Source organism: Streptomyces sp. NBC_01166, assembly GCF_045039765.1.
Lineage (GTDB): Bacteria > Actinomycetota > Actinomycetes > Streptomycetales > Streptomycetaceae > Streptomyces.
Map to the genome: position 1 here is coordinate 3,415,693 of NZ_CP108613.1, position 57,671 is coordinate 3,473,363.

The following is a 57,671-nucleotide window of genomic DNA, read 5'->3' on the forward strand; positions in this document are numbered from 1 at the left end:
TGCAGACCTGGCCCAACTCCCCGCTCGGCCGGTTCGGCCTCGACCTCACCGGCACCCTGTACGCCGACCACCAGCACCTCGCCACGCTGGAGCGCCGCTCCGCCCAGTGGTCGGTCCTGGTCTCCCCCAGCGCCTTCGCCACCCCGCATCTCCGCCGCGCCCTGGCCTACCGCGGCGAGGTGCTGGAGGCGGGCTCCCCGGCCGACGACCTGCTCTTCGCACCCGGCAGGGACAGGACTGCCGCGCTGGTGCGCCGGCGGCTGGGCATCCCGGAGGGCCACCGCGTGGTGCTGTACGCCCCGACGTACCGCGACCACCTCGCCCACGCTCCGGCCGGTGTTCCAGCCGGGTCCTCCCCCCTGTACCGCTGGGATCCGGCGCTCGACCTGCCCGCACTGGCGCGGTCGCTGGACGGCTGCACCACCGTGCTGGTCCGCAGGCATCCCCGGGTGACGGGCAGTGTCCCGGCGCACCCCGCCCTGCGTGATGTGTCCACGCACCCCGACTCCACCGAGCTCCTGCTGATCGCCGATGTGCTGGTCACCGACTACTCGGGCCTGGTGTTCGGCTTCGCGCACACCGGCCGTCCGATGCTCTTCCACACATACGACCTGGAGCATTACCGCGACACCGTGCGCGGCTTCTGCCTGGACTTCGAGACCCGGGCCCCCGGACCGCTGCTCGTCACCACCCAGGAGGTGGCTCAGTCGCTGCGGGCCGCGCCGGCTCATGCGAACGTCCACGCGGAGGCGTACGAGAGCTTCAGGCGCGACTACTGCGGGCCCGCAGACGGCGATGCCGCCCACCGGGTCGCGGACCGGCTGCTCGACGAGGGCTCCGGCTCGCCGCGCCTCGTCAGGCCTCGTGACGCCAGGCCACGCCCCGTCAGGCCCTGAGCGCTCGGACCCTTGGGTCAGGCCCTGAGTGGTCAGGCCCTGAGTGGTCAGGCCCTGAGTGGTCAGGCCTTGAGCGGTCAGGCCTTGAGCGCCCGGACCGCCGAGGCCGCGAGGTCGTCGAGGTATCCCTTGGGCAGATCGCCCCGGACCACGACGAGGCGCCAGTACAGCGGGCCGACGATGAGGTCCAGCGCCCGGTCGGGATCGCTGCCCTCGGGCAGTTCGCCGCGTCCCACCGCCGCCCGCACGACCACGGCGGCCACGCCCTGCTGCTGGTCCAGCAGGGCTGCCTTGATGGCGTCGGAGATCTCCGGGTTGCGGGCCGCCTCGACCAGCAGGTCGGGGATCACCTGCGAGGCGACGGGGTGGCGCAGGGCGTACGCGGCCAGTTCCAGCACGGCGCGCACATCCCCGTACAGCGACCCCGTCGCGGGCGCCGGCATGCCCTGCGCGGCGACGGCCGCGACCAGGTCCAGGACGAGATGCAGCTTGGACTTCCAGCGGCGGTAGACGGCGGTCTTGCCCACTCCCGCGCGCCGGGCGATGCCCTCGATCGACATCCGTGCGAATCCCACGGCGGCCAGCTCCTCGAAGACGGCGCCGCGGATCGCGTCGGTCACGTCCTCCCGCAGCACCGCGGCACCTGCCGGGGTGCGGCGCCCGGTTCGCCGTTGGGTGGTCATGGCCCGAATGATAGACCGTAACGACGAAACGGTTGCGTTGCGACGTACAAACGTCCTACTCTCAGCGTTGCGACGATACGGTCCCGTCCCATCGAGCCGGATCCGTCCGCCCTGATCCCCCGCCCCCCGTCGAAAGCGACCGTGGTGAGCCAGACAGCAGCCCCGCCGGCCCCGGTGGACAGCGCATCTCCAGCCCCCCTCCTCCCCGTGTACGAACCCGGCGAGCTGGCCGCCCTCGCGGCCCGGCACGGGCTGAACGTCAGCGGGGCGCGGCCCACGCTCGGCGCGTACGTCCGGCAGCTCTGGGGGCGGAGGCACTTCATCACCGCCTTCGCCACGGCCAAGCTGACCGCGCAGTACAGCCAGGCGAAGCTCGGCCAGATCTGGCAGATCATGACCCCGCTGCTCAACGCGACGGTCTACTACTTCATCTTCGGCGTCCTGATGAACACCAAGCACGGAGTCCCCGACTACGTGCCCTTCCTCGTCACCGGCGTCTTCATCTGGACCTTCACCGCCAGCTCGATCACGGCCGGCACGCGGGCCATCAGCGGCAACACCGGACTCGTCCGGGCCCTGCACTTCCCGCGCGCCTCCCTGCCGATCGCCCTGGCCATCCAGCAACTCCAGCAGCTGCTGTTCTCGCTGGGCGCGCTCTTCCTGATCCTCCTCGTGTTCGGCCAGTACCCGCGGCCGTCCTGGCTGCTCGCGGTCCCCGCGCTCGCCCTGCAGGCGCTGTTCAACACCGGCATCTCGATGGTCATGGCCCGGCTGGCCGCCAAGACCCCCGACATCGCCCAGCTGACGCCCTTCATCCTGCGCACCTGGATGTACGCGTCGGGCGTCATGTGGAGCCTCGACACCCTGCTCACCGCCGACCGGGTGCCGCGGCTCGTCCTGCTGGCACTGGAGTGCAACCCGGCGGCCATCTACATCGACCTGATGCGCTACGCCCTGATCGACAGCTTCACCGGCGCGCAGCTGCCCCCGCACGTGTGGGCCCTCGCGACGGCCTGGGCTCTCGTCTGCGGCATCGGCGGTTTCGTGTACTTCTGGAAGGCCGAGGAGAGGTACGGACGTGGCTGACACCCTCGACACCCGTGTGCCCACCGTCGTCGTCGACGACGTCCACATCACCTACACGGTGAACGGCGCCCGCACCGGAAAGGGCAGCGCCACCTCCGCCCTCAACAGGATCGTGTCGCGCCGGCAGCCTCGGGGGGCTCGCCAGGTGCACGCGGTGAAGGGCGTCAGTTTCGCCGCGTACAAGGGCGAGGCCATCGGTCTGATCGGCTCCAACGGATCCGGGAAGTCGACGCTTCTCAAGGCGATCGCGGGGCTGCTGCCCGCGTCGAAGGGGCGGGTCCACACCCAGGGCCAGCCCTCGCTGCTCGGCGTGAACGCCGCCCTGATGAGCGACCTGACCGGGGAGCGCAACGTCGTTCTCGGCGGCCTGGCCATGGGCATGACGCGCGAACAGATCCGTCAGCGCTACCAGGACATCGTCGACTTCTCCGGCATCAACGAGAAGGGCGACTTCATCACCCTGCCCATGCGGACGTACTCCTCCGGCATGGGCGCCAGGCTCCGCTTCTCCATCGCGGCCGCCAAGAGCCACGACGTGCTGCTGATCGACGAGGCACTGTCCACCGGAGACGCGAAGTTCCAGCGGCGCAGCAAGGACCGGATCAAGGAGCTCCGCGAGGAGGCCGGCACGGTCTTCCTCGTCAGCCACAGCAACAGGTCGATCACCGACACCTGCGACCGGGCGATCTGGCTGGAGGCGGGCACCCTGCGGATGGACGGGCCGGCCAAGGAGGTCGTGGCCGCGTACGAGGAGTTCACCGGGCCCGCGAAGCCCAAGCAGCCCAAGAAATGACGCCGTGACGCCGTCCGCCGGACGGGCCGATGAGGCCCGTCCGGCGGACGGATGTGCAGCGGCCCGCAGGCCGCTCCGGGTCAGGCGTGCGTGCGCAGCAGCGTACGCATCGTCCGCATCGCCACGGACAGGTTCGCCAGGTCGAAGGACTCCGACCCCCGGATCTCCTCCAGGGTGGCGCGCGAACGCGCCAGGATCGCCGCGTTCTTCTCCTCCCATGCCTTGAACCGCTGCTCGGGCGACGACGTGCCGTTGCCGACGGACAGCACGTCCGACGTGAGCGCGGCGTGCGCGGCGTACAGGTCCTCGCGGATGGAGGCGCGGGCCATGGACTGCCAGCGGTCACCCCGCGGCAGCTCGATGATCCGGTCCATCAGCTGGGAGATCCCCAGCCGGTCGGCGAGGTCGTAGTACACCTCGGCGACGGCCAGCGGGTCCTTGCCCGTGCGATCGGCGATCGCCACGATGTCCAGCGCCGGGAAGGCCGACGAGAATCCCGCCACCCGGCCCGCCAGCTCGGCCGGGACGCCCTCGGCTGTGAGCTCGTCGAGGATCGACTGGTACCACTCGATGTCGGCGCCCTTGAGGAGCTTGGGCAGCTCGCTCCAGACGCGTTCGACGCCGTCCCGGAAGAACTCGATGGTCTCCGCGATCCCGACCGGCTGCGGCCGGTTGCCGAGCAGCCAGCGGGAGCCGCGCTCGACGAGCCGGCGCGAGTGCAGCCGGATCCGGGTCTGCACATCGGCGGCGACCGTGTTGTCGAGCGCCTCCACGGCGTCCCAAACCCCGGAGAGGCCGAAGATCTCGCGGGCGGCGAACTGCGCCCGCACGATCTCCTCGAGCGACGCCCCGGTCTCCTCACGCAGCCGGTGCAGGAACGTCGACCCACCGCTGTTCACCGTGTCGTTGACCAGCACCGTCGTGATGATCTCGCGGCGCAGCGCATGCCCGTCGACCGCCTCGGGGAACCGCTCGCTCAGCTGCTTCGGGAAGTAGGCGTGCACCAGCTTCTGCAGGTGCGCGTCGTCAGGCAGGCTGGTGGAGATCAGCTCCTCGGCCGCCGTGATCTTCGTGTAGGCGATCAGCACGGCCAGTTCCGGCTGGCTGAGCCCCTTGCCGTGGTTCAGCAGCTCACGGATCTGACGGTCGTTCGGCAGGAACTCCAGGGCCCGGTCCAGGTGTCCCTCGCGGCCGAGCCTGCGCATGAAGCGCTGGTGGGCGTGGAGGAGCGACGGCGCCTGGGCGCAGGCGTTGGCGAGCGCGACGTTCTGCGCGTAGTTGTTGCGCAGCACGAGCTGTCCGACCTCGTCGGTCATCTCCGCGAGCACCTTGTTGCGCTGCTTCACGGTCATGTCGCCCTCACGGACCAGACCGTTGAGCAGGATCTTGATGTTCACCTCGTGGTCGGAGGTGTCCACACCGGCGCTGTTGTCGATCGCGTCGGTGTTGATCCGGCCGCCGGCCCGGGCGAACTCGATCCGGCCGAGCTGGGTGGCCCCGAGGTTGCCGCCCTCACCGACGACACGGGCCCGCAGCTCCGCGCCGTTGACCCGGATCGCGTCGTTGGCCTTGTCGCCGACGTCGGCGTTCGACTCGGCCGTCGACTTGATGTACGTACCGATGCCGCCGTTCCACACGAGGTCGACCGACGCCTTGAGGATGTTCTGCATCAGCTCGGCGGGCGTCATCTTCGTGACCTTCGAGTCGATGCCGAGCGCCGCGCGGATGTGCGCGTTGACCGGGATCGACTTGGCGGAACGCGGGTGGATGCCGCCGCCCGCGGACAGCAGGTCCTTGTTGTAGTCCGCCCAGGAGCTGCGCGGCAGGTCGAACAGGCGGCGCCGCTCGGCGTACGACGTCGCGGCATCCGGATTCGGGTCGATGAAGATGTGCCGGTGGTCGAAGGCCGCCACCAGCCGGATGTGCTCGGAGAGCAGCATCCCGTTGCCGAAGACGTCACCGGACATGTCGCCGACGCCGACGACGGTGAAGTCCTCGGTCTGGGTGTCGTGGCCCAGCTCGCGGAAGTGCCGCTTCACGGACTCCCAGGCACCGCGGGCGGTGATGCCCATGCCCTTGTGGTCGTAGCCGGCCGACCCGCCGGACGCGAACGCGTCCCCGAGCCAGAAGCCGTACGCGACGGCGACGTCGTTGGCGATGTCGGAGAAGCTCGCGGTCCCCTTGTCGGCGGCGACGACGAGATAGGTGTCGTCCTCGTCGTGACGGACGACCTCCGCCGGGTGCACGACCTCGCCCGTCACCATGTTGTCGGTGATGTCGAGCAGCGCCGAGATGAAGATCTTGTAGCAGGCGATGCCCTCGGCGAGCCAGGCGTCACGGTCCACGGCCGGATCCGGCAGCTGCTTTGCGACGAACCCGCCCTTGGCGCCCACCGGCACGATCACGGTGTTCTTGACCATCTGCGCCTTGACCAGGCCGAGGATCTCCGTACGGAAGTCCTCCCGCCGGTCCGACCAGCGCAGACCGCCGCGGGCGACCTTGCCGAAGCGCAGGTGGACGCCCTCGACGCGCGGCGAGTAGACCCAGATCTCGTACGCCGGGCGCGGCGCCGGAAGATCCGGGATGGCCTGCGGATCGAACTTCATCGAGACGTAGTTGTGCGGCTCGTGGTCGTCGGCCAGCTGGAAGTAGTTGGTCCGCAGCGTGGCCTTGATGACCGTGAGGAAGGACCGCAGGATCCGGTCCTCGTCCAGCGAGGCGACCTGGTCGAGGGCCCCGTCCAGCTCCTCCAGCAGACCGTCCGTCAGCTCCGTGCCGGCCTTCTGGCGGGCCGGGGACATCCGGGCCTCGAAGAGGGAGACCAGGAGCCGGGTGGTGTGGACGTTGTTGCGGAGGGTGTCCTCCATGTAGTCCTGGCTGAAGGTCGAACCCGCCTGACGCAGGTACTTCGCGTAGGCGCGCAGCACCATGGCCTGACGCCAGTCGAGGCCGGCGCCCAGCACCAGGGAGTTGAAACCGTCGTTCTCCGCCTCGCCGGTCCAGATGGCGGCGAACGCCTCCTGGAAGCGGTCCCTGGCGTCGTCGGCGAGGTAGTCGTTGCCCGTGGCCTTCTTCGGCAGGCGCAGCCCGAAGTCGTAGATCCAGGCGTGCGTGCCGTCGGCGCATCGCAGCTCGTAGGGGCGTTCGTCGACGACCTCCACACCGAGCCGCTGGAGCGCGGGGAGGACGGCGGAGAGCGAGACCTGCTCACCCGTCCGGTAGATCTTGAACCTGCGCTCGGCCGGGGAGGCTCCGACCGGTTCGTACAGGCTGAGCGCGAAGTCCTCGCGTTCGCTCTTGAGCTCTTCGAGGTGGACCAGGTCCGCCACGGCGGCACGCGGCGAGTGGTCGGCCTTGTAGCCCTCGGGGAACGAGTGCGCATAACGGCGCAGCAGCTCGGCGGCGCGCTCCTCGCCGCACTCGGCGCCCAGCGCCTCCTGGAATCCGTCGGCCCAGGAGCGGGCGGCCTCGACGAGGCGCGTCTCGATCCGGTCCGCGTCCGCGTCGGTGAGGTGCGGGAGCTCGGTGCCCGGCGGGACCCGGATGACGAAGTGCAGCCGGGAGAGGATCGACTCCGTGTTCCAGGCGGTGAAGTCGACGCTGGTGCCGCCCAGTTCCTCCTTGAGGATGTCGATCAGGCGGAGCCTCACGCCGGTGGTGTAGCGGTCACGCGGCAGGTAGACCAGTGCGGAGTAGTAGCGCCCGTACTCGTCCTGGCGCAGGTAGAGCCGCAGCCGACGGCGCTCCTGGAGGTACAGCACGGAGGTGACGATGGAACGCAGCTGGTCGACGGGCGTCTGGAAGAGCTCGTCGCGCGGGTAGGTCTCCAGGATCTGGAGCAGGTCGCGGCCGTCGTGGCTGTTGGGCGTGAAGCCGGCACCCTCCAGCACCTCGGCGACCTTGCGGCGCACCACGGGCACCCGGCGCACCGACTCGGTGTACGCGGCGGAGGAGAACAGACCGAGGAAGCGACGCTCACCGACGACATTGCCGTCGGCGTCGAACTTCTTCACCCCGACGTAGTCCAGGTAGCTGGGGCGGTGCACCGTCGCCCTGCTGTTCGCCTTCGTCAGCACGAGGAGCTTGTGCTCCCTGGCCTTGGCGCGGGCGTCCGCGGGCAGCCGGTCGAAGGACGGGCTCACCGGGTGCGCCTCGTCCTCCGCGTGCTTCGGGTCGGAGCGCAGGATTCCCAGGCCTGTGCCGGGGACGGCCGTCAGGGCGTCGGAATCACGGAGCTCGTACTCCCGGTACCCGAGGAAGGTGAAGTGGTCGGCGGCGAGCCAGCGCAGCAGCTCCCGGGCCTCCTCGACCTCCTCGTCGTCCAGCTCGTCGAGCGGCTCCGAGGGGAGGTCCTCGGCGATCCGCAGAGCGGCGTCGCGCATCTTCTCCCAGTCCTCGACGGTCTCCCGTACGTCGGACAGGACCCGCAGCAGATCGGCGGTGATCTGCTTCAGGTCCGCACGGTCCGTCTCCCGGTCGATCTCGACGTGGATCCAGGACTCGACGAGCGCGTCGTGGGGCAGCTCGGCCCCGGGCTCCTTGCGGCCGCCGGAGCGCTTCGCCCCGTTGTTCCTGGCCGGGTCGGCGAACACCTCGATCAGCTTGCCGGCGACATCGCGCCGGACGACGACCTGGGGGTGGATCACGAGGTGGATGCCGCGACCCTGCCGGGACAGTTCGTTGGTGACCGAGTCGACCAGGAAGGGCATGTCGTCGGTGACGACCTCGACGACGGAGTGGCTGTTGGTCCAGCCGTTCTCCTCGACGGTCGGGGTGTGCACCCGGACGTTCGCGGTGCCCTGCGGGCGGTTCTCGGCGAGACGGTAGTGGGAGGAAGCGGCCCCGAAGATGTCGACCGGGTCGCGGTCGCTGACGTCCTCCGGAGCGGTGTGCAGGTAGTAGCGCTGGAGATAGGCGAGCAGCGTCCTGTTGCCCGACCGCCCGTCCGGGCCGGTCTCGGCGGCTTCCTCTGCTTCGCCGCCGGTCCCGTCGGCAAGGTGCACCCGGAGGCCACCTCCCGGGCCACCGACACCACCGCCCGGACTGTTGTCAGCTACCCGGGCCGCCCTTGCGAGCAGCTCGGCCTTGGCTTCGTCCAGCTTGGTCTGCATGTCCTCTGGCTCCTGTCGCGCGCCGTTGCGTGACGTAGGTGAAGAAGGCGACGTACCGCCACGACGCGGGGTTTCCGGTCTGACTCGACGCTATGCCGCCTGGGGAGATGTCCGGGACCATATCGGCCATTTTCGGCGGAGGGCCCGGGACGCGGAGATCACGCATCGCCCGGGTGCTGTGGCACTCCGGGCGCAGGCCGGGGGCTTCGCTGCCCCCGAGGCGTATCGCGCTGATCACCGCACCAGGCTATCCCTCCTGCACCCACAACCGTCATGAGCCGCATATGTACAAAAGAAGACCCCGAACTTTGACACTCTGGACATCGCACCGAATCGTTGCTGCACGTACGGACACACAAAGGACACACAGGCGAGCAGATACGCTCAGTCCGCCATCAGCTCGGCCAGCGCGACCGCCTCGGCCAGGGTGTCCACCACGGGCACGCCCACCGCCTCCAGGCTGCTGCGGCTGTGCGAACCCCCGGTGTAGAGCACGGCACGCGCGCCGACATGGGCCGCTGCCACGGCGTCGTCCACCGCGTCACCGATGACCACGGCGGATTCGGGGGCTATGTCCCCGAGCACCTCGAAGTGGCGCTCCATGTGCTGGGCCTTGCTGCCGCCGGAGGGGCCCGTACGGCCGTCGACGCGTACGAAATGACGCTCTATGCCGTATCCCCGGACCACCGGGACCAGGTGCTCATGGCCGTACATGCTGAGCAGCGACTGGCTGCGGCCGCCGCGCTGCCACCGGACCAGCAGCTCCTCGACGCCCTCGGTCAGGCCGCAGGCCGTCCGCTGCTCGGTGTAGTGGCGGTGGAAGAGGCCGTCCATCCGCTCCCACTCGGCGGGGGTGGGGAGCCTGCCCATGAGCCGCTCGTAGAACTTGGGTATCGGCACGCAGTACATCTCGCGGTACTGGTCCAGCGTGAGCGGCTCCAGGTCGACCTCCGCGAAAGCGGCGTTCGACGCCCCGAGGACCGCCTGGATGTCGTCGAGCAGTGTGCCGTTCCAGTCCCAGACCAGATGTGTGCGGTGCTTCCCCGATGTCGCCATGAGTAGAAAATACTCGCCCGGTACGACAGTCACCCGGGCTCAGGCGGCTGTGCGCCCGGCAGGTCAGGCGATCAGGCCGGGGATCTCCTGGATCCCGAACCACAGCAGCTCGTGGTCCTCCGCGCCGTCCACGGTGAACTGGGCGTCGTCGTCGCCGAGGTCCGCCGCACCCAGTGCCGCTGCCGCCGCGGCGACGTCCTTCTCGGCGTCGTCGGCGTCCACGTGCACGGCCGCGGCCTTCGACAGCGCCACCGCGTGCGCGATCCGCACCTCGCCGAGCGAGGAGGCGTCCAGGACATGGTCCGGATCGGCGACCGCCGACCCGTCCGGCACATCGAGGGCGACGACGACCCGGCGCCTGGTCTCCTCCGGGCGGCCCGCGATCAGCCGCAGCGAGGCGGACGCGGCCCGGTTGAGCGCCGCGTACTCCAGCTCCTCGATGTCGTCGGAGACGTACCACTCGCGCAGACCGGGCGTCACGGCATAAGCGGTGAGCGGCCCCGGACCGACCTCGCCCGCCCTGTGCACCGAGGCAAGACCGGAGAGGGTCAGGGGGACGTACACACGCATGGCTGACCGCTTTCGTAGTCGATGACGCCCTCAGGATACGTGCGGCGTCCCCCTTCGGGGCGACCGATCCGTCCGTCGCTGTCCACCGCGCGACGACCGTCACCCCCGCCGTTCCCTTGCGGCCAGGGGCCCATCACCCGGATAGGTGATCCCGCTGCGTGCCCGGCCGGCCCCAGCCGCCGGTTGCGGGGCCGACGACCGGCCCCGTAGAAGATCCCCAGCACAAGTTACCGCCCGGTACTCAACCGGGCACCGGACAGCAGCCACGGGGGCTACGAGCATGAGCAAGGACAGGACGAGGCCGGCCGGACGACGCGACAGCAGCAGGCCGGGCACGGTACCGCCGCAACGGCCCCGGCGGCCGCTGCGCCCGCACCAGTGGTTCGCGGAACGCCTGCTCGCCGTCCTCAGCGGCCAGCGCCCGGTGCACTGGATGCTCGGCCACACCATCGGCGAGGCCTACGACCAGCTCGCCGAACTCGCCCCTGACGCCCCGCTCGGCGCCGGCTGCCGGCGCCCGGTCGTACGCACCTGCCACGGCAGCCGGCCGGCCGACGGCGTGGTCGAGGCCTTCGCCAGCATCGCCACGGGCGAGCAGGTCCGCGCCATGGCCTTCCGCCTGGAACAGGGCCCCGACCTCCGCTGGCGCTGCGCCGCGATCGACCTGGGCGGCGAACGGCTCCCCGCCGTCAGATGACCCCGGGACGGGCTTGCCGGTCCAAGCCCGTCCGCGATCGAGGACACACGACCGCGCTCGGCCTCACCCGCACTCGACAGCCGAACGCACCGGATCAAGCCCGTCCGGCTGTTGAGGACACCCTACGCCGGAGCCGCACGACGGCCCCGGAGGGCCACAGAGCGCCCCTCCGCCCCCGGAAGGCCCGAGTGGGACCCAGCCACACCCCCGGCCCCGGACAGCGCCGCAGAGGGCCACGAAACGCACCTGGCCCGGACACCACGAAGGTGTCCGGGCCAGGTGCGGCGAGCCGCGCTACTTCTTGCGGCGCCGCCCACTCGCGCTCTTCTGCGCCTTACGGCGCTCCGCACGCGTCATCCCGTCTCCCTCGGACCGCGCACCGTCGCCGTCACCGTTGGAGAAGTCACCCTCGACGACGCCGCCCTCCCCGTCCACCGTGGGGGCGGAGAAGTGCAGCCGGTCAGGACGCTGCGGAGCGTCCAGGCCCTTGGCCCGGATCTCCGGGCGCCCGGCCGCGGCCGCCACCGGCGCGTCCTGCTTCTCCAGCGAGGTCGCGCCCTCTTGCACCGGAACCTCCTCGACCTGCTGCTCGACCTGGACCTCCAGGTTGAACAGGTAGCCGACGGACTCCTCCTTGATGCCCTCCATCATGGCGTTGAACATGTCGAAGCCCTCGCGCTGGTACTCGACCAGCGGGTCCTTCTGCGCCATGGCACGGAGGCCGATGCCCTCCTGGAGGTAGTCCATCTCGTAGAGGTGCTCACGCCACTTGCGGTCCAGGACGGAGAGGACCACGCGCCGCTCGAGCTCACGCATGATGTCCGAGCCGAGCGTCTTCTCCCGCTCCGCGTACTGCTCGTGGATGTCGTCCTTGACCGATTCGGCGATGAAGTCGGCGGTCACACCGGCCAGGTCGCCCGCGGCCTCCTCGAGCTCCTCGACCGTGACCTTCACCGGGTAGAGCTGCTTGAAGGCGCCCCACAGCCGGTCGAGGTCCCACTCCTCCGCGAACCCCTCGGCGGTCTCCTGCCGGATGTAGTCGTCGATCGTGTCGTCCATGAAGTGGCGGATCTGGTCCTGCAGATCCTCACCCTCCAGGACACGGCGGCGCTCGCCGTAGATGACCTCACGCTGCCGGTTGAGCACCTCGTCGTACTTCAGGACGTTCTTACGCGTCTCGAAGTTCTGCTGCTCGACCTGCGACTGCGCGGAGGCGATCGCCCGCGTCACCATCTTGTTCTCGATGGGGACGTCGTCGGGCACGTTCGCCATCGACATGACGCGCTCGACCATCTGCGCCTTGAACAGCCGCATCAGGTCGTCGCCCAGCGACAGGTAGAACCGGGACTCACCCGGGTCGCCCTGACGGCCGGAACGACCGCGCAGCTGGTTGTCGATACGCCGCGACTCGTGCCGCTCCGTGCCCAGGACGTAGAGCCCGCCGAGCTCCTTGACCTCGTCGTGCTCGGCCTTGACGGCCTGCTCGGCCTTCTCCAGTGCCGCGGGCAGCGCGGCCGCCCACTGCTCGACGTGCTCGACCGGGTCGAGTCCGCGCTGACGCAGGTCCGCCTCGGCCAGGTCGTCGGGGTTGCCGCCCAGCTTGATGTCCGTACCGCGGCCGGCCATGTTCGTCGCGACCGTGACGGCACCCTTGCGGCCGGCCTGGGCGATGATCGGCGCTTCCCGGTCGTGCTGCTTGGCGTTGAGGACCTCGTGCTGCACACCGCGCTTCGACAGCTGCTGCGAGAGGTACTCGGACTTCTCGACGGAGGTCGTGCCGACCAGGATCGGCTGCCCCTTCTCGTGCTTCTCCGCGATGTCGTCGACGACCGCGGCGAACTTCGCGACCTCGGTCCGGTAGATCAGGTCCGACTGGTCGGCGCGGACCATGGGCCGGTTCGTCGGGATCGGCACGACGCCGAGCTTGTAGATCTGGTGGAACTCGGCCGCCTCGGTCATCGCCGTACCGGTCATGCCGGAGAGCTTGTCGTACAGGCGGAAGAAGTTCTGCAGGGTGATCGTGGCGAGCGTCTGGTTCTCGTCCTTGATGTCCACCCCTTCCTTCGCCTCGATGGCCTGGTGCATGCCCTCGTTGTAGCGGCGGCCGGCGAGGATACGGCCGGTGTGCTCATCGACGATCATGACTTCGCCGTCGATGACGACGTAGTCCTTGTCGTTCTTGAAGAGCTCCTTGGCCTTGATCGCGTTGTTCAGGTAACCGACGAGCGGGGTGTTCACCGACTCGTAGAGGTTGTCGATCCCGAGCCAGTCCTCGACCTTGGAGACGCCGGGCTCGTGGATGGCCACGGTCCGCTTCTTCTCGTCGACCTCGTAGTCGCCGGTCTCCTCGATGCCCTTCAGCGGGTTGCCCGCCTCACCCCTGGTGAGACGCGTGACCAGCTTGGCGAAGTCGCCGTACCACTTGGTGGCCTGGTCGGCCGGGCCGGAGATGATCAGCGGGGTACGGGCCTCGTCGACCAGGATCGAGTCGACCTCGTCGACGATGGCGAAGTTGTGGCCGCGCTGGACGAGCTCGTCCTGGGACCACGCCATGTTGTCGCGGAGGTAGTCGAAGCCGAACTCGTTGTTCGTGCCGTACGTGATGTCGCAGGCGTACTGTTCGCGGCGCTGCGCCGGAGTCATGTTGGCGATGATGCAGCCGACCTCGAGGCCGAGGAACTTGTGCACCCGGCCCATCATCTCGGAGTCGCGCTCGGCCAGGTAGTCGTTGACCGTGATCAGGTGCACGCCCTTGCCGGAGAGCGCGTTGAGATACGCGGGCAGGGTACCGACGAGGGTCTTGCCCTCGCCGGTCTTCATCTCGGCGACATAGCCGAGGTGCAGGGCGGCACCGCCCATCATCTGGACGTCGTAGTGGCGCTGTCCGAGAACGCGCTTGGCGGCCTCACGGACGGTCGCGAATGCTTCGGGAAGCAGGTCGTCCAGGCTCTCGCCGTCCGCGTACCTTTGTTTGTACTCGTCGGTGAGCGCCCGCAGCTCGGCGTCGGAGAGGTTGACGAAGTCCTCTTCGATGGAGCTGACCTGGTCCGCGATGCGGTGCAGTTTGCGCAGGATCTTGCCTTCGCCTGCACGCATGAGCTTGTTGAAGACGGACACTGAGGCTGGTCTCCTTGCCGGTCGGGCCTGGCACTGGGTCGTGTGATGGACTCTGGCGCGGGCACGGCAGGTGGACCCCACCGCAACGGCCATCGTAAGCGAGGACCCCGCCACGCCGGGAGGGCTGCCGCGGCGTTCTCCCCACCGCGCCCTTCCTGGACAACGGCCGGAGTGGACGGAAGGTGCCGGGAAGCACCGAAAAGTGCTCGCGTCCGGTGCTCCCCGTCGCCAGAATCCATGCATGGAACCCGCCACGGTCACCACTGAACGCCTGTTCATGCGCCCCTTCGCGCCCGAGGACGCGGACGCGGTCCACGCCGCGTGCCAGGACCCGGACATCCAGCGGTGGACAGTTGTCCCTTCGCCGTACACCCGTGCCGACGCGGAGCTCTTCACAGGGACGCTCTCGCCCGCGGGCTGGCAGGACGACACGACGTACAACTTCGCGGTACTGCGACGGGACGGCGGTCAGCTCGTCGGCGCGCTCGGCGTCATGCGCCGCGTCCTGCCGGGCACGTACGAGGTGGGCTTCTGGACGGCCAAGGAACACCGCGGCACCGGTTACGCGACGGAAGCGCTGATCGAGGTGGCCCGCTGGGCGTTCACCGCCCTCGCCGCGGACCGCGTCGAATGGCGGACGGAGGTCGGCAACACCCGGTCACGGTCGGTCGCTCTCCGTGCGGGCTTCCGCATGGAGGGTGAGCAGCGGTCCGCCCTGTTCAACAAGGGGATACGGCGTGACACGTGGAACGCCGCGCTGCTCCCGGGCGATCTGAGGCTCCCCGGCACCCATCCCTACCGGCCGGCCCCCGATGTCAGTGGCGCGCTCTAGGGTTCGACGCATGACGTCTGTGCCGCCGCCCGTCCTGGAAATCTCCGCCGACCAGGCGCGCCGCATCGCCCTGCGCGCCCAGGGCCTCCTGGGCGCCCCGGACCGCCGGGGCGGGGTCCCGGGGGTGCTGCGCCGTCTCGGAGCGGTGCAGCTCGACACCATCTCGGTCCTGGCCAGGTCGCACGAGCTCGTGCCCTACGCCCGCCTCGGCGCGCTCGGCCGCCGCGCGGTCGACGAGGCCTACTGGTCGGGCGGCCGCTCGTTCGAGTACTGGTCGCATGCCGCCTGTGTCCTGCCCGTCGAGGAGTGGCCGCACTTCGCGTTCCGCCGCCGCGCCTACCGGGCCCGCCCGCACTGGAGCCACGACTTGCCCGACGGGGCGTACGAGACGGTGATCAAGCAGCTGCGCGCCGAGGGACCACTGACGGCGACCGAGCTCGGCGGCGCGAAGAACGGCGGGGAGTGGTGGGACTGGTCCGCGTCCAAGGTCGCCGTGGAGCGGGCCCTGATGTACGGCGAGGTGGTGTGCACCGAGCGGCGCGGCTGGAAGCGGGTCTACGACCTGGCCGAGCGCGCGATCCCGGACGCCGTGCTCCACGACGACCTGGACGACACGGAGTGCCTGCGCCGGCTGGTCGCCCTGGCGGGACGGTCGCTGGGGGTGGGCACCCGGGCGGACATCGCCGACTACCACCGGCTCAAGGCCGAGCAGTTCGACGCCGCGGTGGCGGACTCCGGGCTGGTGCCGGTCTCGGTGCGGGGCTGGGCGAAGCCTGCCTGGGCCCACCCGGAGGCCCTCGCCTCGGAGCCGCGCGGACGGCACCGTACGACGCTGCTGTCCCCCTTCGACTCACTGATCTGGGAACGCGCGCGTACGGAGCGGATCTTCGGCTTCACCCATCGCCTGGAGGCGTACGTCCCCCGGCCCAAGCGGATCCACGGCTACTTCGCGATGCCGCTGCTGGCGGGCGGCAGGCTGCAGGGCCGGGTCGATCCGGCCAGGGACGGGGCCACGCTGGTCGCCCGCCAGGTCTCCCTGGACGGCGCGAAGTCCGTGGCGCCCATGGCCGAGGCCCTCGTGGAGGCGGCGTCCTGGGTCGGCTGCACGGATGTGCGGCTTGAGCGCGTCGACGCACCTGAGCTGCGCGAGCCGCTCATGGGGGAAATCGCCCGCGCCCTCGCATAGGCCGGACGGACCGCGTCCCCCCGCTACCTGATCTCGAGGATCTTCTCCCGCATGGCATAGACCACGGCTTCCATCCGGGAGTGCAGCTGGAGCTTCTCCAGGATATTGCGGACGTGGTTCTTCACCGTGTTCTCGGAAATGAACAATTCCTTGGCGATATCACGGTTGTTCATGCCGGTGGCCACGAGTTTGAGCACTTCCAGCTCCCGCTCGGTGAGCCGCGGCGCGGGGACGAGCCTGCGCTCGTCGGTGCGCTGAATCATCGACTTGAACTCGGTGAGCAGCTTGGACGCCATCGACGGGCTGATCTGGGACTGGCCGTCCGCCACCGCGCGAATGGCCGTGGCCACCTCGTCGGTCGAGATCTCCTTGAGCAGATAGCCGGTGGCGCCGGCCTTGATCGCCTCGTAGAGGTCGGCCTCCTCATCGCTGATCGTCAACATGATGATCTTCGCGCTGGGTGCCACCTCCTTGATGGAGGTGCACGCCTCGATGCCGCCGCGCTTGGGCATCCTCACGTCCATCAGCACGATGTCGGGCAGCAGGTCCGCCGCCTTGTCGACCGCTTCCGCCCCGTCCCCCGCCTCTCCGACGACCTGGATGTCCTCCTCCTGTGCGAGGACGATCTCCAGACCTCTGCGGAACAGCGCATGGTCGTCCACCACAAGGACCCTGATGGGTTCCTTGCGGGAACTGCCGTCGTCCGCAACGGAGTCCGTACCGGCAGTGCTGTCGGCATCGTTCGTCCCGCGCACGGGCCCGAAGGTGTCCGCCATCGTTCCTCCCCCTGAAGGCCACTGCCTGAGGTCACAGGCTGCCCGCCAACGTCAGTGCACAGAGCACTGATTGGCCTGGGGCGCCATGATTCCATGCCCGGCCGTCGAAGCGGCGCCCCCGCGGTCACGCGCGGTGCCCCTGGAGGCGCGCTGACGCTTCCAGGGGCACCGCGATCGGCTGTGAGCGGTGGGTGTCAGCCGCCGAGCGCACCGCCCGCGCCGCCTGCCTCGTCGGAAGCCAGCGGGTCGGTCCTCAGGTGAATGACACCGTAGTCATAGGCGTGCCGCCGGTAGACGACACTGGGCTCCTTGGTCTCGGAGTCGACGAACAGATAGAAGTCGTGCCCGACCAGCTCCATCTCGTAGAGCGCCTGGTCGAGCGTCATCGGCGCTGCCACGTGCGTCTTCTCACGCACCACGAGCGGCCCTTCGCCCTGGACCTCGAGCGAGCCGATCCTGGTCGTGGGCACGGACGACTCGGGCTCCGTCGGGATGAGTTCGCCGTCCCCGTTGAACGAGGCGGCGTCCGGCACGACCTCTCCGACCTCGGCTGCGGACCGACGGCCGTTGCCGCGCCTGCTGTAGCGCTTGTCGTGCTCCTTGCGCAGCTGGGTGTCCAGCTTGTCGGTGGCCAGGTCCAACGCTGCGTACGGGTCGCCTGCTGCCGCTTCCGCCCGGATGACCGGGCCGCGCGAGTGGAGCGTGATCTCCACCCTTGCCGCACGGTCGGCCTGACGGGGATTCGGCTCCTTGGACACCTCGACGTCGAGGCTGATCACCTTGCCGTCGAACTTCTGGATCTTGTCCAGCTTCAGTTTCTCGGCCACGTGCTTGCGGAACCGCTCGGGCACCTCGGTCTTGCGGCCCTTGACGACGATGTCCACGCAGAACTCCGTTCCCGGATCGCTCCGCTTCGGCGGCGGAGCATCTCCCTTTTGCACCAGGCTCCGGTGATCGCCGGAGCCGCGGACTCGGTGGCTGTCACCTCCTCCTCCCCCATCGACAGGGTGTCCACCCCACCGATTTCCATGCTTCTGGCGTACCGGTGAGTTACCTGCCCGAAACCTGGTGGCGCATTCGCGGAGGCACGGAATTCACCGTCCCTCACAACCGAACATAGCCTGACCATCACCGTGTCGGCACCCGCTACTCACGCGTACCTCCGATCGGGCCCCTTTACCCACTCACTACCTGCAACGACGCAAGTAATCTGTCAGTTCCGGTTTATTTCGAAGGCGGACGGAGAGGCTGCGACAACCGCGGCACGGAGCCCTTCCGCCGGACCGTCGCCGGGGTGCGTTCCACGGACCGCGCGGGCCGCCTCCGCCAGTGACGATCCCGTCGTCAGCAGGTCGTCCACCAGCACGACGTGGCCCCCGTCGAGCAGCCTCCGGCCGCCGTCCGCGACGACGAGGGCACCCGCCAGGTTCGCGTGCCGCTCCCGGGCCCCCAGCCCCGCCTGGTCGGCCACCGCACGCCGCTGCCTCAGCACGGCGGACACCCGCGCCCGCGTGCCTCCACGCCGCAGTTCGGCCGCTGCCGCGGCCGCGATCCTGCGCACCGGGTCATGGCCGCGCCCCGCCGTGGCCCGCCGCGCCGAAGGCACGGGAACCAGCAGCAGCGGGCCCACGTCGCCCGCATGCCCCGCTCCGGCCCTCACAGCGGCCGCCACGGCCCCGCCGAGCACCCCGGCGAGGCCGAGTGCCCCTCGCTCCTTGTGGGCCAGCAGCATCGCGCGTACGGCGTTCTCGTACGGCGCCGCCGCGTGGACCGCCGGCAGGCCCTCCGGCTCGGGCGTCGGCCTCACACGGCGCGGCCCGGCCTCCAGACCGGCGGCGCACTCCTCGCACAGCTCTGTCCGCGGTCTGCCGCAGCCCCCGCAGGCCACGGGCAGCACCAGTCCCACGATCTCCTGCCACCAACCCCGCACGGTCCCACTGTGACCGGCCGACGGGCACTCGGCCATCCCTGTGGAAAACCCCTGTGGACAGGCTGCCGCGCGCCGAAGGTGCGGGCAGCCCCGACGCGCCGCGCCGCTCAGCCCGGGTAGACCAGCGAGGAGCCCTCCTTGAGGACCGTCTGCCAGTTGTCCCCCGGCGACAGCTTCACGATCCCGTCGCTCTCGGTGTCCGCCATCAGCGGGAGCTGGTCGTCGTCGGCGGCCGCGACAGCCGTCACCTGGTTCACACCTGGCAGGACGCCGGAGGACGACGTGGATCCGTCGGCCTGGACGTAACGCACCTGCTGCACACCGCCCTCCTCCTTGCCGACCACCACGAGACGGCTGCGGCCGGACCAGGAAACAGCCGTCACGTCGGCCAGCTGGGGCGCGGCCTGGCGCAGGTCCTCCACCGAGACCTGCTCGGTCTCGCCCGAGCCATGACGCTCGACCCGGCCGATGAGCAGCGTCGTGTGCCCGTCCCTCGAAACCCGCAGGGCGATCCGCACCCCGTCCGAGGACATCCGCAGGGCCTCGATCCGCCCGCCGCTCAGACCGGGCACCGACACCTCCTGCGGCTCTCCGGCACCGTCGACCAGACGCAGCAGCCTGGAATCCTCCGGGTCACGGTCGGCGACCCACAGATCGCCCTTGCCGTCCCAGCTCGGTGCCGACAGCCTGTCCATGGGGTTCTTGGCGCCACTGGTCACCACGGGGGCAGCCGGCTCGCTCTCCTCGGCGAGGGAGGACACGTAGAGATGCTGCTGGTTCTCCGAGACCGCGGCGGCCTGCTCCTCGTCCCTGGCCACGCCCACGGCGCTCATGGGCACTGTCCCGCTGCCCAGCGGACCGGTCACCGGCTCCGGATCCCCACTGCCCTTGCTGCTTCCGGGGATGCGCTGCACGCGCCCCTTGTCGTCCACGAAGTACTGGCTGTCGGGCTCGTCCGAACCCTTGCCCGAGGCGAAATCCTCGGCCTCGTCGGCCCCGAGGGAGCACAGCGGGCCCTGCTGACCCTGCAGTTCCACCTGCCCCACCCGGGCGGACGTCAGGTCGCGCAGCGTGAAGAGAACCTGGGCCGCCATCATCCGGCAGGCGTCCGGCCCGACCTTGTCGGCCTTCTTGTTGAGCGGCACCTTCAGGACGTTCTGGTCGTCGGTCGTCAGCGAGGTGACCCCTCTCTCCAGCGCCGTACCCACGGGAAAGCGTGAATCGACCACCGGCCGCAGCCAGTTCGACGGGCCCTCCAGCAGCGTTCGCACCGTCTGCGTGGCCGTGTCCATCCGCGTGACGGGGTCCGTGCGGTTGCGTACGTAGACGGGATCGGCGACCAGCGCCGCCTCGTCGTCCGTCCGGCCGGCGGCGAAGTAGTACTTGTTCACAGACCGGTAGAGACGCTTGAAGTCGGACTGCCCGAGCACCAGGCCGTCCGGCACGATGTCGATCCGCCACTCCTGCTTGCCGTCCGTTCCCTTCTCCCGGACCAGATGAAGCATCTGGGAGTACTCCGACGGGGCCAGCGGCCGGTACGAACTCTGCGCGTCGACCGCCGCCACCTGCTCGCCGGTCAGCGTGTAGGTGGTCTCGGCGGCCCCGCGTGCCTTGTCGTGGATCGTGGGACCGTTGCGGTTGGGCGCCTTCGCGAGCACCGTGGTGCCCTCGCCCGGCTGCCAGCTCCGGCCCGCCTCCGCCGTCAGATACTTGCGGGTCGTCTCGAAATCCGGGTCGTCGCTGGTCATCGACTCCAGGAAGCCGTCGACGACCTCGATGGGCGTGGAGCCCTCCCTCGGCGGCACGGCATACACCTGCACCTGGGAATCGCCGGGTTGCGAGGCGTCGACCGCCTTCACGTCGCCGGTGACCGGCATCGCTCCGCACCCGGCGATCACCATGACGCCGCAGCCGAGCAGCACGGACAACCGCACCGCCCGCCCGCCCCGACGGCGGTCAGTGTCCACGAGTCGTGTCCTCCTGCTCCGGATCCTGCGTCTCTGGGTCGCCGCCCCCGCCCGGCCGGCCTCCGGCCGGACGCGACACCACACGTGCTCCGCTGCCCGGCAGAGCCGTCGGGTCGACCGAAGTCGCCACACGCGGCGCCGCGGGCCCGTGCGCCGGCACGGACAGATGCGAACGCGATGGTGAGCCTGTCTGGCTCGGTACGGACATCAGCCGCTGTTCGCTCACCGCCGGCACCGCCTCCGCACGCTCACGGTCCTCCCGGTTGCGCCGGGAGTCCTCCGGCTCCAGCGGTATCGGAGAACCGCGCAGCGGTTCGTCCGCCGTGCGCGGCAGGGTCAGCCGGAACTGCGAGCCGCCACCGGGCTCGCCCCAGGCCTGCAGCCAGCCTCCGTGCAGCCGGGCGTCCTCGACGGCGATCGACAGCCCCAGACCGGTGCCGCCGGTGGTGCGGGCACGTGCCGGATCCGCCCGCCAGAAGCGGTTGAAGACCCGGGTCGCCTCGCCCGGCTTGAGCCCCACGCCGTAGTCCCTGACGGCCACGGCCACAGCACCCTGCGCGACACCCATCCGCACGATGACGTCCCGTCCCTCACCGTGCTCGACGGCGTTGACGACGAGATTGCGCAGGACCCGCTCGACCCGGCGCGCGTCGGCCTCCGCGACCACGGGCTGTTCGTCACCCACCACCCGGATCCGGGTGCCCTTGCGCTCCGCCAGCGGCTCTGCACCGCCGATCACCCGCCGGACGACCGTACGCAGATCTATCGGCTCGGCCTCCAGCGCCGCGGCACCCGCGTCGAACCTGCTGATCTCCAGCAGATCGGAGAGGAGCGACTCGAAGCGGTCGAGCTGGTCCCCCAGCAACTCCGCGGACCGGGCCGTGACCGGGTCGAAGTCGACACGCGCCTCATGGATGACATCGGCGGCCATCCGCACGGTCGTCAACGGGGTGCGCAGCTCATGGCTGACGTCCGAGACGAAACGCCGCTGCATACGGGAGAGCTCCTCCAGCTGCTGGATCTTCAGCTGGAGGTTCTGCGCCATCTTGTTGAAGGCCTCGCCGAGGCGCGCGATGTCGTCCTCACCGGTGACCTTCATCCGCTCCTGGAGCCTCCCCGCGGAAAGCCTCTCGGCGATCCCCGCCGCCATCCGTACGGGCGTGACGACCTGGCGCACCACGAACCAGGCGATGGCACCGAGCAGCACGACCACGAACAGGCCGGCCGTGGCCAGGGTCGTCGTCACCAGGGTCAGCGACTTCTCCTCCTGCGTGAGCGGGAAGAGGTAGTACAGCTCGTACGGGTTGTGGTCGACGTCGTAGAGCCGCTTGCCCACGACGAGCCCGGGCTCCGCGTGCTTCCCGTGCGAGTACTTGATCAGCGAGTACGTCTGGAAGGCTCCCGCGCCCTTGCCCACGTCGTCCCGCAGCTTCTGCGGGATGCTGGACGCGTCCACGCTGCCCGAGCCGCGCGGAGCGCGGCTGGTGGTACCGAGCCCGGAGGAGTCGGGGCTGAGCGCCACCACGTTGAAGGCGTTCGTGCCACCACTGGCGAGCTGGTCGACGAGCTCGGTGCGCCAGGAGGCGTTGGCCGTCATGCCGTCGGCGCCCTCCTCGCTCTGGTCACCCGGGACGAGAGGCGCGTTCGCGTTCGTCTGGGCGGCCGCGAAGCCGCCGGCCGCCTGTGTCTGCGCGGCCTTGCCCTTCGCCTCGAGCAGGCCGTTACGGACCTGCCCGATCACGACGAAACCGAGGAGCAGCACCACGGCGATCGACATCAGCAGCGTGCCCGCCACGACGCGGAGCTGCAGATTGCGCCGCCACAGGCGGACAGCCGGCAGCAGCGGGCCACGGATCCACCGCATCAGCAGCCGGGGCACGGGGCCGCCGGGCGTCCGGTCGCGGAACAACCGGCCGCCCAACGGGGCCCGGCCGAAACGAGGAGCACTCCGTGCCGGACCGGCAGCCCGCTCCGTACGGGCCCCGGGCACCCCGGGTGGCGGAGCAGCGCTGCCCAGGGTCATGTCAGCTCGGTCCGGCCTTGTAACCGACACCGCGGACGGTCACAACGATCTCCGGCCGCTCCGGGTCCTTCTCCACCTTCGAGCGCAGCCGTTGGACGTGCACGTTCACCAGACGGGTGTCGGCGGCGTGGCGATAGCCCCAGACCTGCTCGAGCAGCACCTCACGGGTGAAGACCTGCCACGGCTTGCGGGCGAGGGCAACCAGCAGGTCGAACTCCAGCGGGGTGAGGGCGATGGACTGCCCTTCCCGCTTCACCGAGTGACCGGCCACGTCGATGACCAGGTCACCGATCGCCAGCTGTTCCGGCGCCGGCTCCTCGGACCTCCGCAAACGCGCCCTGATCCGGGCAACCAACTCCTTCGGTTTGAACGGCTTGACGATGTAGTCGTCGGCCCCGGATTCCAGGCCCACCACCACATCCACCGTGTCGCTCTTGGCAGTGAGCATGACGATCGGCACACCTGACTCGGCCCTGATCAGCCTGCAGACCTCGATGCCGTCCCTTCCGGGCAGCATGAGGTCCAGCAGCACCAGGTCGGGCTTGGCCTCACGAAATGCGGCCAGTGCCTTGTCGCCGTCCGCTACGAACGACGGCTCGAAACCTTCTCCCCGCAGCACAATGCCGAGCATCTCGGCCAGTGCGGTGTCGTCGTCGACGACAAGGACGCGTCCCTTCATAAACGACATCATCCCATTAGCTAATCGTTACCTGCGATGACCTGGCACACAGCTCTGCCAGTCCGACCCCCGTGACCGGGGAAATGACGCCCTCCTCCGTGACGATCGCCGTGACCAGTTCGGGCGGCGTGATGTCGAATGCGGGGTTGTACGCATGGGTTCCCAGGGGTGCGACGACCGTCCCGCCGCCCTCGCTCCCGGCCGGAGCACCCGGCTTGGATGTGAACTCTGTCACTTCCGCCGCGGAACGCTGCTCCACGACGATCGATGTGCCGTCCACCGTCTCCAGATCGATCGTGGTCGTGGGCGCCACGACGAGGAACGGCACGTGGTGGTACTTCGCGAGCACCGCCAACGGATAGCTCCCCACCTTGTTGGCCACCGAGCCGTCCGCGGCGATGCGGTCAGCCCCGATGATTACGGCATCCACCTCCCCCGCCGCAAACAGCGAACCCGCCGCGCTGTCCGTGAGCAAGCTGTACGGCATCCCGTTCCGCGCCGCCTCGTACGCCGTCAGCCGGGCGCCCTGGAGCAGCGGCCGGGTCTCGTCCACCCACAGCTGCCGCAGGCTGCCCTTCCGGTGCGCCCTCAGCGCCACGGCGAACGCGGTCCCCGCACCACCGGACACGAGCGCCCCGGTGTTGCAGTGGGTCAGCAGCCGGTGCCCACCTCCGCCCGGCAGGAGCTCCCCGAGCAGCTCCAGACCGTACTGCGCCATCCGCCCGCTGGCCGCCGCGTCCTCCTGATGCAGCGACCGCGCCTCGGCCAGGGCCGCCACGGCAGCCGCCTCCGGGCCGGACCCGCTCCCGGCCGCCGCCCGGTACGCCCGCGCCACCCGACGCGCCCCGTACCCGAGGTTCACCGCGGTGGGCCGCGCCTGTTCCAGCAGCTCCGCGGCCTGAGCCACGTCCTCACCCCGGGCAGCGGCCAGCGCCACCCCGTACCCCCCGGCGATACCCAGCAGTGGTGCCCCTCGCACCGCGAGATTCCGGATCGCCCGCACCAGTGCGGGCACGTCGGCGCACACCAGCTCGGCCTCCTCGGCGGGCAGCCGCGTCTGGTCGAGGAGCACCACCGCAGGACCTTCCGGGGGCTCGTCCCAGCGGAGTACGGAGAGGGCCGGAGGCTCGATACCCACCGGCGATTGCGCGTCCTGATCAGCCATCTGCCCAGTCTGCCCGCTGAACCGCCCGTGCACGAAGGCAAGAAGGAGATACAGCGCCAGACCCGCACCGGACCGACGCGTGGCACGATGGCTGGCAACCTGCCGCCCCGATGAGCGGACAGGACTGTGAAGGAGCGACGATGAACGACTCTCCGGGCTGGGCTTCGCCCGGATCCGCCCCCTCCGACGGCCAGGAGACGGGCATTCCCAAACCCTCCGCTCCCGTCGACGGAAGCGGGCCCGCCGGACAGTGGTCTCCCGCACAGCCGCCTCCGGGGCAGTGGTCTCCGCCGAGCGCCCCCGGCACAGGCCCGGGCGCGCCACCACCCGCTCCGGGCTGGGGCGGCATGCCGCAGGGTTCCGGGTGGGGCCGCCCGCCCATGGCAGCGAAGCCCGGCGTCATCCCGCTCCGCCCCCTGGGGGTCGGCGAGATCCTCGACGGCGCGGTGTCCACCATGCGCACCCACTGGCGCACGGTGCTGGGCATCAGCCTCACCGTCTCCGTGATCGCCGAGATCGTGATCATCCTTCTGCAGCGCTATGTGCTGCCCGAGCAGGAGTCGGTCGACCCGAACGCGACCGGGGCGGAGGCGCTCCGCCAGGCCACCGACTCGGCACAGTCCCAGCTGATCAACAGCGCCCCCGGCACGCTCGTCGCGATGATCGCCACGCTCATCACCACCTCCGTCCTGACCGTGGTGATCAGCCGCTCCGTGCTCGGCCGGAGCCTGACGCTCTCCGAGGCATGGGCCGAAGCTCGCCCCCGGCTCCTCCCGCTCCTCGGGCTGACCCTTCTGCTGAGCCTGATGAGCGCCGCCATCATGGCGGTGGGCCTGCTTCCCGGCCTGGCTCTCGGCGGCGGTGCGGGCGGACTCGCCCTGACGTTCCTCGGCTTCGTCGCCTCCTGCGGCGTCGTCCTCTGGCTGATGATCCGCTTCACGCTCGCGGCACCGGCGCTGATGCTGGAACGACAGTCCGTGATCACTTCGCTCCGCCGGTCCGCCAAGCTCGTCAGAGGGAACTGGTGGCGGACGTTCGGCATCCTGGCCCTCACCTACCTGCTGGTCATCGTCCTGACCTTGATCATCGCGATTCCGTTCGGCATCATCGCGGTGACCGTGGACAGCGACGGTCTGAGCGAGTTCCTCAACAGCAGCTCGACGGACTTCGGCTGGCCCTTCCTCATCATCACGGGCATCGGCGAAGTGATCGTCTCGACACTCGCGTACCCCTTCACCGCCGGAGTGATGGCCCTGCTCTACGTCGACCAGCGCATCCGCCGCGAAGCCCTCGACCTCGAACTGGCCCGGGCCGCGGGCGTGCCCGGCTACGACACCCCCAGGAGCTGATGCGGTGACGGGGGCGGGGGGCACCACCGCGGCGGTACGACTCATCCGGGCGGGCGAGGACATACCCGTGGACACTTCACGCGTCCCCGCCCGCGAGGCTGCGCGGGACGAACTGTCCGACCCGATGTACCACGAACACGACCCGAACCTCCTCGAACGCGGCCTCGACCGCTTCTGGGACTGGATCGGCGACCTCTTCGCCGGCGCCGCCGACGCCGCCCCCGGCGGCCCGCTGGGGCTCGTCGTGCTCGCTCTCGCCGTCGTCGGCCTGGGGGCCGCCCTGTGGTGGAGGCTCGGCACACCTCGGCACGCTCCCCGTTCACCCGAGACGCTCTTCGACAGCACCACCCGCAGCGCGGCAGGCCACCGCACCGCCGCCGCCGCGCACGCCGAAGCCCGGCGCTGGACCGCAGCCGTCCAGGAACGGATGCGCGCCCTCGTACGCTCCCTGGAGGACCGGGCCGTGCTCGACCCACGCCCCGGCCGCACCGCGGACGAGGCGGCCGCCGAGGCGGGCCGCCTGATGCCCGCACACGCCGACCGGCTACGCGCCGCCGCCCGGGTCTTCGACGACGTCACATACGGGGGCCGCACCGCCGACGAGGCCGCATACCTGACCCTGTGCACCCTCGACCTGGAACTCGAGGCCGCCAAACCCCTGCTGACCAGCGGCGCGGCCCGAGGGGGCGCCGGATGACCGCTGTCGCGGCCGTTCCCACCACATCGGAATCCCGAAGCCCCCAACAGATCTGGCAGCGCGTCCGGGGGCTGCTGCTCGCCCTCCTCATCCTCGTCATCGCCGGGGTCGCCCTTGCCGCTGTCCGCTCCGGCGGCCAGCACGGCCGACTCGATCCCCGCTCCGCGGACCCCTACGGCAGCCGGGCCGTCGCCGAACTCCTCAAGGACCGCGGCGTATCCGTCGAGGTCGCCACCACCCTCGACGAGGCCACCGGCGCTGTGGGCCCCGACACCACCCTGCTCGTCGCCGGGCCAAACGTGCTCACCGCACACCAGCAGCGGCGCCTCCACACGGCGACCGCCGGCTCCGGAGGCCGCACCGTCCTCGTCGCCCCTGGCACCCCCTCCGTGGCCCGGCTCGCCCCCGGCGTGCACCTGGAAGCCCACGGACCGGTCACCGCACGCCCCCCACGCTGCGAACTCCCCGCGGCCCGCACCGCGGGGACCACTGACATGGGCGGCATCCACTACGCGACGGACGCGCGCCGGGCCACCGCCTGCTACCCGGACGACGGACTCGCCTCCCTCCTTGTCCTCCCGGGGCACAGCGCCGGCGACACCGTGCTGCTCGGCTCCCCCGATTTCCTCTACAACGACCGGCTCGACCAGCAGGGCAACGCCTCGCTGGGCCTGCAACTCCTCGGCTCCCGACCGCATCTCGTCTGGTACCTCCCCTCGCTCGACGATCCCTCCGCGGCCGAAGGCGGCGCGGCCGGCCGGGACGACGACAGTGACGGAGGAACCGAAGGAGAGAGCGGCTTCCTCGGCCTCATCCCCTCCGGCTGGCTCTGGGGCACTCTCCAACTGGCCCTCGCCGCGGTGCTCACCGCCGTCTGGCGCGCCCGTCGCCTCGGCCCCCTGGTCACCGAGCGCCTGCCGGTGACCATCCGGGCCTCCGAATCCGCTGAAGGACGGGCCCGCCTCTACCGCATGGCCGACGCCCGCGACCGCGCCGCGGCCGAACTGCGCTCCGCCACCCGAAACCGCATCTCCCCCCTCCTCGGTGTATCCCCCCGTGACGCCGATTCCCGCGAGGTGCTCCTTCCCGCCCTCGCCACACGCCTGAGCAACCCGGGCAGCGACGTCGGCGACCTCCTCTTCGGCCCTGCGCCGGCTGATGACGCCGCGCTCGTCCTTCTGACCGATCAACTCGACGCCCTCGAAAGAGAGGTACGCACGTCATGAGCGCCCCGACCCCGGAGACCGCCGAGCTTGCGGCAACCGCAGGGGCCCCTGTGGCCCCGGCGAACTCCGACAGCGCCCGCGCATCCCTGGAAGCCCTGCGTTCCGAGATCGCCAAGGCCGTGGTCGGCCAGGACCCGGCCGTCACCGGACTGGTCGTCGCTCTCCTCTGCCGAGGCCACGTCCTCCTGGAGGGCGTGCCCGGAGTAGCGAAAACCCTCCTGGTCCGCGCACTTGCCGCCTCGCTCGAACTGGACACCAAGCGCGTCCAGTTCACCCCCGACCTCATGCCGAGCGACGTCACGGGGTCACTCGTCTACGACGCCCGGACCGCCGAGTTCTCCTTCCAGCCCGGACCGGTGTTCACCAATCTCCTGCTCGCCGACGAGATCAACCGAACCCCTCCCAAGACGCAGTCCTCCCTGCTGGAGGCCATGGAAGAACGTCAGGTCACCATCGACGGGTCCCCACGACCGCTGCCCGACCCCTTCCTGGTGGCGGCCACCCAGAACCCTGTCGAATACGAGGGCACCTACCCGCTGCCCGAGGCGCAGCTGGACCGCTTCCTCCTCAAACTGACGGTCCCCCTCCCCTCACGCGAGGACGAGATCAACGTGCTCACTCGCCACGCGGACGGGTTCAACCCACGTGATCTCAAGGCAGCAGGCATACAGCCCGTCGCCGGCCCCGCCGACCTCGAAGCGGCACGCGCCGCCGTCGCCAGGACTTCGGTCTCTCCCGAGATCGCTGCCTACGTCGTCGATATCTGTCGTGCCACGCGTGAATCCCCCTCGCTCACCCTCGGGGCCTCCCCCCGAGGAGCCACCGCACTGCTCTCCACCGCACGGGCATGGGCCTGGCTCACAGGCCGGGACTACGTCATCCCGGACGATGTGAAAGCCCTCGCTCTGCCCACACTCCGTCATCGCATACAGCTGCGGCCGGAAGCGGAGATGGAGGGAGTCACTCCGGACTCCGTCATCACCTCTGTCCTCGCCCACATCCCCGTCCCCCGGTGAGGCGGTGACCATGGCCCTCACCGGACGGGCCGCCCTGGTGGCGGCCCTGGGGTCACTCCCCGTAGGCATCCTGGCCCCGAGTTGGACGGGCATGCTTGCGGTCAATGTCCCGCTCTCACTGGCAATTCTGTGCGACTACGCCCTGGCTGCGCCAGTGCGCACGCTGCAGTTCACCCGATCCGGTGATACATCCGTTCGACTCGGCGAAACCGCAGCGGTGCAACTCACAGTGACCAATCCGTCCAGGCGCCGGCTCCGCGCCCACCTCCGCGACGCGTGGCCCCCGAGCAGCTGGACCTCGGAGTCCGAACAAGCATCTTCCCGCCATCAATTCGGCGTACCCGCCGAGGAACGCCACCGCTTGACCACCTTCCTGCGTCCGTCGCGGCGTGGAGACCGGCAGGCCGACCGCGTCACTGTCCGGTCGTTCGGTCCCCTCGGTCTCGCGGCCCGGCAGGGATACCACCGCGTCCCCTGGACAGTCCGCGTGCTGCCGCCCTTCACGAGCCGGAAGCACCTGCCCTCGCGTCTGGCCCGGCTTCGTGAACTCGACGGCCGGACCAGCGTTCTCACACGGGGAGAAGGCACGGAGTTCGACAGCCTGCGCGCCTATGTCCCAGGAGACGACACCCGTTCCATCGACTGGCGTGCCACCGCACGCCAGACCGCGGTCGCTGTCCGCACCTGGCGCCCTGAACGCGACCGCCACATCCTCGTCGTCCTCGACACCGGCCGCACATCGGCGGGGCGGGTAGGTGACGTGCCGCGACTCGACGCAGCCATGGACGCGACCCTCCTCCTCACCGCGCTCGCCACCCGCGCCGGCGACCGGGTGAACCTGATCGCCTACGACCGGCGTGTCCGGGCCCAGGTACAGGGGAGAACAGCGAGAGGGGACGTCCTGTCGACTCTCGTCAGCACCCTGGCCACTCTGGAGCCGGAACTCGTGGAGACCGACGCGCGTGGTCTCAGCACGGCCGCACTTGCGAGCGCTCCCCGCCGCTCCCTCATCGTCCTGCTGACGAGTCTGGACGCCGCACCTATCGAGGAGGGCCTCCTGCCCGTCCTCCCGCAGCTCACTCAGCGCCACACGGTCCTGGTCGCAGCGGTGGCGGATCCTCACGTCGAGGTGATGACCCACGCGCGGGGCACAGTGGACGCGATCTACGAGGCCGCCGCGGGCACGCAGGCACAAGCTCAGCGCCGCCGCACCGCGGACCAGCTCCGGCGTCATGGCGTCACGGTCGTCGATGCCGCGCCCAACGACCTCGCTCCCGCCCTGGCTGATGCCTACCTAGCGCTGAAAGCAGCCGGCCGACTGTAAAAGATACGGGCCAGCAGCGCTCCGCTCCGGAGAGACTGGAGCGCTGCCTGCCGACTCTGATCCAGCCGTGAACGCAGAAAAGCCCCGTGCCACAAGGGCACGGGGCTTTCCCGGAATAATTGTTCGGCGGCGTCCTACTCTCCCACAGGGTCCCCCCTGCAGTACCATCGGCGCTGAAAGGCTTAGCTTCCGGGTTCGGAATGTAACCGGGCGTTTCCCTAACGCAATGACCACCGAAACACTATGAAATTAACCAACACCGGATGAAAACACGGCCGTTCGTTATTTCAGAACTAACACAGTGGACGCGAGCAACTGAGGACAAGCCCTCGGCCTATTAGTACCAGTCAGCTCCACCCGTTACCGGGCTTCCACATCTGGCCTATCAACCCAGTCGTCTACTGGGAGCCTTAACCACTCAAGGTGGTGGGAATACTCATCTCGAAGCAGGCTTCCCGCTTAGATGCTTTCAGCGGTTATCCTTTCCGAACGTAGCCAACCAGCCATGCCCTTGGCAGGACAACTGGCACACCAGAGGTTCGTCCGTCCCGGTCCTCTCGTACTAGGGACAGCCCTTCTCAATATTCCTACGCGCACAGCGGATAGGGACCGAACTGTCTCACGACGTTCTAAACCCAGCTCGCGTACCGCTTTAATGGGCGAACAGCCCAACCCTTGGGACCGACTCCAGCCCCAGGATGCGACGAGCCGACATCGAGGTGCCAAACCATCCCGTCGATATGGACTCTTGGGGAAGATCAGCCTGTTATCCCCGGGGTACCTTTTATCCGTTGAGCGACAGCGCTTCCACAAGCCACTGCCGGATCACTAGTCCCGACTTTCGTCCCTGCTCGACCCGTCGGTCTCACAGTCAAGCTCCCTTGTGCACTTACACTCAACACCTGATTGCCAACCAGGCTGAGGGAACCTTTGGGCGCCTCCGTTACTCTTTAGGAGGCAACCGCCCCAGTTAAACTACCCATCAGACACTGTCCCTGATCCGGATCACGGACCCAGGTTAGACATCCAGCACGACCAGAGTGGTATTTCAACGACGACTCCACAACCACTGGCGTGGCCGCTTCAAAGTCTCCCACCTATCCTACACAAGCCGAACCGAACACCAATATCAAACTATAGTAAAGGTCCCGGGGTCTTTCCGTCCTGCTGCGCGAAACGAGCATCTTTACTCGTAGTGCAATTTCACCGGGCCTATGGTTGAGACAGTCGAGAAGTCGTTACGCCATTCGTGCAGGTCGGAACTTACCCGACAAGGAATTTCGCTACCTTAGGATGGTTATAGTTACCACCGCCGTTTACTGGCGCTTAAGTTCTCAGCTTCGCACACCCGAAAGTGCACTAACCGGTCCCCTTAACGTTCCAGCACCGGGCAGGCGTCAGTCCGTATACATCGCCTTACGGCTTCGCACGGACCTGTGTTTTTAGTAAACAGTCGCTTCTCGCTGGTCTCTGCGGCCACCCCCAGCTCACCGAGTAAATCGGATCACCAGTGATGGCCCCCCTTCTCCCGAAGTTACGGGGGCATTTTGCCGAGTTCCTTAACCATAGTTCACCCGAACGCCTCGGTATTCTCTACCTGACTACCTGAGTCGGTTTAGGGTACGGGCCGCCATGAAACTCGCTAGAGGCTTTTCTCGACAGCATAGGATCATCCACTTCACCACAATCGGCTCGGCATCAGGTCTCAGCCTTAATGTGTGACGGATTTACCTACCACACGGCCTACACCCTTACCCCGGGAACAACCATCGCCCGGGTTGGACTACCTTCCTGCGTCACCCCATCGCTTACCTAGTACAAGTCTGGTTCGTCGGCTCCACCACTACCCTCAACTCCGAAGAGATCGGGCCGGCTTCACGGACTTAGCATCGCCTGATTCAGTATTGGGCGTTTCAAAGCGGGTACCGGAATATCAACCGGTTGTCCATCGACTACGCCTGTCGGCCTCGCCTTAGGTCCCGACTTACCCTGGGCAGATCAGCTTGACCCAGGAACCCTTAGTCAATCGGCGCACACGTTTCTCACGTGTGTATCGCTACTCATGCCTGCATTCTCACTCGTGAACCGTCCACAACTCGCTTCCGCGGCTGCTTCACCCGGCACACGACGCTCCCCTACCCATCCACACAGGCGTTGGCCCTATATGTGTGAATGACACGACTTCGGCGGTACGCTTGAGCCCCGCTACATTGTCGGCGCGGAATCACTTGACCAGTGAGCTATTACGCACTCTTTCAAGGGTGGCTGCTTCTAAGCCAACCTCCTGGTTGTCTCTGCGACTCCACATCCTTTCCCACTTAGCGTACGCTTAGGGGCCTTAGTCGATGCTCTGGGCTGTTTCCCTCTCGACCATGGAGCTTATCCCCCACAGTCTCACTGCCGTGCTCTCACTTACCGGCATTCGGAGTTTGGCTAAGGTCAGTAACCCGGTAGGGCCCATCGCCTATCCAGTGCTCTACCTCCGGCAAGAAACACACGACGCTGCACCTAAATGCATTTCGGGGAGAACCAGCTATCACGGAGTTTGATTGGCCTTTCACCCCTAACCACAGGTCATCCCCCAGGTTTTCAACCCTGGTGGGTTCGGTCCTCCACGAAGTCTTACCTCCGCTTCAACCTGCCCATGGCTAGATCACTCCGCTTCGGGTCTAGAGCGTGCAACTCAATCGCCCTATTCGGACTCGCTTTCGCTACGGCTTCCCCACACGGGTTAACCTCGCTACACACCGCTAACTCGCAGGCTCATTCTTCAAAAGGCACGCAGTCACGACTGCATGTGCAAGCACATACAGCGACGCTCCCACGGCTTGTAGGCACACGGTTTCAGGTACTATTTCACTCCGCTCCCGCGGTACTTTTCACCATTCCCTCACGGTACTATCCGCTATCGGTCACCAGGGAATATTTAGGCTTAGCGGGTGGTCCCGCCAGATTCACACGGGATTTCTCGGGCCCCGTGCTACTTGGGTGTCTCTTAAACGAGCCGTTGATGTTTCAGCTACGGGGGTCTTACCCTCTACGCCGGACCTTTCGCATGTCCTTCGCCTACATCAACGGTTTCTGACTCGCCTCACAGCCGGCAGACTGTGAAAAAGAGATCCCACAACCCCGTATGCGCAACCCCTGCCGGGTATCACACGCATACGGTTTGGCCTCATCCAGTTTCGCTCGCCACTACTCCCGGAATCACGGTTGTTTTCTCTTCCTGAGGGTACTGAGATGTTTCACTTCCCCTCGTTCCCTCCACACTGCCTATGTGTTCAGCAGCGGGTGACAGCCCATGACGACTGCCGGGTTTCCCCATTCGGAAACCCCCGGATCAAAGCTTGGTTGACAGCTCCCCGGGGACTATCGTGGCCTCCCACGTCCTTCATCGGTTCCTGGTGCCAAGGCATCCACCGTGCGCCCTTAAAAACTTGGCCACAGATGCTCGCGTCCACTGTGCAGTTCTCAAACAACGACCAGCCACCCATCACCCCACCCTTACAGGCGAGTTCACTGGGGCCGGCAACCAAAGGGACAGACTCAAACGAGCCCGTACCTTCAGATACCCAACAGCGTGCCCGACCCGATCAACCCGTTCCCGTTTTCCACGCCGAAGCAGTACTAACGAAACCGTGCTCATCGTGCCGAATAGTCAACGTTCCACCCTTGAGCAACCACCGTCGAACATTTGCCGACGAAATGGTCTCTGGATTCCCCGAAGAGAACCTAGATGCTCCTTAGAAAGGAGGTGATCCAGCCGCACCTTCCGGTACGGCTACCTTGTTACGACTTCGTCCCAATCGCCAGTCCCACCTTCGACAGCTCCCTCCCACAAGGGGTTGGGCCACCGGCTTCGGGTGTTACCGACTTTCGTGACGTGACGGGCGGTGTGTACAAGGCCCGGGAACGTATTCACCGCAGCAATGCTGATCTGCGATTACTAGCAACTCCGACTTCATGGGGTCGAGTTGCAGACCCCAATCCGAACTGAGACCGGCTTTTTGAGATTCGCTCCGCCTCGCGGCATCGCAGCTCATTGTACCGGCCATTGTAGCACGTGTGCAGCCCAAGACATAAGGGGCATGATGACTTGACGTCGTCCCCACCTTCCTCCGAGTTGACCCCGGCAGTCTCCTGTGAGTCCCCATCACCCCGAAGGGCATGCTGGCAACACAGAACAAGGGTTGCGCTCGTTGCGGGACTTAACCCAACATCTCACGACACGAGCTGACGACAGCCATGCACCACCTGTATACCGACCACAAGGGGGGCACCATCTCTGATGCTTTCCGGTATATGTCAAGCCTTGGTAAGGTTCTTCGCGTTGCGTCGAATTAAGCCACATGCTCCGCTGCTTGTGCGGGCCCCCGTCAATTCCTTTGAGTTTTAGCCTTGCGGCCGTACTCCCCAGGCGGGGAACTTAATGCGTTAGCTGCGGCACCGACGACGTGGAATGTCGCCAACACCTAGTTCCCAACGTTTACGGCGTGGACTACCAGGGTATCTAATCCTGTTCGCTCCCCACGCTTTCGCTCCTCAGCGTCAGTAATGGCCCAGAGATCCGCCTTCGCCACCGGTGTTCCTCCTGATATCTGCGCATTTCACCGCTACACCAGGAATTCCGATCTCCCCTACCACACTCTAGCTAGCCCGTATCGAATGCAGACTCGGGGTTAAGCCCCGAGCTTTCACATCCGACGTGACAAGCCGCCTACGAGCTCTTTACGCCCAATAATTCCGGACAACGCTCGCACCCTACGTATTACCGCGGCTGCTGGCACGTAGTTAGCCGGTGCTTCTTCTGCAGGTACCGTCACTTTCGCTTCTTCCCTGCTGAAAGAGGTTTACAACCCGAAGGCCGTCATCCCTCACGCGGCGTCGCTGCATCAGGCTTTCGCCCATTGTGCAATATTCCCCACTGCTGCCTCCCGTAGGAGTCTGGGCCGTGTCTCAGTCCCAGTGTGGCCGGTCGCCCTCTCAGGCCGGCTACCCGTCGTCGCCTTGGTAGGCCATTACCCCACCAACAAGCTGATAGGCCGCGGGCTCATCCTTCACCGCCGGAGCTTTTAACCCCGCCCCATGAGGGACAGAGTGTTATCCGGTATTAGACCCCGTTTCCAGGGCTTGTCCCAGAGTGAAGGGCAGATTGCCCACGTGTTACTCACCCGTTCGCCACTAATCCACCCCGAAGGGCTTCATCGTTCGACTTGCATGTGTTAAGCACGCCGCCAGCGTTCGTCCTGAGCCAGGATCAAACTCTCCGTGAATGTTTTCCCGTAATCGGGATCACAACACGAGAGCGGAACGACCAGGTCGGAATAAGACCGGCCGTTCACAGCGTCCTCGCTGTTGTTGCCTACCCGACCCGAAGGACCGGTAGGACTTTTCAAAGGAACCACCAACCTGCCGAAGCAGGCCGGGGTATCAACATATCTGGCGTTGACTTTTGGCACGCTGTTGAGTTCTCAAGGAACGGACGCTTCCTTCGGTCCCGTTTAACCGGGGCCCTCCGGGCGCTTCCCTTCGTTCTTGCGTTTCCGACTCTATCAGACTCTTTCGTGTCCGATTCCCGGTCGAAGCGGGTTCCTGTTTATTCGCTTTCCAGTTCTTCGCTTTCGCGTTTCCCTTTCCGGCAGTTCCAACTTTACCAGACTCTTTTCCGTTCCGTTTCCGGTCCGAATTTGATTCCGGTGGCCTGTGGAGTGGCCTTCGCCTTTCGGCTGACTCGACTTTATCAGAAGCAATTCGGCCGAAGCGAACCCGGCCATTTGCTTGAAAGAGAAGAATCGATCGGCTCTGCGAGGATCGCGTCCTCCGCACGAGCGAGATGAACTTTAGACGTTCCCGAGCGAGTTGTCCAACTCGTTGGAACTGTTTAAATCTACCTCCCCACACAGGCTGTGTCAACAGTCTTTGCGGGCGACCAGAAGGCTAGCAGGTCAGCGGCCCCGGACGCACATCGGCCCTCAGGCCGCAGCGGGCAGCTCGGCGCTGCGCTCCCCTGCATCGACGTCCCCGGTGTCCCCAGCTCGGGCAGCCCGGCCTCCGAGGACATAGACGTAGACCAGAAAGGCCAGCTCAGCCGCGACACCGATGGTGATGCGAGCCCAAGTGGGAAGGCCCGACGGGGTGACGAATCCTTCGATGACACCGGAGACGAACAGGACCAGCGCCAGCCCGATGGCCATGCCGATCGCGGCGCGGCCCTGCTGAGCCAATGCCGAACGTCTGGTGCGCGGGCCCGGGTCGATGACCGTCCACCCGAGACGGAGGCCCGTGCCGGCTGCGACGAAGACGGCGGTGAGCTCGAGCAGGCCGTGCGGCAGGACGAGACCGAGGAAGGTGTCCAGACGGCCGGCCGAGGACATCAGTCCGATGCCGACGGCGAGGTTGAGCACGTTGACGAAGAGGATCCAGAGCACCGGTATGCAGAGGAAGGCCCCCAGCACCAGGCACATGGCCGCCGCCTGAGCGTTGTTCGTCCAGACCTGGGCGGCGAACGAGGCGGCCGGATGGCTGGAGTAGTACGTCTCGTACTCGCCGCCGGGCCGGGTCAGGGCCCGCAGATCTTCCGGGGCGGCGATCGACGCCTGCACCTCCGGATGTGTGCCGATCCACCAGCCGATGACGGCCGCCAGGAGCGTGGAGAGCACCGCCGTGGGTATCCACCAGTGCCGCGAGCGGTAGACGGCCGCGGGGAAGCCGGCGGTAAGGAACCGTGCGGCGTCGCGCCATGAGGCGCGGCGGGTGCCCGTCACGGTGGAGCGCGCGCGGGCCACGAGCTGCGTGAGACGAGCGGTCAGCACGGGATCCGGCGCGCTGGACCTGATCAGGGACAGATGCGTGGCGGTGCGTTGGTACAGGGCGACGAGTTCGTCCGCCTCGTCACCTGTCAGGCTGCGCCCGCGGTGCAGAAGATGGTCCAGGCGGTCCCACTCGGTGCGGTGGGCGGTCACGAAGACGTCGAGATCCATGGTCGGCTGCTGCTCCAGGCATGGGTGCGTACGGGTCCGTACTACGGCGGTGCGCTGCCGGTCAGCTTGGCAGACTGTGGTTCCCGAGGGGCGGAGAAGGGCGGCGAGGGGTGGGTGGCGATGAATGAGCTCGTGACCGGGGACGCGGTCGTACTGGGACTGCAGCCGGCGAGGCTGCCCAGCCGGGCGTTGGCGATCACCATCGATCTTGCGGTGCTCCTGACCGTTTTCGTACTGCTGTCCATCGGTCTGGCCGTGGCGACCGTGACGCTCGACGAGGCGGCCACCGCCGCGATCGCGGTCGCCACGTTCCTACTGGTGCTGGTGGGCGGACCTGTCGCGGTGGAGACGCTCAGCCATGGCCGCTCGCTCGGAAAACTCGCATGCGGACTACGCGTGGTGCGGGACGACGGCGGGCCGATCCGGTTCCGGCACGCGCTCGTGCGTGGGGCGATGGGGCTGGTCGAGATCCTCGGGACATTCGGAGTCGTGGGCTGTATCGCCTCTCTGGTGTCCGCCCGCGGCCGTCGGCTCGGTGACGTGTTCGCGGGAACGCTCGTCGTGCGTGAGCGGGTACCGGCCGGGCGGTCTCAGGCGGTGCCCCCTCCCCCGCCCTGGCTTGTCGGCCGTTTCGCGCAGCTGGATCTCTCCGGCGTACCCGACGGGCTCTGGCTGGCCGTACGGCAGTACCTGACTCGGATGAACCAGCTCGATGCCATGGTGCGCGGGTCCATGGCTGAGAGCCTGTCCGCGGATCTCGTCGCGTGCACGGGTGTCCAGGTGCCACAGGGGGTACCGGCGGCCGCTTATCTCGCGGCCGTGGTGAACGAGCGGCAGACGCGGGAGGCCCGGCGGGTGGCTGCGGCAGCGGGCCGCGGCGGCCCGTTCCAGATGCCCGTGACCGGGCCTGTGCCCGCGCCTCTGAACAGGATGTTCTCCGACGAACGGCCGGCGGAAGTCCGCCCGTCAGGCGCCGGCACGCCCACAGCGGCTCCCGTCGGCGCCGGCAAGGACGGGACCGGCGCGGAGGGGCAGGCCGCGACCGGCTTCGCCCCGCCCGCCTGAACCTGCTCGTCGCCCCCCCCTGCACCTGAGCCTGTACGAGCCAGAGCCAGAGCCCTGACCGCTCCCGTCCGGGTGTGATGCCTCGGCTCAAGCCCCGTCCGGCGCACCGGGCTTGGCCGAGGGCGGGGATTCGAGGTGCTCGAGCTCGATGCCCGGCGCCGCCAGGACCACGTCACCCGCGATGTGCACGGCGTGCTGATCGCCGGTGTCCAGCGCGTTGACCTGGTATTCGTCCACGATCAGGGGCCCGTTGTCAGTGGCGTGCGCTTCACTGTTCAGCAGCGACCAGGACTGGTCGACGGTACGGGGGGCGAGAACCGGGTCCGTGAAGGTGACCAGACGGACGCGGGTCGCGGGGGAAGCGGGGGTGAGGCGCAGGAGCCTGGCAGTGGCGACGAGGAAAGCGGGGGACGTGCCGGAGAAGGTGTGGGCACGGACATTGCCTTCGGTGGCATGAGTGCCGGTGGGGTCGGTCCGTACCCAGGTGACCCCGTCGAGGGCGGCACCGCGGATCTGCCAGCTCGCGGCGTGCAGTTCGAGGCGGATGGGGCGGCCGAGCTCGTCCAGGGCCAGATCGACGGAACCCAGGTGGGCGCCCGAGGGAGCCGTGGTCTGGGAGACATAGCGCCAGCCGGAGGGGCCGGGCGCGCAGTGGAAGTGTTCTTCGCCGAGGGGGGTGTGGTCGTGGACATCGTGGAGCGAATAACGGCCGCGGGGCATGGGGTCCTTCGGGTTCCTCGGGCTGTGCGGGTGCGGTACGGGGCAGGCCCCCGGCACGGGGGTGCGGGGGCCTGCGCTCGAACCTGCTGCTGAGAGCTGAGCCGGCCGTCGGCCGACGGCCGGCTCAGTAGCGGTAGAGGTCGGACTTGTACGGGCCTTCCACCGGGACGCCGATGTAGTCGGCCTGCTCCTGGCGCAGGGTCGTGAGCTTGACGCCCAGCGCGTCGAGGTGGAGGCGGGCGACCTTCTCGTCCAGGTGCTTCGGCAGCACATAGACATCGGTCGGGTACGCCTCGGGCTTGGTGAACAGCTCGATCTGGGCCAGGGTCTGGTCCGCGAACGAGTTGGACATGACGAACGAGGGGTGACCGGTGGCGTTGCCGAGGTTCAGCAGACGGCCCTCGGACAGGACGATCAGGACCTTGCCGTCCGGGAACTTCCAGGTGTGGACCTGCGGTTTCACCTCGTCCTTGACGATGCCGTCGATCTTCGCCAGGCCGGCCATGTCGATCTCGTTGTCGAAGTGGCCGATGTTGCCGACGATCGCCTGGTGCTTCATCCGGGCCATGTCCGAGGCCATGATGATGTCCTTGTTGCCCGTCGTCGTGACGAAGATGTCCGCGGTCTCCACCACGTCGTCCAGCGTCGTGACCTGGTAACCGTCCATCGCGGCCTGCAGGGCGCAGATCGGGTCGATCTCCGTGATGATCACCCGGGCGCCCTGGCCGCGGAGGGACTCAGCACAGCCCTTGCCCACGTCGCCGTAGCCGCAGACGACGGCGGTCTTGCCGCCGATCAGGACGTCGGTGGCGCGGTTGATGCCGTCGATGAGCGAGTGGCGGCATCCGTACTTGTTGTCGAACTTCGACTTGGTGACCGCGTCGTTGACGTTGATCGCCGGGAAAAGGAGGGTGCCGTCGCGGTGCATCTCGTACAGCCGGTGCACACCGGTCGTGGTCTCCTCGGTCACTCCGCGGATCTCGGAGGCCAGCTGGGTCCACTTCTGCGGGGACTCGCCGAGGGTGCGGTTCAGCAGGGTGAGGATGTAGGCGTACTCCTCGCTGTCCGCCGTCGACGGGTCCGGGGCCTCGCCGGCCTTCTCGAACTCGACGCCCTTGTGGACGAGGAGGGTGGCGTCACCACCGTCGTCGAGGATCATGTTCGGGCCGCCGGTGGCGGTGTTCGGCCAGGTCAGAGCCTGCTCCGTGCACCACCAGTACTCCTCCAGGGTTTCGCCCTTCCAGGCGAAGACCGGGACGCCGGCGGGGGCGTCCGGGGTCCCGTTCGGACCGACCGCGATCGCTGCGGCGGCGTGGTCCTGGGTCGAGTAGATGTTGCAGGAGGCCCAGCGGACCTCGGCGCCCAGGGCGACGAGGGTCTCGATGAGCACCGCGGTCTGCACGGTCATGTGCAGGGAGCCGGTGATCCGGGCGCCCGCCAGCGGCTGGGCGTCGGTGTACTCCTTGCGGATCGACATCAGGCCGGGCATCTCGTGCTCGGCGAGGGTGATCTCCTTGCGCCCGAAGGCGGCGAGGGAAAGGTCGGCGACCTTGAAGTCCTGGCGATTGGCGGCCGTCGTCATAACGGGCTGCTCCTCGTAGTGGGTCGAGGGTGGTTGGCTGGCTCTGCGGCGGCCACGACGGGCACACGAATGCCCGGGCGATCCGCAGTGCAGTCCGTCGGAGGCCCTCTCTCCCTCGGCCGGTCCACTTGCGCGGACCGATCGACCGCCATCAGCAGCGACGTCTGGTACTCCCCCGAATCTACACCGAACGGCCCAGCGAGCCCCAGTCCGCCTGGGGGGCGGCGTGGGTCACGGGGCCGTTCGGGGCTGATCTTCAGCGGGTCAGTGGCCTGATTCCGTCGGTGTGCCCTCGGGAGAAACGGGGCCGCCCGGAGTCTTGCCCGGGTTGGTGCCGGCGGCTGCGGCCCTCTCGTCGTAGATGTCGGGTTCGAGGTAGATGACCCGGGCGATCGGGACCGCTTCGCGGATCCGGTTCTCGGCGGCGTTGATCGCTTCCGCGACCTCGGCGGCGGACTCCTCGGCCCGTACCGCGATCTTGGCCGCCACCAGCAGCTCCTCCGGACCGAGGTGGAGCGTGCGCATGTGGATGATGCGGGTGACGGTGTCGCCGTCGACCACGGAGGCCTGGATCTTCTCGACGTCCTCGGTACCGGCCGCCTCACCGAGCAGCAGCGACTTCGTCTCCGCGGCGAGCACGATCGCGATCACGATCAGCAGGATGCCGATGCACAGGGTGCCGATGCCGTCCCACACGCCGTTTCCGGTGCCCAGGGCCAGGCCGACGCCACCGAGGGCCAGGATCAGCCCGACGAGCGCGCCGAGGTCCTCGAGGAGGACGACCGGAAGCTCGGGCGCCTTGGCGCGGCGGACGAACTGCGTCCAGGACAGCTTGCCGCGGGTCTGGTTGGACTCCTTGATGGCCGTACGGAAGGAGAAGCCCTCGGCGATGATCGCGAAGACCAGCACGCCGACCGGCCAGTACCAGGCCTCGATCTCGTGCGGGTGCTTGATCTTCTCGTAGCCCTCGTAGATCGCGAACATGCCACCGACCGAGAACAGGACGATGGAGACGAGGAAGGCGTAGATGTAGCGCTCACGCCCGTAACCGAAGGGGTGCTGGGGGGTCGCCTCCCGCTGGGCCTTCTTGCCGCCGAGCAGCAGGAGCCCCTGGTTGCCCGAGTCCGCCAGTGAGTGGACGCTCTCCGCCAGCATCGATGAAGAGCCACTGAAGAGGAACGCCACGAATTTGGCCACTGCGATCGCGAGGTTGGCGGCGAGTGCCGCCACGATCGCCCTGGTTCCGCCTGACGCGCTCATGGGTGCCTGGTGTCCCTTCCTCGGTGCTGCGGCACGGGCGCCGCGTTACGGCCGGACATTGTTGCAGCCGCTCGTGCGGACGGTACGTCAGACCACTACGGTCGCACGGAAGAGCGTTCCCGTACCGGCCACTTCTACCGATTCGTCCGCGGGGACGAACACGGATCGGCCGGGTGCGAGAGCGATCTCACCCGCCCGCGGGGCGCCTGCCGTGCAGAGCAGGATCTGCGCGGTGGGCGCGGTGAGGTCGACGGGTCCGCCGCCGGAGGGCAGGACGTAGCGCGACAGCCTGAATTCGTCGACCGGCGTCTCGTACACCTCCTCGCCGCTGGGTGCGGCCTCGGGGCGCAGGATGCCGGGCTCGGTGGCTTCGAAGCGGACGATACGGAGCAGTTCGGGGACGTCGACGTGCTTGGGGGTCAGACCGCAGCGCAGCACGTTGTCGGAGTTGGCCATGATCTCGACGCCGAGGCCGCCGAGATAGGCGTGGGGCACTCCCGCTCCGAGGAACATCGCCTCGCCCGGCTGGAGTTGTACGTAGTTCAGCAGCATGGCCGCGATGACGCCGGGGTCGCCGGGGTAGTGGTGGGCGATCTGGGCGTACGGGGCATGGGCGCCACCGAGCCGCCCGGCGGCCTCGGCCGCCTCGGCGACCGTGTGCGCCATCTCTTCGGGGTCCGCGGTGAGGATCGCCGTGAGTACCTCGCGCAGTGCCCCGTCCTCGGGATGGGCGCGGAGCAGGTCCACGAAGGGCTTGAGGGAGTCCACGCCGAGGGCGGCTATCAGGTCGGCGGCCTCGGCGGGCCTGCGGAAGCCGCACAGCCCGTCGAAGGGTGTGAGCGCGCAGATCAGCTCGGGCTTGTGGTTGGCGTCCTTGTAGGTGCGGTGCGGCGCGTCGATCGGGATGCCCCGGCGTTCCTCGTCCGCGTAGCCCTCCTGGGCCTGCGCGAGGTCGGGGTGGACCTGGAGGGACAGCGGGGCGCCGGCCGCGAGCAGCTTGAGCAGGAAGGGGAGCCGGGGGCCGAAGGCGCGGACGGCCGCCGCGCCGAGTTCGCGCTCCGGGTCGGCCGCGATGACGTCCGTGAGGGACAGCTCACCGGCTCCGGAGCCCGCGGCGCCCGTGGCGGTGTCCGTACCGGCGGGCCGGGTGAGGCGTGAAGGGGCTCCCGGGTGGGCTCCCATCCACATCTCGGCCTGCGGTTCGCCGGTCGGGGCTGTGCCGAGCAGCTCGGGGATGGCCGTGGTGGACCCCCAGGCGTAGGGGCGCACGGTGTTGGAGAGCCGGTCCATGGAGATGAGTCCTCGTGGGATGCGCGGGCGTGGGCGCCCAGGGTGGCAGGCCGTCAGGCCCGGTTGTCGGAGGCCAGGGAGGCGTAGACGGCGGCGAAGTCGGTGACCGCGAGGAGCTCGGCGAGGGATTCGAGCTCGCCGCCCTCCTCGGGTTCGAGTTCGCTGATGGCCGTGTCGTGGCTCAGGGCCAGTTCACGGGCGGCCGGGCTCGCGGTTAGGCCGCCGGCGGGCCGGTCGCGGAGCAGGACGACGCGGGCGCGCATGGCCTCGGGTTCGTCCACCCGGTCCCGGAAGAAGTCGTCGGGGTCGGCCCCCGCCGCGAACGCTCCGGCGAGCAGCGCCCCGTGGGAGGGCAGTGCCTCCGGCAGCTCGGCCACGAGGGCGGGGCGGCCGGCGAGCTCGGCGAGGACAGCGGCGAAGCGGCGCCCGACGGGGCCCGCGGCCTCACCCTCCGTCCAGATGAGGGGCAGGCTGTCGGCGAGTTCCGCGGCGAGTGTCTTGGCCGGGTTGCTGTACGTGGCGATGGCCGGCCCGCAGCGCTCCGCGGTGCGGTCGAGGCGGTCGGCGACCTTCTGCAGGGTCTCCGGGGGCGCTTCGACCAGGCCCACGCGGTCCAACAGCGCGAGCAGCGGGGTGAGGAGGGCCCAGAGCGTGCCGGGGCCTGCCGCCGAGGTCTCGGCGTCGTACTCACCGTGCGGGGCGGCCGCCATGGGCACGACGAGTCCGTGGACCCCGTCGACGGCTTCGCGCAGCGGGGACCGGACGGGCGCGACGGCGACGACCGTGCAGCCGCGGCGGTAGGCCTGCTCGGCGAGCAGCGCGAGGCCCGGTTCCGAACCGTCGGCCGTGGCGATGAGCAGCAGGTCCACGGATCCGGCCCAGCCGGGCAGCGCCCAGCGCAGCGCTCCGGCGGCCGCTGCGACCCCGGTGGGGCGGATCGCGGTGACGGGCGCGGAGGCGCCCGCGAGGGCGCCGATCAGGTCGGCGACGCCGGTCGCGGCGGTGCCGGGCCCCGCGACGAGGACGGCGCGGGGCCGTCCTTCGGGGGCCAGGGCACCGATTCCGGCCTCGTCGGCGTGCCGGGTGGCGGTGCGGACGCGGGCTCCGGCTTCGGCGGCGCCGCGCAGCAGGCCTCGCCGGTCGGCTCGGGCCAGTGCTTCCGGTGCGTCTAGCAGCGACTCGTCGAGCATGGTGGTGGGCCTCCGATCACCGTGCTGATCAGGGTGCGGGTTACGCGGGGCGGCGGGCCTCGTCGACGAGGAGCACCGGGATGCCGTCCCGCACCGGGTAGGCGAGACCGCAGTCCGCGCCGGTGCAGACCAGCTCGGGGCTCTCGGCGGCGGACCGGTCGTCGAGGCCGGCGTGGCAGGCCGGGCAGGCGAGGATCTCCAGGAGGCCGGCTTCGAGCGGCATGGGGTGGGTCCCTTCGGGCATGCGGTGCGGATCCGGTCCGGACCCGGTTCGGGTCCGCGGAGCTTGGGGCGTGGTCAGCCTACCGCCGGGCCGGGAGGGTCGCGGCCCGGCAGTCCCCACCCGACGGGGCATGCGTCGGCGGCGTGCACCCGAGGGGCGGCGGGGTGGTCGCCGGCGGCGCGGACTTCTCGGGCACGCCGCACGGACGCGGAGCGGTCACGCGCGGACGACGGCGAGGACCTCGTCGCGTACCGCCGTCATGGTCTTCTCGTCCCGTGCCTCGACGTTCAGACGCAGCAGGGGCTCGGTGTTGGAGGCCCGGAGGTTGAACCACCAGTCGCCGCCGGTCACCGTGAGCCCGTCCAGGTCGTCGAACCGTACGTCGTCGCGGTGGTCGTACGCCGCCCTGATCGCCGCCAGCCGGTCCGCCTGGTCGGCCACCGTGGAGTTGATCTCGCCGGAGCCCGAGTAGCGGTCGTACCGGTCGAGGAGCCCGGAGAGCGGCCCGTCCTGGCTTCCCAGGGCGGCGAGGACGTGGAGGGCGGCGAGCATGCCCGTGTCGGCGTTCCAGAAGTCGCGGAAGTAGTAGTGCGCGGAGTGCTCACCGCCGAAGATCGCGCCGTGCTCGGCCATCTCGGCCTTGATGAAGGAGTGGCCGACGCGGGTACGGACGGGGGTGCCCCCGTTCTCGCGTACGACTTCGGGGACCGACCAGGAGGTGATCAGGTTGTGGATGACGGTGCCCTTGCCGCCGTTGCGGGCCAGCTCACGGGCGGCCACCAGGGCCGTGATCGCGGACGGTGACACGCCTTCGCCGCGCTCGTCGACGACGAAGCAGCGGTCGGCGTCGCCGTCGAAGGCGAGGCCGAGGTCGGCCCCCTCCGCGAGGACGCGGGCCTGGAGGTCGACGATGTTCTTCGGGTCGAGCGGGTTGGCCTCGTGGTTGGGGAAGGTGCCGTCCAGCTCGAAGTACATGGGCACGAGATCGAGGGGGAGGCCCGCGAAGACGGTGGGGACGGTGTGGCCGCCCATGCCGTTGCCCGCGTCCACGACGACCTTGAGCGGACGGATCCCGGAGAGGCCGACGAGGCCCAGCAGGTGCGCGGCGTAGTCGGTGAGGGTGTCCCGCTCGGTGACCGTGCCCGGGGTGGTGGCGGTCGTGGCGGGGAGGCCGTGCTCCGACCACTGCTCGACAAGGGTGCGGATCTCGGTCAGGCCGGTGTCCTGGCCCACGGGCGCGGCCCCGGCGCGGCACAGCTTGATGCCGTTGTACCGCGCCGGGTTGTGCGAGGCCGTGAACATCGCTCCGGGCAGGTCCAGCGCCCCGGACGCGTAGTACAGCTGGTCCGTCGAGCAGAGCCCGATGAGGGTCACGTCCGCGCCGCGTGCCGTCGCACCGCGGGCGAAGGCCGCGGCCAGACCGGGCGAGGACGGCCGCATGTCGTGGCCGATCACGATCGCGTCCGCGTCGGTGACCTGGACGAAGGCCGCGCCGAACAGTTCGGCGAGCGGCTCGTCCCACTGGTCGGGCACGACTCCGCGCACGTCGTACGCCTTCACGAGCTGCGACAGGTCAGCAACCACGGCCGGTCCTCCTGGGATCTTTGCGGACCGCCCAAACTACCCGGCGGCCCCGGACCTCCGGTCAGGGGAGCATCCAGCCCAGCACCGCCGTGCTCTGGGCCATCACGACCAGGCACATCACCAGCAGCAGACCGAGGCTCCACGGCAGGACCTTCCGCAGCAGATCTCCCTCGCGTCCGGCGAGACCGACGGCCGCGCAGGCGATCGTCAGGTTCTGCGGGGAGATCATCTTGCCCAGCACTCCCCCGGAGCTGTTGGCGGCGGCGAGGAGCTCCGGCGAGAGGCCGGATTCCCGTGCGGCGGACACCTGGAGCGCGCCGAAGAGGGCGTTGGCCGAGGTGTCGGAGCCGGACACGGCGACGCCGAACCAGCCGAGCACCGGCGAGAGGAAGGCGAGCCCGGCACCGGCCGCGGCGACGGACTGCCCGATGGTGGCGGCCTGGCCGGACAGATTCATGACGTAGGCGAGGGCGAGGACGGACGTCACGGTGAGGATCGCGTAGCGCAGTTCGTGCACGGTGGCCGCCCACTCCCGCGCGGCTGTTCCTGCCCGTACGCCGATGACGACGGCGGTGATCAGACCGGCGATCAGGACGAGGGTGCCGCCGGTGCCGATGAGCGGGAGGGAGAACTCGTTGGCGCCGACCGGTTCGCCGTCGGGCCCCGCGACATCGAGGAACGGCCAGTCGAAGACGCGCGTCGCCTCGGCGAGCAGCCGCTTGACGGGCGGGATCTGGGCGATGGAGAACACCGCGACGATCAGGGCGTACGGGGCGTAGGCGCGCAGCACCTCGCGGCGCGGGTCCTCCTGGTCCAGGTCCTCGCTGCGCACGCCCGTCAGGACGGCGGCGCGTACGGGCTCGTCGGCGGGCCTGCGGGCGCCGGGGACGGCGATCAGCGCGCCCGCGCCCACCAGAGCGGCCGCGATGTCGGCGAGCTGCGCGGACACGAAGTTGGACGCGGCGAACTGCGCGACGGCGAAGGCCGCTCCGCAGACGAGCGCGGGAACCCAGGTCTCCCGCAGCCCTCGCCTGCCGTCGACCAGGAAGACCAGGATCAGCGGGACGACGAGCGCGAGCAGCGGAGTCTGGCGGCCGACGACCGTGGCGACGTCGTCCAGTGGCAGGCCGGTGACCTGGGCGAGAGTCACCACGGGCGTGCCCATGGCTCCGAAGGCGACGGGCGCGGTGTTGGCGACCAGGGAGACGACCGCGGCCTTGACCGGGTCGAAGCCGAGCGCGACGAGCATGACGGAGCAGATCGCGACGGGCGCGCCGAAGCCGGCCAGGGCCTCCAGGAGCGCGCCGAAGCAGAAGGCGATGACCAGGGCCTGGATGCGGGGGTCGTCGGACACCCGGCCGAAGGAGCGCCGCAGGATGTCGAAGTGGTGGGTGCGGACGGTCATCCGGTACACCCAGAGGGCGTTGACGACGATCCACATGATGGGGAAGAGCCCGAAGAGGACGCCTTGCGCCCCCGCGGACAGGGTCTGCCCGACGGGCATGCCGAACGCGAGCCAGCCGACGAGCACGGCGACGGCGAGACCGATGAGGCCGGCGCGATGGGCCTTCATGCGGACGGCGCCCAGCAGCACCAGGACGGTCACCAGGGGCAGGGAAGCGACGAGAGCGGACAGAGCCAGCGAATCGGCTACGGGTTCGAGTTGCTGGACAAACACACAGACCTCCCCGGATTCCGTGATGCGGAAGCGATCTCTCACGGGTGGAGGAATGGTCGTGTCCGCGACAAGCCAGCGTCAATGCTCCGTGCCGGAAAACTTCTTCCGGTACGGAGAGGTGGCGGGTGGGACCCGTGGTGCGGGAGGGGTCTCAGGAGTCCGGGGAGCGCAGCACCCGGAGATGTCCGCGGCGCGCGACCTCCACCGGGTCGGCCGCCCGGGGACCCCTGCCGCCCTGCTGACGGTCCTGGGGCCGGGCCGCCTCGCGCACGGCGTTGGCCAGCGCTTCGAGATCGTCACCGCTGGGGCGGGCGGGAGCCGAGGGGTCGGCGAGCCGGACGACTTCCCAGCCGCGCGGCGCGGTGAGCCGTTCACCGTGCTCGGCGCAGAGGTCGTAGCAGTGGGGCTCGGCATAGGTGGCGAGCGGGCCGAGGACCGCGGTCGAGTCGGCATAGACGTACGTCAGTGTCGCGACGGCGGGACGGCCGCACGCGGTTCGCGAACAGCGACGTACAGGGCTCACGATGTTGGACGGTACCGCACTCTTGAGCGGGCTGCGACGACTCTCCCCCGGGTCACCCCGTCGTGTCGCCCACCGCACGGGGCCCGGCGCGGCTCCGGCACAGCCGTTCCGACCTGCGAGGCAGCCCGTGAGCGCGGGCCGGACCGAGGCCGCCGGGAAGAACACAATCGGTCATTCGACGGAGGGTCCGCGATCGGAGCAAGGACCGGAACCGCACTCAACCCTGGCCGGAATGTTCATCTTGGGACACGGAGCGGGCCGGCGGAGAAGCCGTGATCGCCCCGCACCGGGGAGCGTTACGCTGCGTCGGTGATGGACAGCCCCGTACCGCCCCACCCGCCCGAGCCACGGCCCCGCCGCCGCGACCGCCATGGCCGCGGTATGCGCGGACCGGTCGCCCCGCCGCAGGTGCCGCTGTCCGTCAGCAGGGCGGAGAGCTTCCGCGATCTCGTCCAGGACTCGGTGGAGCGGCTGGAGCGGCGCTGGCCCCAGCTGACGGATGTCGACTTCCTGGTCCTCGACGTGCCGGGCTCGCTCGAGGAGACCGTGCCGCTGGGGCGCGCGCTGTCCGCCGAGAAGGGACAGCCCGCGCAGATCGTCGTCTACCGGCGCCCCGTCGAGATCCGCACCAAGAGCCGCGACGAGCGGGCTCTGCTGGTGCACGAGGTCGTAGTGGAACAGGTCGCGGAGCTGCTCGGCCTCTCGCCCGAGTCGGTCGACCCGCGCTACGGGCAGGACTGAACCGCCCGCGGCACGCGGCCTCAGTCGTCCAGGACCGACAGATCCTGCTCCGCCTCGGGCACCTCGACCATGCCCTCGTCGTCCGGCAGCGTCTGCACGGTGAACATGTCGATGCCGCCCTCCTCGATCGTGAGCGTGCGGGCGGCGTGCACCGGGCCGCCCGACTCGGACTCCACCGTCAGGGCGTAGCCGCCCTTGAGGCCGGCCGGAGCCTCCGGCTGGACCTCCAGCGTCGTGCCGCCCTTGACCGTGTACGTCTTGACGGTCGCGTCGCCGCCCTCGCTGCCCGCCGACGCGGTGACCTTCACCTTGGCCGTTTCACCCGGGGCGGTCAGGGAGAGCACCGAGCCCTTCGCCCGGTTGTCGGCCACGCTCGCCCGCTCGCCCACGGGGCCGGTGGCCGGGATGAACGCGACCTCCTGCTCGGCACCCTTGCCGCGCACCACACGCAGGGCGGCGACCACCGGCGTCCCGCTGCCGTCGGCGGGGGTCAGCCGGAGCGAGCCGGGCTCCCCCCGTGTGACGTCCTTGAGGTCGACGCTCGCTGTCATCTGCGACTTGATGTGCAGGGTGTCGTTCCCGGCCGGTGAGAACGCGCCGTTCTTGCCCAGGAGCTGGACCTTCACGTCGGCGTCGTCCTCCCCGGGTGCGAACGCCACGAGGCGTACGGAGGTGGCGTCGGCCGGGATCCCCGGCAGGACCTGGGTGCCCGCCGGGTCGGCGGAGGCGGCCAGCCAGTCGCTGCCCACCTCGTCCTCGGCGGCGCTCACGACCGCGCCGACACGTCCCGACCGGGTGGTGACATGGACGGTGACGTTCTCGGCGGCCTCGCTGGTCAGGGTCGAGATCAGCATCGGGACGCTCGACCTCGCCGGGACGGTGATGCCCTCCGCGACGTCGGACTTCAGGGGGCCCTCGGCGCCGTACAGCTCGATGTCCGCGACGGCGGCGGTGTCGTCGGGGTTGGTGAGATGGACGTAGTCCTGACGGGCCTTCCCGGTGCTCGCCCCCGGGAACCAGAAGTCCGTGTCGGGGGCGGTGCAGCTGACGCCGAGCAGACCGCGGGCACCGCCCGCGGCGGCCATGGTGGTCTGCTGCGCGGTCCAGCCGGGGGCGAACGCGCCGGTGGCGGTGCCGACGAGCGCGGGAGCCCCGGACTTGGAGGTCTCGGCGGTGGACGGCTTGCCGAGGTCCTTGAGCGAGACGACGGGCTTGCTGTCCGCCGTCCTGTCCTTGTCGCCCTTGTCGTCCTTGTCGTCCTTGTCCGCGTCCCCCTTCTCCGCGTCCTCGTCCGCGGGGAGGGCTTCGGCCGCCTTCAGCTCGGCGGCACCGGCCTCCTGGCCCCCCTTCCCCGCCGGGGTGAAGGACGTGTACGTCGTCTCCGCCAGGTCGGACATGCTCGGCTCCGGGCAGAGCAGGCTGGAGCGCTCGACAGGGAGCCGGGCGGCGGCCTTCGCCTCCGTGGCGCCCTCGTCACCGGGCACGGTGAGCGCGGCGAAGCCGGTGACGGCGGCTAGGGCGACGACGCCCGCGATGAGGGACAGGGGGGTGGACTTCACTCGGACTCGCCTCGCGATGCGTTGCCGTTGCCGTTGTCGTTCGGCCACGGGCCCTGGCCCGGGGTCGCGTTCTCGTCGTGCCCGTCATGGCCGTCGTACGGGGCGGCTTCGCCGGTCCCCGGGGCGTAGGGCTGCTGCTGGGCGTAGCCGTACGGGTCGTAGGCGCCCTGCTGCTGGTACGGGTCCTGCTGGTAGGGATCGGGCTGGTAGTACTGGCCGGCGTCCTGGCCGCCCTGGTACTGGCCGTAGTCGGCGCCCTGGTACTGCTGCGCCTCCCACTCCCCGTAGTTCTGCTGCGGGACCGCCGCGTAGGTGCCGGTGCCTTCCTGGGCACCCGCGTACGGGTCCGTGCCGTCCTGGCCGGCCGCGTAGGGGTCCGTGCCGTCCTGGGTGCCGGGGACCGCCGCGTACGGATCGGCGTTCTGCTGCGCCGGGATGTACTCCCCCGGCGCCTGCTCCGGAACGCCCGGAGCCGCCTCGCCGTACCCGGTCGCCGAGCCGTCCTCCACGTGCCCCGTCCCCGCCGGGTCGTCTCCCGCCGCCGCTTCGGCCTGGGCCGCCGCGCGCAGCCTGCGGGCCCGGCGTCCTTCACCGGCGACCGGCTCGGCCGCGACGGCCTCGGTCTCCTCCGGCAGGTCGTCGTCGATCTCCCGGCGGCGGCCCGGCAGGGCCATCACCACCAGGACGACGCCGAGCGCCACCTGCGCCCAGACCCAGGCGGTGTGGGTGACGGGTTCGTCGAAGGTGAGGTCCAGCGTGCCGCCCCCGGCGGGCAGCTCGAAGCCTTGCGCCCAGCCGTCCACGGTTTTCGGGGTCAGTGCCTTGCCGTCCAGCGTGGCCTGCCAGCCCGGATCGGCCGCGTCGGCGATCCGGAGCACCCGGCCCGAGCCGCCCTCGGGGATCTCGCTGTGCGCCTCGACGGCCTGCGATCCGACGGGTACGGGCTCGGCGCCCTCGCCGGAGGGGACGACCGCGAGCCGGGAGACCTGCCGGTCGACCCGCCACAGGGCGCTGCCGTCCAGCTGGCTGAGCCTGCTCAGGCCCGGGGTCGAGTCCAGCACCCGGCTCATCTGGCGGGGCGCCCCGTCCCGCACGAGTACGTAGCGGATCGCGAAGCCGCTGAGCTGGCTGCCCTGGTCGGCGCCGGAGCCCGCGACCAGGTTGGCGACGACCTTGTCGAGGTGGGTGTTGCTGCCGCCGGCCTCGGTGAGCTCGGCGTCGCCCAGGCGGGCGCCCGAGCCGCGGACCAGGCTGTACGAGACAGCGGCGGGGGACGTGCCCCCGAGCACCAGCGTGCGCGCCTGGTCGCGGGTGTTGCTCTCCTCCGCGACGAAGGCGGGCACCTGCACGGGGTCGCGGCGCTCCACCGGACCGGCCGCGCCGCCGATCATCCAGCCGGCGGCGGCCAGGACCGGGGCGAGCCCGGCGGCCAGGGCGATCAGCGCGGCGACCGGCTGACGCCAGCCGAAGCTCAGTGCGGCGACCCGGACCCGGGCCCCGTCCGCGCCGAGCAGTGCCGCGGTGAGCAGCGCGATGCCGTAGACGAGCGTGGCGGGCCCCGCCCAGGTGGAGCCGTTGGAGATCGCCGCGAAGACCAGGGAGACGAGCACGACGACCCAGGCGGTGCGGATCGCGAACTGCCGCTCCCCGCGCATCAGGGCGGCCAGCGCCGCCAGCACGATACCGAGCAGCAGGACGCCGCCGGCGGCCTTGGGGCCGCCGGGGCTGATGCCGAGCAGGTCGAGGGCGGACGCCGTGCCCGTACCGATGTCGAGCCCGGCCTCCTTCAGGAGCTTCGACGGGCTGGTCAGCAGGGAGAGCGACCAGGGCGCGAGAACCAGGAGCGGGGTTCCGGCCGTGGCCAGGAAGCGCAGTCCGTACGCCGTGATGTCGCTCCGGCGCAGCACGAGCACCCCGATGCCGAGGACCACCGCGAGCGGCCAGACGATCGGCGTGAAGGCCATGGTGAAGGTGAGCAGCAGGGTGTACGCCCAGGTGGCGCGCCAGCTGCCGCGTGCGGTGGAGCCGTCGCCCCGCAGCCCGTGCGCGGCGACGGCCGCGCGGGCGATGAGCGGGAGCAGGACGGCCAGGACCGCCGTGCCGAGCCGCCCGGTGGCCAGCGCTCCGGTGGCGGCGGGCAGGAAGGCGTAGGCGACGCTCGCCCAGGCCCGCAGGAGCCGGGACTCGATCAGCGGCCGGGAGGCGAAGTACGCGGTGAGCCCGGCGAGCGGGACCGAACAGACGAGCAGGAGGGTCAGCGCGAAGCCCGTGGAGCCGAGGAAAAGCGCCGACAGGGCGGCGATCACGCCGAGGTAGGGAGGTGCGGACTGCGTTCCACCGGTGCCGACGGGGTGCCAGCCGTCCGCGTAACGCCCCCAGAGGTCGGAGACGTCGGCCGGGGCGGGCAGCAGTGCGCCGCCCGCGAGTGCACCACTGCCGAGCAGGCTCCGGCAGGCCACCAGCGAGACGAGGAGGAGGAGCGCGAAGAGCACGGGGCCGGGCTTGCGGCCGACCTTCTTGAGCCGTGCGAACTGTTCGATCTCCAGGAAGTCGGCGTCGTCACCGCCGGGCCCGGACTCCACCGCTCCGTGCCGCGAGCCGCCCGAGTCGGAGTCGGTGCGGTTGCCGAAGTTGCCGGCGACCTGCTCGACGGTGGCCCGGACCGTGGCGCCCGGCGGCGGGAAGAGCGACCGCAGCTCGGCCGCGTCCACCGTTCCTCCCTTGCGCGCGCGGCGCGCGGCGAGGATCCGCCCGGGGCGCAGCAGGGTTCCGAAGAGTCCGGCGACCTCGTCGAGCGCCTGCCCGGGCACCTTGCCCACCAGGTAGGCGAGGGTGCGCAGCAGGGTGCCGACGACGAGCCGGACCAGTGCCCACGGCAGCTGTTTGCCGCGGGCGTTGACGAGCATCGTGTAGACGGCGCCGGCTTTGTCGACGCGGTGCGGGCTGGCGACGGAGCGTCCGGCACAGTCGATGGGGCGGCGTTCCCTGGCGGAGGCCTCGGCGTGCCGCAGGACGGCGTCGGGGGCGACGAGCACCCGGTGGCCGGCCATGTGCGCGCGCCAGCAGAGGTCGACGTCGTCACGCATCAGCGGGAGCCTGCGGTCGAAGCCGCCGAGCTCCTCCCAGACGTCGCGGCGCACCAGCATGCCGGCGGAGGAGACGGAGAGCACCGTACGGACCTGGTCGTGCTGGCCCTGGTCCTGTTCGCGTCGGTCCAGTCCGGTCCAGCGGCGTCCGCTGTTGGCGATGGAGACGCCGACCTCGAGGAGCTGCTTGCGGTCGTACCAGCCACGCAGCTTGGGACCGACGATCGCGGCGTGCTTGTCGTTGTCGACGACGCGGAGCATCTCGGCGAGCGCGTCCGGTTCGGGGGCGCTGTCGTCGTGCAGCAGCCAGAGCCACTGGACGGGTTCGCCGTGCGGAAGCTCCGGCAGGTCGTACGCGTCGTCGCGCCAGCTGCGGGTGACGGGGTCCCAGCCGCTGGGGCGCTTCAGGTACGGCAGGTCGTCGGGGGTGAGGACGCCGGCCGTGCGGGTCGCCTCTTCGACGGCCGTGCCGAAGCTCGTACGCCGGGCGAGGTGGAGGACGCGCTCGCCGCCCAGTGCCTCGGTCACCAGACGGGCGGAGTCGTCGGCGCTGCCTGTGTCGGCGGCGACGACGTTCTGTACGGGGCGCTCCTGCCCGAGCAGTCCGCCGAGCACGTGGGGCAGCCATCGTGCGCCGTCGTGCGAGACGAGCACGGCGGTGACGACGTGCCGGGGAAACTCAGGGGCGGCGGCGGCCGCGTTCGGCGCCGCCGAGTGGCTGTGCACGGACATCGGGGTACGGGCCCTCCGGCCGGGTCCGGAGGGGGTCCCCCCCGGGGGCTGCATCGGTGTACACGCGCGCCCCGGCGGGGCGTTGGCGCGTCTCTCGGACGGGGCCCCACACTAACGGTACGGATGTCCGGCCCGCGCCGAGCGGTTGACCGGCGGGAACGGAGACGCCCGGAGATGCCGGAGATGGCCGGACATGCCGATGGCCTGGGGGCCGCGCCCTGCGTACAGGGTGCGGCCCCCAGGCCATCGCCGTCCCGGTGTCCCGGCGCTCGGCGTCAGATGGCCGCCTTCTTCAGGCGTCGCCGCTCCCGCTCGGAGAGGCCGCCCCAGATCCCGAACCGCTCGTCGTTGTTGAGGGCGTACTCAAGGCATTCGGAACGGACCTCGCAGGCGAGACAGACCTTCTTGGCCTCGCGGGTGGAGCCGCCCTTTTCAGGAAAGAAGGACTCGGGGTCGGTCTGGGCGCACAGCGCGCGCTCCTGCCAGCCGAGCTCTTCGTCCGCGTCCTCGACCAGCAGTTGCTGGAACAGCTCGGTCATGTGCGCCCCTCGTCTGTCTCTTGCGTCCCCGTGATGCGGCCGTTATCGATGCGGCCGAACGACACGAGTGAAATTACAAGTGTGTAGCTTCGGGCCAGTCAAGCGAAGATCTGCTATTGGCCTCGGTATTCACTCTGCGGAACCAAGCCTATGCGGTAAGTGTTCAAATCACCAAAAACCTGACATATGCCATCAGCCTCACCCGGCCCCGCTTCTCACTCGGTGAGACGAGCGAGGCGGCCCCGATGTTTCGATTTGATCACCGGAGCGACCAAGATCACAGTAGGGTCACGGCCCGTCAGTCGCGTTTACAGACACAGTTGATGCGCCACCTTGCCCCTGCAATGGGTGCCAAAACCTTTCTCCTGCGACCGCAACCGGATGGGGTGAAACATTGCCGCCAAATCGGTCATTGGGTTGACAGAGTGCAGACCCACCCGGTCTCCTTGACTTCATGCCAGCGACCGCAGTGACGTACACGACCCACACCCGTGGGTTCCGTACGGCTGTCCAGGCCCGCTGTTGCTGTTCCAGCTGTCACAGCTGTTGAAGCCCGTAGCGCTCCAGCTCTGATCCAGCTTCGTTTCATCGCATTCCGGTCTCCGCGACCCCCCGCACGCGTATCCACATGCCGAGGAACCACCGCACCCATGAACAGCGACAGCGACCTTTCGATCGCCGGCGACATCCTTGAGGTCCAGCACCTTCTCCAGCCGGCCAGCCCCCATCCCTCCACCGTGGCCGGGTTCGCAGGACTCGCCCGCTCCATCGCCGCGGACCGCGCCCGGTGGGCGCCGCTCGTCCGGTACGACACCACGACCCGCTGGTACCACCGGCTGCAGACCGGGCCGGGTTACGAGGTCTGGCTGCTGAGCTGGGTACCCGGCCAGGGCAGCGGCCGCCACGACCACGGCCTCTCCTCCGGTGTACTCACGGTCCTGGAGGGCGAGTTGAACGAGCACACGGCGCGCGGGGCGCAGGCCCTGGACGCGGGCGCCCAGCGCGTCTTCGCCCCGGGATACGTCCACGAGGTCGTCAACGACTCCCTGGAACCCGCCGTCAGCCTGCACATCTACTTCCCGGGCCTGACGGACATGCCCATGCACGCGACACAGTGCGCTCCGGCCGCCGAAGACGCCGTACCGGCCTGAGCCACCGCCGGCTCCGACCACCTGACTGCCCACCCGTCGCCCACCACCACCCCGACAACGATCAGGCTTCGCCCGACAGCCCACCCGTCGCCCACCACCACCCCGACAACGATCAGGCTTCGCCCGACAGCCCACCCGTCGCCCACCACCACCCCGACAACGATCAGGCTTCGCCCGACAGCCCACCCGTCGCCCACCACCACCCCGACAACGATCAGGCTTCGTCCGACAGCCCACCCGTCGCCCACCACCACCCCGACAACGATCAGGCTTCGCCTGACAGACTGTTGCGCATGCGCATTGTGGTTCTGGCCGGCGGTATCGGTGGTGCTCGTTTCCTGCGTGGCCTCAAACAGGCCGCGCCCGACGCGGACATCACGGTGATCGGCAACACCGGCGACGACATCCATCTGTTCGGGCTGAAGGTCTGTCCCGACCTCGACACCGTGATGTACACCCTCGGCGGTGGCATCAACGAGGAGCAGGGCTGGGGGCGTACCGACGAGAGCTTCCGGGTCAAGGACGAGCTCGCGGCGTACGGCGTGGGGCCCGAGTGGTTCGGCCTCGGCGACCGTGACTTCGCGACCCACATCGTCCGTACGCAGATGCTCGGCGCGGGCTATCCCCTGAGCGCGGTCACCGAGGCCCTCTGCGCACGCTGGAAGCCGGGGGTCCGGCTGATCCCGATGTCCGACGACCGCATCGAGACGCATGTGGCCGTGGACGTCGACGGCGAGAGCAAGGCCATCCACTTCCAGGAGTACTGGGTGAAGCTGCGCGCCTCCGTGCCGGCGCAGGCCGTCGTGCCGGTGGGCGCGGAGCAGGCCAAGCCCGCTCCGGGCGTCCTGGAGGCCATCGCCGAGTCGGACGTCATCGTCTTCCCGCCGTCGAACCCCGTCGTGTCGGTGGGGACCATCCTCGCCGTGCCCGGCATCCGGGAGGCGATCGCCGAGGCCGGGGTCCCCGTCGTCGGGCTCTCCCCCATCGTCGGCGACGCGCCCGTGCGGGGCATGGCCGACAAGGTGCTGGCCGCCGTGGGCGTCGAGTCCACCGCCGCGGCCGTCGCCCAGCACTACGGTTCGGGTCTGCTCGACGGCTGGCTCGTCGACAGCGTGGACGCCGGAGTGGTCGACGAGGTCGAGGCGGCGGGGATCCGCTGCCGCGCCGTCCCGCTGATGATGACGGACGTCGACGCCACCGCCGAGATGGCCCGCCAGGCCCTGGCGCTGGCCGAGGAGGTACGGGCATGAGCGGCGGTCCGGCCGACGCGGCGCCCGCGTACCGGGTGTGGGCCCTGCCCGGGATGCCCGAGGTGCGGGAGGGCGACGATCTCGCGAAGCTGATCGCCGCCACGGAGCCCGGCCTGGTCGACGGCGATGTCCTGCTGGTCACCTCGAAGATCGTCTCCAAGGCGGAGGGCCGGATCGTCGAGGCCACCGACCGGGAGGCGGCGATCGACGCCGAGACCGTCCGGGTGGTCGCCCGGCGCGGGACGCTCAGGATCGTGGAGAACCGGCAGGGGCTCGTCATGGCCGCGGCCGGGGTCGACGCCTCGAACACCCCGGCCGGGACGGTCCTTCTGCTGCCCG

General features: G+C 69.4%; 41 protein-coding genes and 3 rRNA genes (2 of these 44 only partly in view). 16 read left to right on the forward strand and 28 right to left on the reverse strand.

What is annotated here, in order from left to right:
* Positions 1–896: the 3' end of a CDP-glycerol glycerophosphotransferase family protein gene (locus OG379_RS15695; protein WP_405663184.1), read on the forward strand. It extends 2,536 nt beyond the left edge of the window; only the last 896 of its 3,432 coding nucleotides appear in the window; its start codon lies off the left edge, out of view; the stop codon is at positions 894–896.
* A 77-nt stretch (positions 897–973) separates the two neighbouring features.
* On the opposite strand, the gene OG379_RS15700 is transcribed toward OG379_RS15695, so the two are convergent.
* A complete protein-coding gene (locus OG379_RS15700) occupies positions 974–1,579 on the reverse strand; it encodes a TetR/AcrR family transcriptional regulator (protein ID WP_405663186.1) in 606 nt (201 codons plus the stop codon).
* Between the two features lie 141 nt (positions 1,580–1,720).
* On the opposite strand from OG379_RS15700, the gene OG379_RS15705 reads away from it, so the two are divergent.
* Positions 1,721–2,665, forward strand: a complete 945-nt coding sequence (locus OG379_RS15705; RefSeq protein WP_405663188.1) for an ABC transporter permease — start codon at positions 1,721–1,723, stop codon at positions 2,663–2,665.
* On the forward strand, positions 2,658–3,458 hold the full coding sequence (locus OG379_RS15710; protein ID WP_405663191.1) for an ABC transporter ATP-binding protein: 801 nt from the start codon (positions 2,658–2,660) through the stop codon (positions 3,456–3,458). Before OG379_RS15705 ends, OG379_RS15710 begins: the two co-directional genes overlap by 8 nt.
* 80 nt (positions 3,459–3,538) lie before the next feature.
* Here the strand turns inward: OG379_RS15710 and OG379_RS15715 are convergent, their stop codons facing one another.
* The 3 genes from OG379_RS15715 to OG379_RS15725 all read right to left on the reverse strand — a co-directional run bounded on the left by OG379_RS15715 (position 3,539) and on the right by OG379_RS15725 (position 10,195).
* Positions 3,539–8,569 carry an NAD-glutamate dehydrogenase gene (locus OG379_RS15715; RefSeq protein WP_405663194.1) on the reverse strand — a complete coding sequence of 1,677 codons (5,031 nt, stop codon included), beginning with the start codon at positions 8,567–8,569 and terminating at the stop codon, positions 3,539–3,541.
* 384 nt (positions 8,570–8,953) lie between these two features.
* The gene (locus tag OG379_RS15720) at positions 8,954–9,625 is read right to left on the reverse strand and encodes an HAD family hydrolase (protein ID WP_405663196.1); all 672 of its coding nucleotides are present in this window, start codon (positions 9,623–9,625) and stop codon (positions 8,954–8,956) included.
* Positions 9,626–9,688: 63 nt separating this feature from the next.
* Positions 9,689–10,195 carry a DUF6912 family protein gene (locus tag OG379_RS15725; protein WP_393765684.1) on the reverse strand — a complete coding sequence of 169 codons (507 nt, stop codon included), beginning with the start codon at positions 10,193–10,195 and terminating at the stop codon, positions 9,689–9,691.
* 280 nt (positions 10,196–10,475) lie between these two features.
* On the opposite strand from OG379_RS15725, the gene OG379_RS15730 reads away from it, so the two are divergent.
* Positions 10,476–10,892, forward strand: a complete 417-nt coding sequence (locus OG379_RS15730; RefSeq protein ID WP_405663199.1) for an Rv3235 family protein — start codon at positions 10,476–10,478, stop codon at positions 10,890–10,892.
* 294 nt (positions 10,893–11,186) lie between these two features.
* On the opposite strand, the gene secA is transcribed toward OG379_RS15730, so the two are convergent.
* Positions 11,187–14,009 (reverse strand): preprotein translocase subunit SecA, encoded by a 2,823-nt coding sequence (gene secA, locus OG379_RS15735; RefSeq protein WP_405663202.1) that lies wholly within the window; start codon positions 14,007–14,009, stop codon positions 11,187–11,189.
* A gap of 241 nt (positions 14,010–14,250) precedes the next feature.
* Here secA and OG379_RS15740 point away from each other — a divergent pair, with 241 nt between their 5' ends.
* Together OG379_RS15740 and OG379_RS15745 are read left to right on the forward strand one after the other, a co-directional pair.
* Complete coding sequence (locus OG379_RS15740) at positions 14,251–14,841, forward strand: GNAT family N-acetyltransferase (protein WP_405663205.1); 591 nt, start codon at positions 14,251–14,253, stop codon at positions 14,839–14,841.
* A 10-nt stretch (positions 14,842–14,851) separates the two neighbouring features.
* Entirely contained in the window at positions 14,852–16,027 is a 1,176-nt protein-coding gene (locus OG379_RS15745) for a winged helix-turn-helix domain-containing protein (protein WP_405663207.1), read from the forward strand.
* A gap of 23 nt (positions 16,028–16,050) precedes the next feature.
* Here OG379_RS15745 and OG379_RS15750 read toward each other — a convergent pair whose 3' ends face one another.
* The 7 genes from OG379_RS15750 to mtnA all read right to left on the reverse strand — a co-directional run bounded on the left by OG379_RS15750 (position 16,051) and on the right by mtnA (position 24,567).
* The gene (locus tag OG379_RS15750; RefSeq protein WP_405663210.1) at positions 16,051–16,803 is read right to left on the reverse strand and encodes a response regulator; all 753 of its coding nucleotides are present in this window, start codon (positions 16,801–16,803) and stop codon (positions 16,051–16,053) included.
* A 194-nt stretch (positions 16,804–16,997) separates the two neighbouring features.
* Positions 16,998–17,687, reverse strand: a complete 690-nt coding sequence (gene hpf / locus OG379_RS15755; RefSeq protein WP_393765678.1) for a ribosome hibernation-promoting factor, HPF/YfiA family — start codon at positions 17,685–17,687, stop codon at positions 16,998–17,000.
* Between the two features lie 329 nt (positions 17,688–18,016).
* The gene (locus OG379_RS15760; protein ID WP_405663213.1) at positions 18,017–18,733 is read right to left on the reverse strand and encodes a ComF family protein; all 717 of its coding nucleotides are present in this window, start codon (positions 18,731–18,733) and stop codon (positions 18,017–18,019) included.
* 107 nt (positions 18,734–18,840) lie between these two features.
* Positions 18,841–20,700: an LpqB family beta-propeller domain-containing protein gene (locus tag OG379_RS15765; protein ID WP_405663216.1), complete on the reverse strand. Its 1,860-nt coding sequence runs from the start codon at positions 20,698–20,700 to the stop codon at positions 18,841–18,843.
* The gene (gene mtrB / locus OG379_RS15770) at positions 20,690–22,723 is read right to left on the reverse strand and encodes an MtrAB system histidine kinase MtrB (protein WP_405663218.1); all 2,034 of its coding nucleotides are present in this window, start codon (positions 22,721–22,723) and stop codon (positions 20,690–20,692) included. Before mtrB ends, OG379_RS15765 begins: the two co-directional genes overlap by 11 nt.
* A gap of 1 nt (position 22,724) precedes the next feature.
* Positions 22,725–23,414 (reverse strand): two-component system response regulator MtrA, encoded by a 690-nt coding sequence (mtrA, locus tag OG379_RS15775; RefSeq protein WP_187281934.1) that lies wholly within the window; start codon positions 23,412–23,414, stop codon positions 22,725–22,727.
* Positions 23,415–23,418: 4 nt separating this feature from the next.
* Positions 23,419–24,567, reverse strand: a complete 1,149-nt coding sequence (mtnA, locus tag OG379_RS15780) for an S-methyl-5-thioribose-1-phosphate isomerase (RefSeq protein WP_405663221.1) — start codon at positions 24,565–24,567, stop codon at positions 23,419–23,421.
* Between the two features lie 140 nt (positions 24,568–24,707).
* On the opposite strand from mtnA, the gene OG379_RS15785 reads away from it, so the two are divergent.
* The 5 genes from OG379_RS15785 to OG379_RS15805 are packed head-to-tail and all read left to right on the forward strand — an operon-like array spanning position 24,708 to position 30,179.
* Positions 24,708–25,916, forward strand: a complete 1,209-nt coding sequence (locus OG379_RS15785) for a glycerophosphoryl diester phosphodiesterase membrane domain-containing protein (RefSeq protein WP_405663223.1) — start codon at positions 24,708–24,710, stop codon at positions 25,914–25,916.
* Positions 25,917–25,920: 4 nt separating this feature from the next.
* Entirely contained in the window at positions 25,921–26,613 is a 693-nt protein-coding gene (locus OG379_RS15790; RefSeq protein WP_405663225.1) for a DUF4129 domain-containing protein, read from the forward strand.
* A complete protein-coding gene (locus tag OG379_RS15795; RefSeq protein WP_405663227.1) occupies positions 26,610–27,839 on the forward strand; it encodes a DUF4350 domain-containing protein in 1,230 nt (409 codons plus the stop codon). The genes OG379_RS15790 and OG379_RS15795 overlap by 4 nt, the downstream gene beginning before the upstream one ends.
* Entirely contained in the window at positions 27,836–28,855 is a 1,020-nt protein-coding gene (locus OG379_RS15800; protein ID WP_405663229.1) for an AAA family ATPase, read from the forward strand. Before OG379_RS15795 ends, OG379_RS15800 begins: the two co-directional genes overlap by 4 nt.
* Before the next feature lie 10 nt (positions 28,856–28,865).
* Entirely contained in the window at positions 28,866–30,179 is a 1,314-nt protein-coding gene (locus OG379_RS15805) for a DUF58 domain-containing protein (protein ID WP_405663232.1), read from the forward strand.
* Between the two features lie 121 nt (positions 30,180–30,300).
* Here OG379_RS15805 and rrf read toward each other — a convergent pair.
* The 4 genes from rrf to OG379_RS15825 form a co-directional block, all read right to left on the reverse strand.
* Positions 30,301–30,417: ribosomal RNA gene (rrf, locus tag OG379_RS15810) — 5S ribosomal RNA — on the reverse strand.
* Between the two features lie 79 nt (positions 30,418–30,496).
* A 23S ribosomal RNA gene (locus OG379_RS15815) occupies positions 30,497–33,622 on the reverse strand.
* A 304-nt stretch (positions 33,623–33,926) separates the two neighbouring features.
* Positions 33,927–35,452 (reverse strand): 16S ribosomal RNA (locus OG379_RS15820).
* Together the 16S, 23S and 5S rRNA genes form the textbook arrangement of a ribosomal RNA operon.
* Positions 35,453–36,151: 699 nt before the next feature.
* Positions 36,152–37,159 carry a stage II sporulation protein M gene (locus OG379_RS15825; protein ID WP_405663234.1) on the reverse strand — a complete coding sequence of 336 codons (1,008 nt, stop codon included), beginning with the start codon at positions 37,157–37,159 and terminating at the stop codon, positions 36,152–36,154.
* A gap of 120 nt (positions 37,160–37,279) precedes the next feature.
* On the opposite strand from OG379_RS15825, the gene OG379_RS15830 reads away from it, so the two are divergent.
* Positions 37,280–38,224 carry an RDD family protein gene (locus tag OG379_RS15830; protein WP_405663236.1) on the forward strand — a complete coding sequence of 315 codons (945 nt, stop codon included), beginning with the start codon at positions 37,280–37,282 and terminating at the stop codon, positions 38,222–38,224.
* 87 nt (positions 38,225–38,311) lie between these two features.
* Here the strand turns inward: OG379_RS15830 and OG379_RS15835 are convergent, their stop codons facing one another.
* From OG379_RS15835 to OG379_RS15875, 9 genes are all read right to left on the reverse strand, one after another.
* Entirely contained in the window at positions 38,312–38,944 is a 633-nt protein-coding gene (locus OG379_RS15835; RefSeq protein ID WP_393766639.1) for a hypothetical protein, read from the reverse strand.
* 124 nt (positions 38,945–39,068) lie between these two features.
* Positions 39,069–40,526: an adenosylhomocysteinase gene (gene ahcY, locus OG379_RS15840; protein ID WP_393766640.1), complete on the reverse strand. Its 1,458-nt coding sequence runs from the start codon at positions 40,524–40,526 to the stop codon at positions 39,069–39,071.
* 264 nt (positions 40,527–40,790) lie between these two features.
* A complete protein-coding gene (locus OG379_RS15845; protein WP_405663240.1) occupies positions 40,791–41,786 on the reverse strand; it encodes a cation diffusion facilitator family transporter in 996 nt (331 codons plus the stop codon).
* An 87-nt stretch (positions 41,787–41,873) separates the two neighbouring features.
* Positions 41,874–43,076, reverse strand: a complete 1,203-nt coding sequence (manA, locus tag OG379_RS15850; RefSeq protein ID WP_393766642.1) for a mannose-6-phosphate isomerase, class I — start codon at positions 43,074–43,076, stop codon at positions 41,874–41,876.
* A gap of 53 nt (positions 43,077–43,129) precedes the next feature.
* Positions 43,130–44,266, reverse strand: a complete 1,137-nt coding sequence (locus OG379_RS15855; protein WP_405663244.1) for an SIS domain-containing protein — start codon at positions 44,264–44,266, stop codon at positions 43,130–43,132.
* 40 nt (positions 44,267–44,306) lie between these two features.
* Positions 44,307–44,489 carry a Trm112 family protein gene (locus OG379_RS15860; protein ID WP_073752985.1) on the reverse strand — a complete coding sequence of 61 codons (183 nt, stop codon included), beginning with the start codon at positions 44,487–44,489 and terminating at the stop codon, positions 44,307–44,309.
* Positions 44,490–44,705: 216 nt separating this feature from the next.
* Positions 44,706–46,073, reverse strand: a complete 1,368-nt coding sequence (locus tag OG379_RS15865; protein WP_405663247.1) for a phosphomannomutase/phosphoglucomutase — start codon at positions 46,071–46,073, stop codon at positions 44,706–44,708.
* A gap of 61 nt (positions 46,074–46,134) precedes the next feature.
* Entirely contained in the window at positions 46,135–47,751 is a 1,617-nt protein-coding gene (locus OG379_RS15870; RefSeq protein ID WP_405663250.1) for an L-lactate permease, read from the reverse strand.
* Positions 47,752–47,902: 151 nt separating this feature from the next.
* Positions 47,903–48,274, reverse strand: a complete 372-nt coding sequence (locus OG379_RS15875) for a DUF3499 domain-containing protein (protein ID WP_405663252.1) — start codon at positions 48,272–48,274, stop codon at positions 47,903–47,905.
* A gap of 312 nt (positions 48,275–48,586) precedes the next feature.
* On the opposite strand from OG379_RS15875, the gene OG379_RS15880 reads away from it, so the two are divergent.
* Positions 48,587–49,015, forward strand: a complete 429-nt coding sequence (locus tag OG379_RS15880) for a metallopeptidase family protein (protein ID WP_393766678.1) — start codon at positions 48,587–48,589, stop codon at positions 49,013–49,015.
* A gap of 20 nt (positions 49,016–49,035) precedes the next feature.
* On the opposite strand, the gene OG379_RS15885 is transcribed toward OG379_RS15880, so the two are convergent.
* From OG379_RS15885 to OG379_RS15895, 3 genes are all read right to left on the reverse strand, one after another.
* Positions 49,036–50,574, reverse strand: coding sequence for a DUF5719 family protein (locus tag OG379_RS15885; RefSeq protein WP_405663253.1), 1,539 nt, complete (start codon positions 50,572–50,574; stop codon positions 49,036–49,038).
* Positions 50,571–54,392 (reverse strand): glycosyltransferase, encoded by a 3,822-nt coding sequence (locus tag OG379_RS15890; RefSeq protein WP_405663255.1) that lies wholly within the window; start codon positions 54,390–54,392, stop codon positions 50,571–50,573. Before OG379_RS15890 ends, OG379_RS15885 begins: the two co-directional genes overlap by 4 nt.
* Before the next feature lie 275 nt (positions 54,393–54,667).
* Entirely contained in the window at positions 54,668–54,931 is a 264-nt protein-coding gene (locus tag OG379_RS15895; protein ID WP_031093859.1) for a WhiB family transcriptional regulator, read from the reverse strand.
* 650 nt (positions 54,932–55,581) lie between these two features.
* On the opposite strand from OG379_RS15895, the gene OG379_RS15900 reads away from it, so the two are divergent.
* From OG379_RS15900 to OG379_RS15910, 3 genes are all read left to right on the forward strand, one after another.
* Positions 55,582–56,082 (forward strand): cysteine dioxygenase, encoded by a 501-nt coding sequence (locus tag OG379_RS15900; protein ID WP_405663257.1) that lies wholly within the window; start codon positions 55,582–55,584, stop codon positions 56,080–56,082.
* Positions 56,083–56,375: 293 nt separating this feature from the next.
* On the forward strand, positions 56,376–57,332 hold the full coding sequence (gene cofD, locus OG379_RS15905) for a 2-phospho-L-lactate transferase (protein WP_405663259.1): 957 nt from the start codon (positions 56,376–56,378) through the stop codon (positions 57,330–57,332).
* Positions 57,329–57,671, forward strand: partial view of a coenzyme F420-0:L-glutamate ligase gene (locus OG379_RS15910; RefSeq protein ID WP_405663262.1) — the 5' portion only. It continues 986 nt past the right edge of the window; 343 of the gene's 1,329 nt are visible here — the first part of the coding sequence; it begins with the start codon at positions 57,329–57,331; its stop codon lies off the right edge, out of view. The genes cofD and OG379_RS15910 overlap by 4 nt, the downstream gene beginning before the upstream one ends.

Excerpts from the sequence above, each read along its gene's own strand:
- OG379_RS15700 (WP_405663186.1), bottom strand. The coding sequence starts at position 1,579 with ATGACCACCCAACGGCGAACCGGGCGCCGCACCCCGGCAGGTGCCGCG.
- OG379_RS15715 (WP_405663194.1), bottom strand. The coding sequence starts at position 8,569 with ATGCAGACCAAGCTGGACGAAGCCAAGGCCGAGCTGCTCGCAAGGGCG.
- OG379_RS15720 (WP_405663196.1), bottom strand. The coding sequence starts at position 9,625 with ATGGCGACATCGGGGAAGCACCGCACACATCTGGTCTGGGACTGGAAC.
- OG379_RS15725 (WP_393765684.1), bottom strand. The coding sequence starts at position 10,195 with ATGCGTGTGTACGTCCCCCTGACCCTCTCCGGTCTTGCCTCGGTGCAC.
- OG379_RS15730 (WP_405663199.1), top strand. The coding sequence starts at position 10,476 with ATGAGCAAGGACAGGACGAGGCCGGCCGGACGACGCGACAGCAGCAGG.
- OG379_RS15740 (WP_405663205.1), top strand. The coding sequence starts at position 14,251 with ATGGAACCCGCCACGGTCACCACTGAACGCCTGTTCATGCGCCCCTTC.
- OG379_RS15745 (WP_405663207.1), top strand. The coding sequence starts at position 14,852 with ATGACGTCTGTGCCGCCGCCCGTCCTGGAAATCTCCGCCGACCAGGCG.
- OG379_RS15750 (WP_405663210.1), bottom strand. The coding sequence starts at position 16,803 with ATGGCGGACACCTTCGGGCCCGTGCGCGGGACGAACGATGCCGACAGC.
- mtrB (WP_405663218.1), bottom strand. The coding sequence starts at position 22,723 with ATGACCCTGGGCAGCGCTGCTCCGCCACCCGGGGTGCCCGGGGCCCGT.
- mtrA (WP_187281934.1), bottom strand. The coding sequence starts at position 23,414 with ATGATGTCGTTTATGAAGGGACGCGTCCTTGTCGTCGACGACGACACC.
- mtnA (WP_405663221.1), bottom strand. The coding sequence starts at position 24,567 with ATGGCTGATCAGGACGCGCAATCGCCGGTGGGTATCGAGCCTCCGGCC.
- OG379_RS15785 (WP_405663223.1), top strand. The coding sequence starts at position 24,708 with ATGAACGACTCTCCGGGCTGGGCTTCGCCCGGATCCGCCCCCTCCGAC.
- OG379_RS15795 (WP_405663227.1), top strand. The coding sequence starts at position 26,610 with ATGACCGCTGTCGCGGCCGTTCCCACCACATCGGAATCCCGAAGCCCC.
- OG379_RS15800 (WP_405663229.1), top strand. The coding sequence starts at position 27,836 with ATGAGCGCCCCGACCCCGGAGACCGCCGAGCTTGCGGCAACCGCAGGG.
- OG379_RS15805 (WP_405663232.1), top strand. The coding sequence starts at position 28,866 with ATGGCCCTCACCGGACGGGCCGCCCTGGTGGCGGCCCTGGGGTCACTC.
- OG379_RS15825 (WP_405663234.1), bottom strand. The coding sequence starts at position 37,159 with ATGGATCTCGACGTCTTCGTGACCGCCCACCGCACCGAGTGGGACCGC.
- OG379_RS15830 (WP_405663236.1), top strand. The coding sequence starts at position 37,280 with ATGAATGAGCTCGTGACCGGGGACGCGGTCGTACTGGGACTGCAGCCG.
- OG379_RS15835 (WP_393766639.1), bottom strand. The coding sequence starts at position 38,944 with ATGCCCCGCGGCCGTTATTCGCTCCACGATGTCCACGACCACACCCCC.
- ahcY (WP_393766640.1), bottom strand. The coding sequence starts at position 40,526 with ATGACGACGGCCGCCAATCGCCAGGACTTCAAGGTCGCCGACCTTTCC.
- OG379_RS15845 (WP_405663240.1), bottom strand. The coding sequence starts at position 41,786 with ATGAGCGCGTCAGGCGGAACCAGGGCGATCGTGGCGGCACTCGCCGCC.
- manA (WP_393766642.1), bottom strand. The coding sequence starts at position 43,076 with ATGGACCGGCTCTCCAACACCGTGCGCCCCTACGCCTGGGGGTCCACC.
- OG379_RS15855 (WP_405663244.1), bottom strand. The coding sequence starts at position 44,266 with ATGCTCGACGAGTCGCTGCTAGACGCACCGGAAGCACTGGCCCGAGCC.
- OG379_RS15860 (WP_073752985.1), bottom strand. The coding sequence starts at position 44,489 with ATGCCGCTCGAAGCCGGCCTCCTGGAGATCCTCGCCTGCCCGGCCTGC.
- OG379_RS15880 (WP_393766678.1), top strand. The coding sequence starts at position 48,587 with ATGGACAGCCCCGTACCGCCCCACCCGCCCGAGCCACGGCCCCGCCGC.
- OG379_RS15890 (WP_405663255.1), bottom strand. The coding sequence starts at position 54,392 with ATGTCCGTGCACAGCCACTCGGCGGCGCCGAACGCGGCCGCCGCCGCC.
- OG379_RS15895 (WP_031093859.1), bottom strand. The coding sequence starts at position 54,931 with ATGACCGAGCTGTTCCAGCAACTGCTGGTCGAGGACGCGGACGAAGAG.
- OG379_RS15900 (WP_405663257.1), top strand. The coding sequence starts at position 55,582 with ATGAACAGCGACAGCGACCTTTCGATCGCCGGCGACATCCTTGAGGTC.
- cofD (WP_405663259.1), top strand. The coding sequence starts at position 56,376 with ATGCGCATTGTGGTTCTGGCCGGCGGTATCGGTGGTGCTCGTTTCCTG.